At 71.0% G+C, this 55,647-nt stretch carries 55 protein-coding genes, 2 tRNA genes and 1 riboswitch (1 of these 58 only partly in view); of the genes, 32 read left to right on the top strand and 25 right to left on the bottom strand.

Annotation, left to right across the window (positions count from 1 at the left end; all coding sequences use genetic code 11):
* A protein-coding gene (locus tag ACFVGW_RS28285) for an acyltransferase family protein (protein WP_385853918.1) crosses the window boundary here: on the bottom strand, positions 1–129 show its 5' portion. It extends 984 nt beyond the left edge of the window; only the first 129 of its 1,113 coding nucleotides appear in the window; its start codon is at positions 127–129; its stop codon lies off the left edge, out of view.
* A gap of 199 nt (positions 130–328) precedes the next feature.
* Entirely contained in the window at positions 329–586 is a 258-nt protein-coding gene (locus ACFVGW_RS28280; RefSeq protein WP_352191285.1) for a mycoredoxin, read from the bottom strand.
* A gap of 188 nt (positions 587–774) precedes the next feature.
* On the opposite strand from ACFVGW_RS28280, the gene ACFVGW_RS28275 reads away from it, so the two are divergent.
* The 5 genes from ACFVGW_RS28275 to ACFVGW_RS28255 all read left to right on the top strand — a co-directional run bounded on the left by ACFVGW_RS28275 (position 775) and on the right by ACFVGW_RS28255 (position 4,664).
* Entirely contained in the window at positions 775–2,982 is a 2,208-nt protein-coding gene (locus ACFVGW_RS28275; protein WP_385853917.1) for an ATP-dependent DNA helicase UvrD2, read from the top strand.
* Between the two features lie 171 nt (positions 2,983–3,153).
* Positions 3,154–3,525 carry a hypothetical protein gene (locus ACFVGW_RS28270; RefSeq protein WP_352191287.1) on the top strand — a complete coding sequence of 124 codons (372 nt, stop codon included), beginning with the start codon at positions 3,154–3,156 and terminating at the stop codon, positions 3,523–3,525.
* A gap of 174 nt (positions 3,526–3,699) precedes the next feature.
* Positions 3,700–4,068, top strand: a complete 369-nt coding sequence (locus ACFVGW_RS28265) for a WhiB family transcriptional regulator (RefSeq protein ID WP_352191288.1) — start codon at positions 3,700–3,702, stop codon at positions 4,066–4,068.
* Positions 4,065–4,388, top strand: a complete 324-nt coding sequence (locus tag ACFVGW_RS28260; protein ID WP_352191289.1) for a hypothetical protein — start codon at positions 4,065–4,067, stop codon at positions 4,386–4,388. Before ACFVGW_RS28265 ends, ACFVGW_RS28260 begins: the two co-directional genes overlap by 4 nt.
* 93 nt (positions 4,389–4,481) lie before the next feature.
* Positions 4,482–4,664 carry a hypothetical protein gene (locus tag ACFVGW_RS28255; RefSeq protein ID WP_352191290.1) on the top strand — a complete coding sequence of 61 codons (183 nt, stop codon included), beginning with the start codon at positions 4,482–4,484 and terminating at the stop codon, positions 4,662–4,664.
* 55 nt (positions 4,665–4,719) lie between these two features.
* Here the strand turns inward: ACFVGW_RS28255 and ACFVGW_RS28250 are convergent, their stop codons facing one another.
* Positions 4,720–6,063, bottom strand: a complete 1,344-nt coding sequence (locus ACFVGW_RS28250) for an ABC1 kinase family protein (protein WP_385853916.1) — start codon at positions 6,061–6,063, stop codon at positions 4,720–4,722.
* Between the two features lie 41 nt (positions 6,064–6,104).
* Complete coding sequence (locus ACFVGW_RS28245; protein WP_385853915.1) at positions 6,105–7,256, bottom strand: TOMM precursor leader peptide-binding protein; 1,152 nt, start codon at positions 7,254–7,256, stop codon at positions 6,105–6,107.
* 188 nt (positions 7,257–7,444) lie between these two features.
* Between ACFVGW_RS28245 and ACFVGW_RS28240 the strand changes: the two genes are divergently transcribed.
* The 4 genes from ACFVGW_RS28240 to ACFVGW_RS28225 all read left to right on the top strand — a co-directional run bounded on the left by ACFVGW_RS28240 (position 7,445) and on the right by ACFVGW_RS28225 (position 11,232).
* On the top strand, positions 7,445–8,020 hold the full coding sequence (locus ACFVGW_RS28240; protein WP_383228415.1) for a M48 family metallopeptidase: 576 nt from the start codon (positions 7,445–7,447) through the stop codon (positions 8,018–8,020).
* Between the two features lie 113 nt (positions 8,021–8,133).
* Positions 8,134–9,762 carry a TerD family protein gene (locus ACFVGW_RS28235; protein WP_385853914.1) on the top strand — a complete coding sequence of 543 codons (1,629 nt, stop codon included), beginning with the start codon at positions 8,134–8,136 and terminating at the stop codon, positions 9,760–9,762.
* Between the two features lie 14 nt (positions 9,763–9,776).
* Positions 9,777–10,457, top strand: coding sequence for an AIM24 family protein (locus tag ACFVGW_RS28230; protein WP_352186957.1), 681 nt, complete (start codon positions 9,777–9,779; stop codon positions 10,455–10,457).
* A gap of 19 nt (positions 10,458–10,476) precedes the next feature.
* Positions 10,477–11,232 carry an AIM24 family protein gene (locus ACFVGW_RS28225; RefSeq protein WP_352186958.1) on the top strand — a complete coding sequence of 252 codons (756 nt, stop codon included), beginning with the start codon at positions 10,477–10,479 and terminating at the stop codon, positions 11,230–11,232.
* Positions 11,233–11,294: 62 nt separating this feature from the next.
* On the opposite strand, the gene ACFVGW_RS28220 is transcribed toward ACFVGW_RS28225, so the two are convergent.
* Positions 11,295–11,816 (bottom strand): NUDIX hydrolase, encoded by a 522-nt coding sequence (locus ACFVGW_RS28220; RefSeq protein WP_385853913.1) that lies wholly within the window; start codon positions 11,814–11,816, stop codon positions 11,295–11,297.
* Positions 11,813–13,252 (bottom strand): zinc-dependent metalloprotease, encoded by a 1,440-nt coding sequence (locus ACFVGW_RS28215; RefSeq protein ID WP_385853912.1) that lies wholly within the window; start codon positions 13,250–13,252, stop codon positions 11,813–11,815. The genes ACFVGW_RS28220 and ACFVGW_RS28215 overlap by 4 nt, the downstream gene beginning before the upstream one ends.
* Before the next feature lie 210 nt (positions 13,253–13,462).
* On the opposite strand from ACFVGW_RS28215, the gene ACFVGW_RS28210 reads away from it, so the two are divergent.
* The 4 genes from ACFVGW_RS28210 to ACFVGW_RS28195 all read left to right on the top strand — a co-directional run bounded on the left by ACFVGW_RS28210 (position 13,463) and on the right by ACFVGW_RS28195 (position 16,850).
* Entirely contained in the window at positions 13,463–14,572 is a 1,110-nt protein-coding gene (locus tag ACFVGW_RS28210; protein WP_383228420.1) for an SDR family oxidoreductase, read from the top strand.
* Between the two features lie 93 nt (positions 14,573–14,665).
* Positions 14,666–15,127, top strand: coding sequence for a molybdenum cofactor biosynthesis protein MoaE (locus ACFVGW_RS28205; RefSeq protein ID WP_383228421.1), 462 nt, complete (start codon positions 14,666–14,668; stop codon positions 15,125–15,127).
* 328 nt (positions 15,128–15,455) lie between these two features.
* A complete protein-coding gene (locus ACFVGW_RS28200; RefSeq protein WP_383228423.1) occupies positions 15,456–15,686 on the top strand; it encodes a hypothetical protein in 231 nt (76 codons plus the stop codon).
* Between the two features lie 75 nt (positions 15,687–15,761).
* Positions 15,762–16,850: a PDZ domain-containing protein gene (locus ACFVGW_RS28195; RefSeq protein ID WP_385853911.1), complete on the top strand. Its 1,089-nt coding sequence runs from the start codon at positions 15,762–15,764 to the stop codon at positions 16,848–16,850.
* A 74-nt stretch (positions 16,851–16,924) separates the two neighbouring features.
* Here the strand turns inward: ACFVGW_RS28195 and ACFVGW_RS28190 are convergent, their stop codons facing one another.
* The gene (locus ACFVGW_RS28190) at positions 16,925–17,482 is read right to left on the bottom strand and encodes a PPA1309 family protein (protein ID WP_385853910.1); all 558 of its coding nucleotides are present in this window, start codon (positions 17,480–17,482) and stop codon (positions 16,925–16,927) included.
* A 135-nt stretch (positions 17,483–17,617) separates the two neighbouring features.
* Between ACFVGW_RS28190 and ACFVGW_RS28185 the strand changes: the two genes are divergently transcribed.
* The 4 genes from ACFVGW_RS28185 to ACFVGW_RS28170 all read left to right on the top strand — a co-directional run bounded on the left by ACFVGW_RS28185 (position 17,618) and on the right by ACFVGW_RS28170 (position 23,012).
* On the top strand, positions 17,618–20,596 hold the full coding sequence (locus tag ACFVGW_RS28185) for a UPF0182 family protein (protein ID WP_385853909.1): 2,979 nt from the start codon (positions 17,618–17,620) through the stop codon (positions 20,594–20,596).
* 50 nt (positions 20,597–20,646) lie between these two features.
* Positions 20,647–20,720, top strand: a tRNA-Met gene (locus ACFVGW_RS28180).
* 207 nt (positions 20,721–20,927) lie between these two features.
* Positions 20,928–22,892, top strand: a complete 1,965-nt coding sequence (locus ACFVGW_RS28175) for a tetratricopeptide repeat protein (RefSeq protein WP_385853908.1) — start codon at positions 20,928–20,930, stop codon at positions 22,890–22,892.
* Between the two features lie 46 nt (positions 22,893–22,938).
* A tRNA-Met gene (locus ACFVGW_RS28170) sits at positions 22,939–23,012 on the top strand.
* A 130-nt stretch (positions 23,013–23,142) separates the two neighbouring features.
* Here ACFVGW_RS28170 and ACFVGW_RS28165 read toward each other — a convergent pair.
* The 3 genes from ACFVGW_RS28165 to hisN form a co-directional block, all read right to left on the bottom strand.
* Positions 23,143–23,562, bottom strand: a complete 420-nt coding sequence (locus ACFVGW_RS28165) for a Fur family transcriptional regulator (RefSeq protein WP_352186968.1) — start codon at positions 23,560–23,562, stop codon at positions 23,143–23,145.
* 198 nt (positions 23,563–23,760) lie between these two features.
* Positions 23,761–24,162, bottom strand: a complete 402-nt coding sequence (locus tag ACFVGW_RS28160) for a CBS domain-containing protein (RefSeq protein ID WP_352186969.1) — start codon at positions 24,160–24,162, stop codon at positions 23,761–23,763.
* A 162-nt stretch (positions 24,163–24,324) separates the two neighbouring features.
* Positions 24,325–25,125 (bottom strand): histidinol-phosphatase, encoded by an 801-nt coding sequence (gene hisN / locus ACFVGW_RS28155; protein ID WP_352186970.1) that lies wholly within the window; start codon positions 25,123–25,125, stop codon positions 24,325–24,327.
* 106 nt (positions 25,126–25,231) lie between these two features.
* On the opposite strand from hisN, the gene ACFVGW_RS28150 reads away from it, so the two are divergent.
* Complete coding sequence (locus tag ACFVGW_RS28150; protein WP_385853907.1) at positions 25,232–25,891, top strand: TetR/AcrR family transcriptional regulator; 660 nt, start codon at positions 25,232–25,234, stop codon at positions 25,889–25,891.
* Here the strand turns inward: ACFVGW_RS28150 and ACFVGW_RS28145 are convergent.
* From ACFVGW_RS28145 to ACFVGW_RS28130, 4 genes are all read right to left on the bottom strand, one after another.
* Positions 25,783–26,106 carry a multidrug efflux SMR transporter gene (locus ACFVGW_RS28145; protein ID WP_352186972.1) on the bottom strand — a complete coding sequence of 108 codons (324 nt, stop codon included), beginning with the start codon at positions 26,104–26,106 and terminating at the stop codon, positions 25,783–25,785. The genes ACFVGW_RS28150 and ACFVGW_RS28145 overlap by 109 nt on opposite strands.
* A 92-nt stretch (positions 26,107–26,198) precedes the next feature.
* Complete coding sequence (rsgA, locus tag ACFVGW_RS28140) at positions 26,199–27,212, bottom strand: ribosome small subunit-dependent GTPase A (protein ID WP_383228430.1); 1,014 nt, start codon at positions 27,210–27,212, stop codon at positions 26,199–26,201.
* A gap of 3 nt (positions 27,213–27,215) precedes the next feature.
* Positions 27,216–28,559, bottom strand: coding sequence for a 3-phosphoshikimate 1-carboxyvinyltransferase (gene aroA / locus ACFVGW_RS28135; RefSeq protein ID WP_385853906.1), 1,344 nt, complete (start codon positions 28,557–28,559; stop codon positions 27,216–27,218).
* 28 nt (positions 28,560–28,587) lie between these two features.
* Entirely contained in the window at positions 28,588–29,274 is a 687-nt protein-coding gene (locus ACFVGW_RS28130; protein ID WP_383228432.1) for a M50 family metallopeptidase, read from the bottom strand.
* A gap of 62 nt (positions 29,275–29,336) precedes the next feature.
* Between ACFVGW_RS28130 and ACFVGW_RS28125 the strand changes: the two genes are divergently transcribed.
* The 8 genes from ACFVGW_RS28125 (at position 29,337) to def (ending at position 36,733) form a co-directional block, all read left to right on the top strand.
* Positions 29,337–30,152 (top strand): SOS response-associated peptidase, encoded by an 816-nt coding sequence (locus ACFVGW_RS28125; protein WP_385853905.1) that lies wholly within the window; start codon positions 29,337–29,339, stop codon positions 30,150–30,152.
* A 38-nt stretch (positions 30,153–30,190) separates the two neighbouring features.
* A complete protein-coding gene (locus ACFVGW_RS28120) occupies positions 30,191–30,826 on the top strand; it encodes an alpha/beta family hydrolase (protein ID WP_385853904.1) in 636 nt (211 codons plus the stop codon).
* A gap of 239 nt (positions 30,827–31,065) precedes the next feature.
* Positions 31,066–31,722, top strand: coding sequence for a sigma-70 family RNA polymerase sigma factor (locus ACFVGW_RS28115; protein WP_352186978.1), 657 nt, complete (start codon positions 31,066–31,068; stop codon positions 31,720–31,722).
* Complete coding sequence (rsrA, locus tag ACFVGW_RS28110) at positions 31,719–32,018, top strand: mycothiol system anti-sigma-R factor (RefSeq protein ID WP_352186979.1); 300 nt, start codon at positions 31,719–31,721, stop codon at positions 32,016–32,018. Before ACFVGW_RS28115 ends, rsrA begins: the two co-directional genes overlap by 4 nt.
* Positions 32,019–32,155: 137 nt before the next feature.
* Entirely contained in the window at positions 32,156–33,676 is a 1,521-nt protein-coding gene (locus ACFVGW_RS28105; protein WP_385853967.1) for an HD-GYP domain-containing protein, read from the top strand.
* Positions 33,673–34,974, top strand: coding sequence for an HD-GYP domain-containing protein (locus tag ACFVGW_RS28100; RefSeq protein WP_385853903.1), 1,302 nt, complete (start codon positions 33,673–33,675; stop codon positions 34,972–34,974). Before ACFVGW_RS28105 ends, ACFVGW_RS28100 begins: the two co-directional genes overlap by 4 nt.
* Before the next feature lie 79 nt (positions 34,975–35,053).
* A complete protein-coding gene (locus ACFVGW_RS28095; protein WP_260228954.1) occupies positions 35,054–36,034 on the top strand; it encodes a hypothetical protein in 981 nt (326 codons plus the stop codon).
* 69 nt (positions 36,035–36,103) lie between these two features.
* A complete protein-coding gene (gene def, locus ACFVGW_RS28090; protein ID WP_352186981.1) occupies positions 36,104–36,733 on the top strand; it encodes a peptide deformylase in 630 nt (209 codons plus the stop codon).
* Positions 36,734–36,808: 75 nt separating this feature from the next.
* On the opposite strand, the gene ACFVGW_RS28085 is transcribed toward def, so the two are convergent.
* The 6 genes from ACFVGW_RS28085 to ACFVGW_RS28060 all read right to left on the bottom strand — a co-directional run bounded on the left by ACFVGW_RS28085 (position 36,809) and on the right by ACFVGW_RS28060 (position 43,921).
* Entirely contained in the window at positions 36,809–37,819 is a 1,011-nt protein-coding gene (locus ACFVGW_RS28085; RefSeq protein ID WP_352186982.1) for a ribonucleotide-diphosphate reductase subunit beta, read from the bottom strand.
* On the bottom strand, positions 37,819–40,182 hold the full coding sequence (locus tag ACFVGW_RS28080) for a ribonucleoside-diphosphate reductase subunit alpha (RefSeq protein WP_383228437.1): 2,364 nt from the start codon (positions 40,180–40,182) through the stop codon (positions 37,819–37,821). The genes ACFVGW_RS28085 and ACFVGW_RS28080 overlap by 1 nt, the downstream gene beginning before the upstream one ends.
* A gap of 150 nt (positions 40,183–40,332) precedes the next feature.
* Positions 40,333–40,413: riboswitch (cobalamin riboswitch) on the bottom strand.
* A 78-nt stretch (positions 40,414–40,491) separates the two neighbouring features.
* A complete protein-coding gene (locus ACFVGW_RS28075) occupies positions 40,492–40,995 on the bottom strand; it encodes a GNAT family N-acetyltransferase (protein ID WP_385853902.1) in 504 nt (167 codons plus the stop codon).
* An 83-nt stretch (positions 40,996–41,078) separates the two neighbouring features.
* A complete protein-coding gene (mctP, locus tag ACFVGW_RS28070; RefSeq protein WP_385853901.1) occupies positions 41,079–42,698 on the bottom strand; it encodes a monocarboxylate uptake permease MctP in 1,620 nt (539 codons plus the stop codon).
* On the bottom strand, positions 42,695–42,949 hold the full coding sequence (locus ACFVGW_RS28065; RefSeq protein WP_383228440.1) for a DUF3311 domain-containing protein: 255 nt from the start codon (positions 42,947–42,949) through the stop codon (positions 42,695–42,697). Before ACFVGW_RS28065 ends, mctP begins: the two co-directional genes overlap by 4 nt.
* A gap of 207 nt (positions 42,950–43,156) precedes the next feature.
* Complete coding sequence (locus tag ACFVGW_RS28060; protein WP_383178218.1) at positions 43,157–43,921, bottom strand: GntR family transcriptional regulator; 765 nt, start codon at positions 43,919–43,921, stop codon at positions 43,157–43,159.
* 283 nt (positions 43,922–44,204) lie between these two features.
* On the opposite strand from ACFVGW_RS28060, the gene ACFVGW_RS28055 reads away from it, so the two are divergent.
* The 4 genes from ACFVGW_RS28055 to ACFVGW_RS28040 all read left to right on the top strand — a co-directional run bounded on the left by ACFVGW_RS28055 (position 44,205) and on the right by ACFVGW_RS28040 (position 48,930).
* Positions 44,205–45,485: an extracellular solute-binding protein gene (locus ACFVGW_RS28055; protein ID WP_385853900.1), complete on the top strand. Its 1,281-nt coding sequence runs from the start codon at positions 44,205–44,207 to the stop codon at positions 45,483–45,485.
* A gap of 75 nt (positions 45,486–45,560) precedes the next feature.
* Positions 45,561–46,553 (top strand): carbohydrate ABC transporter permease, encoded by a 993-nt coding sequence (locus ACFVGW_RS28050; protein ID WP_383228441.1) that lies wholly within the window; start codon positions 45,561–45,563, stop codon positions 46,551–46,553.
* Positions 46,550–47,404, top strand: a complete 855-nt coding sequence (locus tag ACFVGW_RS28045; protein WP_385853899.1) for a carbohydrate ABC transporter permease — start codon at positions 46,550–46,552, stop codon at positions 47,402–47,404. Before ACFVGW_RS28050 ends, ACFVGW_RS28045 begins: the two co-directional genes overlap by 4 nt.
* Before the next feature lie 8 nt (positions 47,405–47,412).
* Positions 47,413–48,930 carry a glycoside hydrolase family 3 protein gene (locus tag ACFVGW_RS28040; RefSeq protein WP_385853898.1) on the top strand — a complete coding sequence of 506 codons (1,518 nt, stop codon included), beginning with the start codon at positions 47,413–47,415 and terminating at the stop codon, positions 48,928–48,930.
* 81 nt (positions 48,931–49,011) lie between these two features.
* Here the strand turns inward: ACFVGW_RS28040 and nagB are convergent, their stop codons facing one another.
* Positions 49,012–49,797, bottom strand: a complete 786-nt coding sequence (nagB, locus tag ACFVGW_RS28035) for a glucosamine-6-phosphate deaminase (RefSeq protein WP_385853897.1) — start codon at positions 49,795–49,797, stop codon at positions 49,012–49,014.
* A gap of 547 nt (positions 49,798–50,344) precedes the next feature.
* Between nagB and ACFVGW_RS28030 the strand changes: the two genes are divergently transcribed.
* On the top strand, positions 50,345–51,811 hold the full coding sequence (locus tag ACFVGW_RS28030; protein WP_383228461.1) for a sensor histidine kinase: 1,467 nt from the start codon (positions 50,345–50,347) through the stop codon (positions 51,809–51,811).
* Between the two features lie 150 nt (positions 51,812–51,961).
* Here ACFVGW_RS28030 and ACFVGW_RS28025 read toward each other — a convergent pair whose 3' ends face one another.
* Together ACFVGW_RS28025 and ACFVGW_RS28020 are read right to left on the bottom strand one after the other, a co-directional pair.
* Positions 51,962–52,219: a WhiB family transcriptional regulator gene (locus ACFVGW_RS28025; RefSeq protein ID WP_003953983.1), complete on the bottom strand. Its 258-nt coding sequence runs from the start codon at positions 52,217–52,219 to the stop codon at positions 51,962–51,964.
* A 317-nt stretch (positions 52,220–52,536) separates the two neighbouring features.
* The gene (locus ACFVGW_RS28020; RefSeq protein WP_383228444.1) at positions 52,537–53,505 is read right to left on the bottom strand and encodes a diacylglycerol/lipid kinase family protein; all 969 of its coding nucleotides are present in this window, start codon (positions 53,503–53,505) and stop codon (positions 52,537–52,539) included.
* Positions 53,506–53,622: 117 nt separating this feature from the next.
* On the opposite strand from ACFVGW_RS28020, the gene ACFVGW_RS28015 reads away from it, so the two are divergent.
* Positions 53,623–54,036: a hypothetical protein gene (locus tag ACFVGW_RS28015; RefSeq protein ID WP_352186993.1), complete on the top strand. Its 414-nt coding sequence runs from the start codon at positions 53,623–53,625 to the stop codon at positions 54,034–54,036.
* 56 nt (positions 54,037–54,092) lie between these two features.
* On the opposite strand, the gene ACFVGW_RS28010 is transcribed toward ACFVGW_RS28015, so the two are convergent.
* Together ACFVGW_RS28010 and ACFVGW_RS28005 are read right to left on the bottom strand one after the other, a co-directional pair.
* A complete protein-coding gene (locus ACFVGW_RS28010) occupies positions 54,093–55,151 on the bottom strand; it encodes an RNA polymerase sigma factor SigF (RefSeq protein WP_385853896.1) in 1,059 nt (352 codons plus the stop codon).
* A complete protein-coding gene (locus tag ACFVGW_RS28005) occupies positions 55,148–55,561 on the bottom strand; it encodes an anti-sigma regulatory factor (protein WP_352186995.1) in 414 nt (137 codons plus the stop codon). Before ACFVGW_RS28005 ends, ACFVGW_RS28010 begins: the two co-directional genes overlap by 4 nt.
* Positions 55,562–55,647 lie beyond the last annotated feature (86 nt).

Below are 55,647 nucleotides of genomic sequence, written 5' to 3'. Positions count from 1 at the left end.
CGCGCCGAGGCGCATGCCGTCGAGAACGTAGAGACGTCCGGGTTTTTTCTTTGTGGAGTTCGGGTCGAGGCCCGGCGCGACTGTGCCTTCGCGCGGCGTCTTGGTCACGGGGGCTATCTGGTTGAGCACTCGGGTTCCCCACCTGGATGTGCAGCCGCAAATCACGGTCGGGACGAGAGCATAGGGGCGCCTCACAGGCGGCACAAAAGTTCGGAACTGTGACGCTCTTCACTGCGGAGCGGGTACGTCCGTTTTGAGTGGACGAAACCTCGCAAAAGGCCCCGCGGCCGGTGGGAACCGGTCACGGGGCCTTCGGGTCTTCCTGGGATCAGGCGCTGAGCGCCTGCTTCACCTGGGCGAGGCTCGGGTTGGTCATGACGACCTCGGCCGTCCCGGAGGTGGGGAGGATGCGCACGGTCGGCACCGTCTGGTTGCCCCCGTTGGCCTTCTCCACGAACGCGGCCGAGTCCGGGTCCTGCTCGATGTTGATCTCCGTGTACGCGATGCCCTCGCGGTCCAGCTGGCTCTTCAGCCGGCGGCAGTAGCCGCACCACGTGGTGCTGTACATCGTCACAGTGCCCTGCATGGCCAGGCGCTCCTCTTCTTCTTCGTTCTTCGCGTGCTTCGCGTCCCTCGCGGATGCGGGTGGGCCGGGTTGGGTCCGCCCACTGAGAACGTACGGGGTCGCGCGGTCATTCCCGATTCGTATGACCGCTCGCCCGCCCTGTGGACAACGCCCGGCACCCGGCTCCCGCGACCTGGCAGCATGGCGGGGTGACAGCAGCAACGCACTCCCCTCTCTTCCCGCAGGTCCCCGAGTCGGCCGACGCGGTGCTCGACGGGCTCGACCCCGAGCAGCGCGAGGTCGCCCTCGCCCTGCACGGTCCGGTGTGCGTGCTGGCGGGAGCCGGCACGGGAAAGACCCGGGCCATCACCCACCGCATCGCCTACGGGGTGCGGGCGGGGATACTCCAGCCCGGCAGTGTGCTGGCCGTCACGTTCACCAACCGGGCCGCGGGGGAGATGCGCGGCCGGCTCCGACAGCTCGGCGCCGGAGGCGTCCAGGCGCGCACGTTCCACTCCGCCGCCCTCCGTCAGCTCCAGTACTTCTGGCCGAAAGTCGTCGGTGGCGACCTCCCCCGGCTCCTGGAGCGGAAGGTCCAGCTCGTCGCCGAGGCCGCCGCGCGCTCCCGCGTCCGGCTCGACCGGAACGAGCTGCGGGACGTCACCGGTGAGATCGAGTGGGCCAAGGTCACCCAGACCGTCCCCGCCGACTATCCGGCCGTCGTCGCCAAGTCCGTCCGCGAGGCTCCGCGCGACCCGGCCGAGATCTCGCAGATCTACGCGACGTACGAGCAGCTCAAGCGGGACCGCTCGGTGATCGACTTCGAGGACGTGCTGCTGCTCACGGTGGGCATCCTCCAGGACCGGCACGACATCGCCGACCAGATCCGCCGCCAGTACCAGCACTTCGTGGTGGACGAGTACCAGGACGTCTCCCCGCTCCAGCAGCGGCTCCTCGATCTCTGGCTCGGCGACCGCGACAGCCTCTGCGTCGTCGGCGATGCCAGTCAGACCATCTACTCCTTCACCGGCGCCACCCCCGACCACCTGCTGAACTTCCGCACCCGGCACCCGGACGCCACGGTGGTCAAGCTGGTCCGCGACTACCGCTCCACCCCCCAGGTCGTCCACCTCGCCAACGGGCTGCTCAGCCAGGCCCGCGGCCGGGCCGCCGAGCACCGCCTGGAGCTGATCTCCCAGCGCGACCCGGGCCCCGAGCCCGCCTACACCGAGTACGCCGACGAGCCCGCCGAGGCCGAGGGCACCGCCCGCCGCATCCGCGATCTGATCGCCGCCGGAGTCCCGGCCGGCGAGATCGCCGTGCTCTACCGGATCAACGCCCAGTCCGAGGTCTACGAGCAGGCCCTCGCCGACGCCGGCGTGCCCTACCAGCTGCGCGGTGCCGAGCGCTTCTTCGAGCGCCAGGAGGTACGGGAGGCGGGCATCGCCCTGCGCGGCGCCGCCCGCGCCGGGGGGAACGACTCCCTGCTCGACGACGCCGAGGACCTGCCCTCCCAGGTCCGCGCGGTGCTCTCCACCAAGGGATGGACCACCGATCCGCCCGCGGGCTCCGGCGCCGTCCGCGACCGGTGGGAGTCCCTCGCCGCGCTGGTCAGGCTCGCCGAGGACTTCGCCCGCGCCAGGCCCGGCGCCACCCTCTCCGACCTGGTCGCCGAGCTCGACGAGCGGGCCGCCGCCCAGCACGCCCCGACCGTCCAGGGCGTCACCCTCGCCTCCCTGCACGCGGCCAAGGGTCTGGAGTGGGACGCCGTCTTCCTGGTCGGCCTCACCGAGGGCATGATGCCGATCACCTACGCCAAGACCGACGAGCAGGTCGAGGAGGAACGCCGGCTGCTGTACGTCGGGGTCACGCGCGCCCGGCTCCACCTCACGCTCTCCTGGGCGCTCTCCCGCTCTCCGGGCGGCCGCCCCTCCCGCCGCCCCACCCGCTTCCTCAAGGGGCTGCGGCCCGGCTCCGGAGCCCTCGGCGCGGGCGCGGGCCCGGGCGGCCCGGGCGGGTCGAGCGGCGGCTCCGTGGACCGCGCCCCGGGCGGCGGACGGCGCAAGCACCGGGGCCCGGTGCGCTGCCGTGTCTGCGGCGCCACGCTCACCGAGGCCGGCGAGATGAAGCTGATGCGCTGCGAGGACTGCCCCTCGGACATGGACGAGGCGCTCTACGAGCGGCTCCGCGACTGGCGCGGTGACCGTGCCAGGGAGCTCGGGCAGCCCGCGTACTGCGTGTTCACCGACAAGACGCTGATGGCGATCGCCGAGCGCGTGCCCGCCACGGGCGGGGAGCTCGCCGGAATCGCCGGGGTCGGCGCGCGGAAGCTGGACCGGTTCGGAGCCGACGTTCTCGCCCTCTGCGCGGGCGAAGAGCCAGGTGAGGGGTGTGGAGGAGTCGACGAGGAGAGCTGAGGAAAACTCGTCGGAAAAATAGTTTGCGCACCCCCCGTCAAGCCCCATAGGTTCTTAACCACGGAAACAGCGGCTTCTAAGAAGCCCTGTCTTCGTGCTGTACTTGTCCAAATGAACATGAGGGTCCGGCTCACCCCGACCCCTCCGAGACGCCGAGAGGAGGCGATTCCAGTGATCAGCAACATCAACAGCACCACCGTCAGCTTCGTCAGCACCGACAAAATGACCGATCGCTCGGTCGTCTCCGCCTGCTCGCTCGGCCTCTCCGGCTCGGCGTTCATTGGCAGCGGTCTTCCTGGCACCGGTCTGTCCGGCGCCGGTCTGGCCGGCGCCGCTTCCCTGCGGCCGGCTGCCGACCTTGCGGGTCTTCCCGTGATGGAGCGCAACGAGCGACCGACCAAGGCACTGGAAGCAGGAGTAGCAGCAGTCAAGGCCACGGCCTATGGCTTTGCGGCGACCGGTGCCGAAACCAAGCAGCAGACGACGCAGCACCACACGATGTGGGCCTTCCGTGGGCTCGAACCCTGGAGTGATCCAGCCTGATCTGAATCAGGCCGGCGCCTTCAGGGCCGCGGAACCCCACCCGGGATCCGCGGCCCTTCTGTTTGTCCCCGAACGGGGACGGCGGAGCGAAGGGGCCTCGGGACCAGCACCACCCGGTACCAGCCGAAACCCCGGCCCACCAGGCCGGAACGACCAGACGAGGAATTACCCACCGTGCAACTCGAAGCGCACGCCCCGTCCGTACCGACTTCCGAAACGATCCCGCCGCCCGGCCTCACGGAGGACTCCACCTTGACCCCCCTCACCGCGCTCACCGCGCTCGACGACGCCATCGAGAACCTCGGCGTACCCGTCCCCTGCCGCTCGTTCGACCCGGAGGTCTTCTTCGCCGAGTCCCCGGCCGACGTCGAGTACGCCAAGTCCCTCTGCCGTACCTGCCCGCTGATGGAGGCCTGCCTCGCCGGTGCGCAGGAGCGGCGTGAGCCGTGGGGCGTCTGGGGCGGAGAGCTGTTCGTCCAGGGCGTGGTCGTCGCCCGCAAGCGGCCGCGTGGCCGCCCGCGCAAGAACCCGGTCGCGGCATGAACGTCACCGGAACCATCGACCGACCCCTCACGCTCGATCCCCAGAAGCTGGCCCCGATGACCTCTTCCACCAGTGAGCCCTCCGGCTCCGCCACCACAGACGTCACCATCTCCGGCGCGAACGCCTCGCGTCAGAACAGGACCCGTGAAATGCAACTCATCCAAGAAGCCCTGGCTCGTGCTCATATGCACGACCTTCTGCGGGAAGCCGATGCGGAACGCCAGGCCACGCGCCTGGTTGCCGCCCGGCGGATGCAGAAGCGGGCCGAGCGCGTCTCGCTGCGCGCCCGGCGCGCGCTCGCCATGGCTGTCATGCACTGACCCGAAGTAACCACGCGGGGGCCGGTCCGAACGGACCGGCCCCCGCGGTGCGTTGCTGCGCGGCCCGGCCCGCGTCGGACTATCGTCAGGAGGGTGAACGACGCCAGGAAGCCCGAGGAGCCCTTCGTCTGCGCCCGCTGCGGCAGGACGACGGAGGAGCTCCCGGTGACCTGGACCTGCTCGGTGGAGAACGGCGAGCGCCAGTACTTCTGCGAGGCCTGCGCGCGCGAGAACATCAGGTCCATCGAGGGCCGCCTCGACTCCTCCTGGTGGTGACGGCCCTCCGCCCGGCGCTACGCCGGGCCCCTCCGCCCGGTCCCGCCGCGCGCCGCTACTCGGCCGGGACGAAGCCCGGCAGCCACTCCCGCAGCTCGTCGCGGAGCCGCACCGTCGCGTTCAGCTGACAGAGCACCCCGATCGTGCTCAGGGTCACGCGGTGTATCAGCAGATACGACGGCGGCAGATTGAGCTGCTTGCCCAGCTGATGCGCGGGGGAGCGGAGGTCGGCGATCCGGGCGGCCTGGGTCCGCATCCAGCCCCGCGTGAAGGCGAACGCCTCGGCCTCCGCCGGCTCGATGATCGGCAGCAGGTACGCGAGCACCGCGTCCGGGTCGAGGGTGATGGACTCCTTGACGAAGCCCTCCTCGCGCAAGAGCTCGTACACCGTGTCGGCGTCGCCCTCCAGGGTCAGCCGCAGACAGGTGCCGATCGTCTCCGGCAGTCCGCCCGGCAGCCGGTCCACCGTGCCGAAGTCCAGCACGCCGAGCCGCCAGCTCTCCGGGCCGTCCTCGTCGTCGGCGCCCGGCAGCAGCCGGAAGTTGCCCGGGTGCGGATCGGCGTGGAGAAGTCCCGTGCGGGCCGGGCCGGAGAAGAGGAACCGGGCCAGGAGCTGACCGGCACGGTTCCGCTGCTCCTCCGTACCGTCCGCGATCACCTCCGACAGCGGGATCCCGTCGATCCATTCCGTGACGAGCACCTGCTCGCCCTGGTGCACCACGGAGGGCACCACGACATCGGGATCGCCCGCGAACTCCTCCGCGTGCTCCCGCTGCGCCTGCGCCTCCAGGCTGTAGTCCAGCTCCTCCGACACCCGGTCGCGCAACTCGGTGATCAGGGGCTTGACGTCCATACCGGGGATGAGCGGGCCGAGCAGCCGGGCGAAACGGCTGAGTTGCGTCAGGTCGGAGAGCAGCGCCTCGCCCGCCCCCGGGTACTGCACCTTCACCGCGACCTCGCGGCCGTCGTGCCAGACCGCTCGGTGCACCTGCCCGATGGAGGCCGCCGCCGCCGGCTTGTCCTCGAACTCCAGGAACAGCTCCCGCCACTCCGGGCCGAGCCGCTCCTCCAGGACGGCGTGGACCGTCCGTGTCGGCATCGGGGGCGCCGCCTCCTGGAGCTTGGTCAGGGCGGCCCGGTAGGGACCGGCCACCTCCTCGGGGAGCGCCGACTCGAAGACGGACAGCGCCTGTCCGAACTTCATCGCCCCGCCCTTGAGCTCGCCGAGCACCTTGAACAGCTGGTCGGCCGTGCGCTGTTGCAGCTCGCGCGCGACCAGCTCCGCGGACTTGCCACCGATCCGCTTGCCCAGACCCCAGGTGGCCCGTCCGGCGAAGCCCAGGGGCAACGCGGCCAACCTGGCGGTCCGGGTGACCGCCTTCCGGGGAAGATCAGACATGCGCCCCTCCAGTTCCCAGACTGCCGTGCCACACAGGACCGTTACCTCGCCATTGTGTCGTGCGGGCTTCCGGCCCCTGAGGCATGCTCCCCCTCTCCGCGTCGCACCGCACCGCACGGGCACGCCGGGTGCGGTCTCGTCCGCTCCACGCGCCACTCCAGAAGCGGCAGCGACACCTCCCAGCGAGCCCCCGTGCTCGCGGGCAACTCACCGTCGAGAAAGGCCAGCGCGTGGGCCGCGGCCAGCCCGGCGACCGCCGTCGCGAGCCCCAGATCGCACGCCGGCACCTCGGGGGGCGGGCCCGAGCGCCACTGCGCCAGCATCCGGGGCCACACCGGCTCCCGGTCCGACCGCTCCTCCTGCGCGCACCGGGCGCAGGCCGTCCCGCCGGGCAGCACCAGCGGCCCGACCACACCGGTCGCCTCCAGCACCCCCGCATAGAGATGGGGCGTGCCCGTCGTGATCCAGCCCTCGGCGGTGAGCGGGTCGGGGAGGTAGGCGGCGAGGCCGTCCCGCGGTGTCACCACGACGAGTGAGAGCCCTGGCTCCCGTCCGGCGTCACCCGTCACCCGTCTGCCCGCGCGAGGCGGCCGGCCGCCCGGCGCCGACCGCGCCACGAGCCGATGCGCCGCCGCGGCCCGGCGCTCGCCCACCGCCTCGGCCGGCAGTCCGCCCGGAGCCACCTCCCAGGGCCGGACGCATCCGGAGTCCAGCACCTCCACCCTGCCGACCCCCGAGGCCGAGAGCAGGGCGGCCACCGTGGCACCGACCCGGCCCGCGCCCCGGACCTGGACGCGCGCCGCACGCCGCGCGGCCACGCGCCGTAACGCCCCGTCCGGCTCCGGATGGACGACGGAGAGTGAGGCCAGATCGGCGCGAAGGGGATCGAGCGCACCGTCCGGCGCTCCCGCGCCGGCCGCCTTTCCGGGTCTCCCCGCCGAGGCGTCCGCGATCAGCCCGGCCCTCGCGAGCCGGCCGAGCAGCCCTTCGAGCCACCCGTCCGGCAGGCCCAGGGCCCGCGCCTCGGCCCGCAGGAGCGGCATGCCCCGCGTGCCGTCGAGCAGCCCGAGCAGGCTGCCGGTGGTCGTGTCGAGCGGACCCACCACGACCGCGTGCGAGGGCGTCGCCCCGAACTGCACGCTCCGAAGATCGCGCCACGCCCTGCGCAGCGCGGGTTTCAGCATCGGATGCATTTCCGCCCCCGTGATCTTGATCGTCGACTTCCTCCGCCGTCAGATTGCCCAGGAGTCGAAGCGGGCACGGAAAGTTGTCCACAGGGGCGGGGTATTAATCATTCAAATGGTGCACGGTGTGACCGGAGCCCCGCCGAACCGCCCCGGAGGCGGGACTTCCCACGCTGACACCGGGTAACGTCGGGCCCGTGCCCGCCGACCCACAGCGCAGCGTGACAAGGAAGCCGCCCCGCGGTTCGGGGACGAGTGCGGTCGAGGTCCGCAGAAGCTCCCGGCGGAGCAGAACCGTCTCCGCCTACCGCGAGGGCGACCGGACCATCGTGCTCATCCCGGCCCGGATGTCCGAGGCGGAGGAGCAACGCTGGGTGACGGTCATGCTGGACAAGCTGGCCGCCCAGGAGAGCAAGAGCGTCCTCGGCGACGCCGAACTCACCGAGCGTGCCGAGCGGTTGTCCGACCAGTACTTCGCCGGCCGGGCACGGCCGACGTCGGTGCGCTGGGTGACCAACCAGAACACCCGCTGGGGCTCGTGCACTCCGTCGGAGGGCAGCATCCGCCTCTCGCACCGGCTCCAGGGCATGCCCGAGTACGTCGTCGACTACGTCCTCGTCCACGAACTGGCACATCTCCTGGTGCCCGGTCACGGCCCCCGGTTCTGGCGGCTCCTGGAGGCCTACCCGCGCACCGAGCGTGCCCGCGGCTACCTCGAAGGAATCGTCGCCGCCGACCGCCTGCCCCACCTGCCGGCCGCGCGCGAGGAGTAGTCAGGACCGCTTCAGTCCTGTACCGAATACGTACCGGCTTGGCTCAATGTCGCACACAGCCGTTAGCCTGACGCGACGCATTCACATTTCGGGATGGGGGACGGTCGTTACGCATGGCCAGGGAATTCCAACGCGGCCACAAGGCCAAGATCAGTGATCTCACACCGGGAACCGATCTGTACGTGGGTGTGCAGATCGCGGCGCCCGGGCTGACCTTCGACATCAGCTGCTTCGGCCTCGACGCCAACGAGCAGCTCTCGGACGACCGGTACTTCATCTTCTTCAACCAGCCGAAGTCGCCGGAGGAGTCCATCCAGCTGCTCGGCGCGCAGTCGGGCGACACGGAGTCCTTCCGGGTCACGCTGGACCGCATCCCGGCGAACATTCACAAGCTGTCGTTCACCGCGACCATCGACGGCGCCGGCCAGATGTCGCAGATCGGCCCCGGCTACATCCGTATCGTGGCGGGCGGTGAAGAGGTCGTCCGATACCCGTTCACGGGCACGGAGTTCTCCACCGAGCGCGCCGTCATGCTGGGCGACTTCTACCTCAAGGACGTCTGGCGGTTCGCCGCCATCGGCCAGGGCTTCGACGGTGGCCTCGACGCGCTGCTGAAGAACTTCGGCGGCGAGGTCGCCGAGGAGCAGCCCGCGGCGCAGGCACCGCAGGCGGCCCCCGCCTTCGGCGCGCCGCCGCAGGCAGCGGCGCCGCCCGCGTTCGGTGCGCCCGTCGCGCCGCAGGCGCCCCAGCCGGCCCCGCAGTTCGGCGCCCCGCCGGCCGCGCCCGTACCGGCGCCCGCTCCGGCCCCTGCCCCGCAGGCTCCGGTCCAGCCGATGCACGCGGCTCCCACCATGGCCGCCCCGATGGCCCCGCACGCCCCGGCCCCGTCGCCGTACGGCCAGCCGCCGCAGGCACCGCAGGCCCCGCAGTTCGGCCAGGTTCCCGGCGGACAGGCCCCGGGTCAGCCGTACGGCCAGCCGCAGCCCCAGTTCGGGCAGGTCCCCGGCCAGATGGGCGGTGCGCCCCAGGGCATGCCGCCCGGCGTGCCACAGGGAATGCCGCAGGGCGCTCCCGCCGGCGGCCCCGGGCTCGCCGCCGCGCTCCAGCCCTTCAAGGAGACCCCGACCGGCGCCCGCTGGGCCCCGCAGAACCAGCAGCTCATGCGGGTCGACCTGCAGATGGGCGGCGTCCCCGTCCTCGCCCGCCAGGGCAGCATGGTGATGTACCAGGGCAAGGTCGACTTCAGCCACAAGGGCGCGGGCTTCACCGGCCGGATCGTCGGCAACGCCACCGGTCAGGAGATGCAGCTCATGCGCTGCACCGGCCGCGGCCAGGTCTTCCTCGCCGAGGAGGGCGCCCACCTGCACCCGATCGAGCTCCAGGGCGACGGCATCTGCGTCTCCGCCGAGAACGTGCTCGCCTTCGACGAGTCCCTCCAGTACGAGGTACGGAGGATCGAGGGCCACGGCATCCCCGGCGGCGCCCTGTTCACGATGCAGTTCCAGGGCACCGGCACCGTCGTCGTCAAGACGCACGGCGTCCCCGTCGTCCTGCCCGTCACGCCGACCACCTTCGCCGACTGCAACGCGGTCATCGCCTGGTCGTCCGCGTCCCAGGTGATCCTCTCCAGCCAGGTCCGGCTGCGCCGCAACGCGTACCCCGGACACAGCGGAGAGACCGTCAACCTCCAGTTCCGGGGCGCTCCCGGCAACTTCATCGTCGTCCAGCCGTACGAGGTCTGAGGGAGCCCGAAACAATGAACCAGCAACTCGCGGGCTTCGCCCCGACCCCGATGGCGGCCCGGATGGAGAACCACGGCCGCGCCATGCTCAAGGTCGCCATGGCCTCCGGCCACGACCTGTACGCACGCACCGGCTCCATGGTCGCCTACGAGGGCTTCGTCACCTACGAGCCCAACCCGCCGGCCGCCCGCCAGGTCGCCCAGCAGTGGATCACCGGCGAGGGCGCGCCCATCATGAAGTGCTCCGGCGACGGCCTGCTCTACCTCGCCGACTACGGCGCGGACGTCGTCGTGATCAACCTCAACAACGACTCGCTCTCGGTCAACGGCACCAACCTGCTGGCCTTCGACGCACACCTCCAGTGGGGCGTCGAGAAGGTCAAGGGCCTCGCCAAGTTCGCCGGCCAGGGCCTGTTCAACGTCGAGATCGCCGGCACCGGCTGGGTCGCGATCACCTCGCGCGGCACGCCGATCGTCGTCGACTGCGGCCGCGGCGAGGACGAGACGTACGTCGACCCGGACGCGCTCGTCGCCTGGTCGCCGGCGCTCAAGGTCAAGGGCAAGCGCAGCTTCAAGGCCTCCTCCCTGATCGGGCGGGGCAGCGGCGAGGCGTTCCAGATGGCCTTCTCCGGCCAGGGCATCGTCGTCGTACAGCCGAGCGAGGACAGCACCGACCGCCTGCGGGTCCGGGGCTGAGGGGGAGCGAGAACACACCATGCAGAGCCCGCTTTTCAACTACGCCGAGCAGCAGAGCCAGGAACGGTACGTCATCCAGAACCCGCAGCTGCTGCGGGTGGCGCTGACCGGCTCGGACGACATCCTCGCCCGCAAGGGCGCCATGGTCGCCTACCAGGGACTCGTCGACTTCGACGGCGAGTACCAGACGTCCAGCCAGCGGCGCGCCCAGGCCCGGACCGGTGAGGGCCTCGACCTGATGCGCTGCTCCGGCCAGGGCACGGTCTACTTCGCCAACCTCGCCCAGTACATCCACGTCGTGGAGGTCGAGCAGGAGGGCATGACCGTCGACAGCGCCTACGTCCTGGCGCTCGACTCGACCCTGCACACCGAGGTCATCGCCGTCGACAGCCAGTACGGCGTCTCCGGCACCGGCAAGTACCAGCTCAACATCTCTGGCCGCGGCAAGGTCGCCCTGATGACCTCCGGCCAGCCGCTGATGATGCACGTCACGCCGGACAAGTACGTCAACGTCGACGCGGACGCGATCGTCGCCTGGTCCACCGGGCTGCGGGTGCAGATGCAGGCGCAGACGACCAACTCGAACATCCGCCGCCGCCGTGGCGACACGGGTGAGGGCTGGGAGCTCAGCTTCCTCGGACAGGGCTTCGCCCTCGTCCAGCCCAGCGAGGTCATGCCGCCGCAGCACGCCGCCATCGGCCAGGGCATCGCCGCCCAGTTCGGTGCCGGCCAGCACGGCTCCCGCGCCCAGAACCAGAACAACGCCTGGAACTGACGCGCCGTACGTGAGACACAGGTAAGGGGCGGCCTCCGTGGAGGCCGCCCCTAACACATGCGCTAGAGACGGGCGAGGGTGTCCCCCAGCAGCCGCACCACCGAGGTGTCGGCCACGGACGCCACCTCGTCGTACGCGAACCAGCGCAGGTCCAGCGACTCCTCGCTGATGGCCTCCACCGCGCCGGCCGGTGCCAGCGCCGCGTACTGGACGTCCAGATGCCAGTGACACGGCGCCGGGATCGGATGCCGGTCGAGCCGCACGGGGCCGCCGGGCAGCAGCGTGAGGCCGGGAATGCCGGACTCCTCCGTCGCCTCGCGCAGCGCCGCCTCCGCCAGCGTCGTGTCACCCGGCTCGCAGTGGCCGCCCATCTGCAGCCACATGCCGAGCTTCTTGTGCAGCGTCAGCAGGGCCCGCCCGCGCTCGGGGTCCACCACCAGCGCGCTGGCCGTCAGATGCCCGGCCCCGCACGCCTTCCACATTCCGTCCTCGTGCGCCGCGAGGTGGTCCAGATAGAGCCCGCGCAGCTCCTCCTGGCTCCCGTACGCCTTCAGTACGAGAACGGCGTCGTCGTGCAGGCTCACTTGGCGGTGTCGTCCTTGCCCTCGTCGTCGCCGTCCCCGCGGGCCGCCTCGCCGAGCATCTTGTCGATCTCCGAGAAGTCGAGGTGCTCGCGGTGGACGAAGCCGTCCGGGTCGTCCAGGTCGGAGGCCGTCGGCAGCATGTCCGGGTGGTGCCAGAGATCGTCACGGCCGTCGACCCCGCGCGCGTCCGTGAGCGAGGCCCACAGCCGCGAGGCGTCCCGCAGCCGGCGCGGACGCAGTTCGAGACCGATCAGCGTGGCGAAGGTCTGCTCCGCGGGGCCACCGCTGGCCCGGCGCCTGCGCAGCGTCTCGCGCAGCGCGTCCGCCGAGGTCAGACGGGACTTCGCGGCCTCGTGGACCACCGCGTCCACCCAGCCCTCGACCAGCGCTAGCGCCGTCTCCAGACGGGCCAGCGCGGCCTTCTGCTCCGGGGTGTCCTCGGGCTGGAACATGCCCTGCTGGAGCGCCTCCTGCAGCTGCTCCGGGTGCGTCGGGTCGAGCTGACCCACCGCCTCCTCCAGCTTCGAGGTGTCGACCTTGATCCCGCGGGCATAGCCCTCGACCGCGCCGAACAGATGCGAGCGCAGCCACGGCACATGGGCGAAGAGCCGCTGGTGGGCGGCCTCACGCAGGGCCAGGTAGAGCCGCACCTCGTCCTTGGGGACGCCCAGGTCCTTGCCGAACGCCTCGATGTTCAGCGGCAGCAGCGCCGCCTTGCCGGCCGGGCCCAGGGGCAGACCGACATCCGTCGAGCCGACGACCTCGCCGGCGAGCGCGCCGACGGCCTGACCGATCTGCTGGCCGAACATGGCGCCGCCCATCGACCGCATCATCCCGATCAGCGGGCCCGCCATGGCCTGCATCTCCTCGGGCAGCACATCGCCCATCGCCGTGCCGACCCGCTCGGCGACCGGGTCGACCAGCTGCTGCCAGGCCGGCAGCGTCGCCTCGACCCATTCCGCGCGGCTCCACGCCACGGCCGTGTTCGCCCCGGAGGGCAGCGAGGTCACACCGTCCAGCCACAGGTCGGCCAGGCGCACGGCCTCCTCGACCGCGGCCTTCTCGGCCGGACCCACACTGGCGTCCTTGGTGCCGTCGGACGTGCCCTGGGCGACCACCTGGCGCGCGATCTGCTTCGCCATGTCCCAGTTCACCGGACCGCCCTCGTACGAGAGCATCTGGCCGAGCTGCTGGAACGCGGCGCCCAGGTCGTTCGGATTCAGAGAGCCGAACATCGCGGCGAACGGATTGTCCGCGCCACCCGGACCGCCCATGCCCGGCAGACCGCCGAAGCCGAACGGATTGGCCCCGAACGGGTTGCCGCCGCCCTGGCCACCGGGCCCCTGGCCACCTCCGGCGGGGTCCTTCTTCTTGCCCTCGTCGCCGTTCTCCGGCTCCTCCGGCGGAAGGCCGAATCCGAATGGGGTGTCACTCACAGGTTTCCTCGGCTCGTAGGGCCGCCGGATTCCTTCCGACGGCGGCTTTCCCGGCTCGGCTCGATGCCCGGCTGCACACCACCAGCGTAGACATCCGGGCCGGATCCGGGCTCGGTGCTCCGCCGGGCCGTGCCCTGCGGCAGGATGGACGCCACCTGGTACGTACGCGTCATTCGGGTACGTACTGAAGACAACCGCTGGAGACGCCCGGTGAGTTCCCCAGATCCTCAGGTTCGCGCAGCGCGAAACATCTCGACCCGGCCCGCCGGGCGCGGCCCCGTGGTCGCCGTCACGGGCGCCGCCTCCGGGGTCGGCGCCCTGCTGACCGCACGCCTCGCCGCGTCCGAGGAGATCAAGCAGGTCGTCGCGATCGACGAACGCCGTGGCGAGGTCTCCGAGGCGCAGTGGCACATCCTCGACGTGCGCGACCCGGCGATCGCCGAGAAGCTGCGCGGCGCGGACGTGGTCGTGCACCTCGCCGTCGACCTCGACCTGGAATCCGACGCGGCCGCCCGAACGGCCTACAACGTGCGCGGCGCGCAGACCGTCCTGACGGCCGCCGCGGCCGCGGGCGTGCACCGTGTGGTGCTCTGCACCTCGGCGATGGTCTACGGCGCGCTGCCCGACAACGACATCCCCCTCTCCGAGGACGCCGAGCTGCGGGCGACCGCCGAGGCCACCGGCGTCGGCGACATGCTGGAGATCGAGCGGCTCGGCCGCCGCGCGCCCCGCGCCCACCCCGGCCTCCAGGTCACCGTGGTCAGGCCGGCGGTCCTGGTCGGCGGCACGGACACCGCCCTGACCCGCTACTTCGAGTCGCCCCGGCTGCTCGTCGTGGCCGGCTCCCGCCCCACCTGGCAGTTCTGCCACGTCGAGGACCTGGTCAGCGCGCTGGAGTACGCGGCGCTCGAGAAGGTCGACGGGGAGTTCGCGGTCGGCTGCGACGGCTGGCTCGAACAGGAGGAGGTCGAGGAGCTCTCCGGGATCCGGCGGATGGAGCTGCCCTCCGCGGTCGCCCTCGGCGCGGCGGCCCGGCTGCACCGGATCGGGCTCACCCCGTCCCCGGCCGGGGACCTCGCCTACACGATGCACCCCTGGGTGGTCAGCGTCGGACGGCTGCACGACGCGGGCTGGCGGCCCACGTGGACCAACGAGGAGGTGCTCGCCGCGCTCCTGGAGGAGGTCGAGGGCCGGCACACCGTCGCGGGCCGCCGGCTCGGCCGCAAGGACGCGACGGCGGCGGGAGCGGCCGGTGCGACGGTGGCGCTGCTCGGCACGGCGGCGCTCGTGCGCCAGATGCGGAAGCGGCGTGGCATGTAGCGGGCGGAGCTGTAGGACCCTCCTACGGAGGGTCGGGTCCACCGGCGGAAAGCGCTATTCCGCGATGTCCGTGCGGTACGGCACCATGGGCGCATGGCACGCACCCACGACCACCCCGGCGAGCAGACCGCGGCGGACCCGATCAAGCTCCTCGCGATCCGTGACACCCCGCTCTCGGTCGACGAGGTCTTCCGTGCCGTCGGCGACGACGCGGCCGGCGGCATGACGCTCTTCGTGGGCACGGTGCGCAACCACGACGGAGGCGCCGACGTCGACGCGCTCGGGTACTCCTGCCACCCCTCCGCCGAGGACGAGCTGCGCCGGGTCGCCGAGAAGGTCGTCGCCGACTACCCGGTCCGCGCGCTGGCCGCGGTCCACCGGGTGGGCGATCTGAGCGTCGGTGATCTCGCGGTCGTCGTCGCGGTCTCCTGCCCGCACCGCGGCGAGGCCTTCGAGGCCTGCCGCAAGCTCATCGACGACCTCAAGCACGAGGTCCCCATCTGGAAGCACCAGACGTTCTCGGACGGCACCGAGGAGTGGGTCGGCGCCTGCTGAGCGTCCACCCCGTGTCTGGGGGTCCCCCCGGACGGAGTCTGGGGGAGGGTGGGCGCCTGCTGAGCGTCCACCCCGTGTCTGGGGGTCCCCCCGGACGGAGTCTGGGGGAGCGTCGGCGCCTGCTGACCGTCCACCCGCACAGCCCCCCACGCCTCCACCCGCACAGCCCCACGCCTCCGCCGCAAGGCGCCGCGCCGACGTGCGGTAGTCGAACGCCCCGATTTGCGTAACCGGCCCCCCGGCAGCAGCGTTGATGCTGCAGATCGTTAGTCTGCTGATCGGCCGGTCGCGGTCGGTTGCGGTCGCTCATTGGGGATGGGAGGTCGGGATGGCAGTCCTCGCGTGGTTGCTGATTCCGCTTGTCGCAGTCGTCGGCGCGGCGATATGGGGAAGCTGGACCCAGCGGAACAAGACCATCGGAGACGTGGCCGAGCTCGCCGGCTACGCACGGTTCAGGGACGCCATGGAGCGTTCCCACGTCGCCCTCGCGGCCGCCGAGCCCGAGATGGCTCCGGCCGCGCCCTCGTCCCCCGTACGCAGTAGTCACGTCTCCGGCTGAGTCCCACCCGTCGGCCCGCCTCGTACGGACCCGCCCCACGGGTGCACTCACAGACCGGTCCCGTACTGTCGTTCCATGCCACGCCGCACCGCGACGATGCTCGCCTCCACCCTGGTCCTGATCACCCTGCTCTGTGTGGGCGTCCTGGTCCCGGTGCCGTACGCGGAGATGAGCCCCGGCCCGACGGTCAACACCCTCGGGGAGGCCGCGGGCGAACCCGTCCTTCAGGTCTCGGGGCGCAAGACGTACCCCACCGACGGGCATCTCAACATGACGACCGTCCGCGTCACCAGCGCGGACTACCGGATGAACGTGGTCGAGGCGGTCTACGGCTGGCTCGCCCACGACAACGTGGTCGTTCCCAAGGAGACCCTCTACCCGGACGGCAAGACCGAGGAGGAGTCGACCCAGGAGAACGCCGAGGAGTTCAGCCAGTCCCAGGAGAGCGCCAAGGTCGCCGCCCTCGGTGAGCTGGGCATCCCGGTGACCACCCGGGTCGTCGTCGCCTCCGTCGTCAAGGACAGCCCCGCCCAGGGCGAGCTGCACGCCGGGGACGTCGTGAAGGCCGTGGACGGCGTGCCCGTCAAGGAGCCGGGGGACGTCGCCAAGCAGGTGACCACGCACGAGCCGGGCGAGAAGGTCGACTTCACGATCGTCCCCGCCAAGGAGGCGGAGGCGGCGGAGAAGGCCGGCAAGGAGCCCACCGCCACCGAGAAGGTCTCCGTCACCACGGTGAAGTCCCAGGAGGGCGACCGGGCGATCGTCGGCATCCAGGCCGGCACCGACCACGTCTTCCCGTTCACGATCGACATCAAGCTCGCCGACGTCGGCGGCCCCAGCGCCGGACTGATGTTCGCGCTCGGCATCGTCGACAAGCTGACGCCGGAGAGCCTCACCGACGGCAAGTTCATCGCCGGCACCGGGACCATCGACGAGAAGGGCCAGGTCGGCCCCATCGGCGGCATCCAGATGAAGCTCGTCGGCGCGCGCAACGCAGGCGCCCGGTACTTCCTCACCCCGGCCGACAACTGCGCCACCGCCGCCTCCGACGTCCCCGACGGCCTCACCCTGATCAAGGTGAACACCATCGACGACGCGACGAAGTCGCTGGAGAAGCTCCGCGCCGGGGACACGAAGAACCTCCCGAGCTGCTCGAAGAGCTAGAACGGAGCCCGTTACGGAGAAGGGGGCGCCCCGGTCCACCGACCGGGGCGCCCCCTTCCGCGTACGCGGGTGTCTCAGCCCTCGAAGGTCGCCGCCAGGGCCTCCGCGAGCCCCGGCACCAGGTCGGCGCCCGTCAGCACCTCGTTCGGGGAGTCCTTCTCGCGCAGCCGGATCGCCGCCTCCCGCGCGCCGTCACGGAGCACGGCGACGGTCATCCGGACCTCCTGGCGGTCGGGGTGCCGGGCCACCCACTTCGCCAGAGCGGCGTCGTTCAAGCCCTCCGGCACGGACGCCTCGGCCGACGGCGGGAGCATCAGCCGCTCCACCGTCAGCGCGCAGCCGACCACGGCGTCCGGCCAGGCGATCGTGCCGAGGAACTCGTCGAGGGGCTTCCCCTTCGGCAGTTCCTCCTGCTCGATGGGGGTGTAGGCGGCGGCCGCCTCGTCGCCTTCGAGGCCGAGCTGGGAGGCGAGTCCCGGCTCCTGGGCACGCAGTCGGGCGGTGTCGACCAGGGCGAAGAGCCGGGCCGGACGGTCCCAGCCGAGGCCGGAGGCGTACTCGTCGATCTCGAGCACCGCGCGGGTGAGGGGGCTGGCGGCCATGGGGGTGCCGGAGGGGGAAACGTTGGACATGGACAACATCCTGCCTCCTCTTCCCCCGAAGACGGGAACTAGGTAAAGCCTCAGTAAGTTGCATCAGTGGGCTCTACGATCGCGGGGCCTGCTTTATCGACGCATCAACCTGAGGGGCGCACGTTGGCTTTCCAGATGCCCGACCGCGGAGGCGGCGGAGGTCCGTCCGGGCCAAGGATCAGAGTCGGCCGGCCGTCCCGGCGGGCCCGCACGCTGCTCATGACCCTGGGTGTGCTGGCCGTTCTGGCCATGGTGTTCGTCATGTTCGCCGGGTTCTGGACGGACTGGCTCTGGTACCGCTCCGTCCAGTACTCGTCCGTGTTCACCACCACGCTGTGGACCAAGATCGGCCTGTTCGCCGTCTTCGGTCTGCTGATGGCGCTCGCCGTCGGGTTCAACATCTGGCTGGCGCACCGGCTCCGGCCGCCGCTGAGCGCGATGTCGCTGGAGCAGCAGAGCCTCGACCGGTACCGGATGGGTCTGGCGCCCTACAAGAAGTGGGTGCTCCTCGCGATCACCGCGCTCGTCGGCCTGATCGCGGGCGCCTCGGCCTCCGGCCAGTGGCGGACCTGGCTCATGTGGGTCAACGGCGTGTCGTTCGGCCAGAAGGACCCCCAGTTCCAGCTGGACGTGTCGTTCTACGCCTTCGACCTGCCCTGGTACCGCTCGCTGCTGGCCTTCGGCTTCGCCGCCGCCGTCCTGTCGCTGGTGGCCGCCGCGCTGACGCACTACCTGTACGGCGGGCTGCGCGTCACCAGCCCCGGTGCCCGCGCCACCGCCGCCGCGACGGGCCACCTGTCGGTGCTCCTGGGCGTCTTCGTCTCCCTCAAGGCCGTGGCGTACTGGCTCGACCGGTACGGCCTCGCCGTGAAGTCCAGCGACTTCAAGGCGGCCGGCAACTGGACGGGTCTGCGGTACGTCGACGCCAACGCCTACCTGCCGGCGAAGACGATCCTGTTCTGCATCGCCGTGATCTGCGCCGTGCTCTTCTTCGCGACGCTGTGGCGCCGCACCTGGCAGCTGCCCGTGATCGGCTTCGGCCTCATGGTCCTGTCGGCGATCCTGATCGGCGGCCTGTACCCGGCCATCGTGCAGAAGTTCCAGGTCCAGCCGAACGAGCAGGCCAAGGAAGCGCCGTACATCCAGAAGAACATCGATGCCACGCGCAAGGCGTACGCCATCGACGGCACCGAGCCGGAGAACTACTCGGGCAAGTCGACGGTCAAGGCCAAGGACCAGCTCCGCGCGAACTCGGACACGGCGGCCAGCTACCGGCTGATCGACCCGAACATCGTCTCGCCGACGTTCCAGCAGCTGGAGCAGAAGCGGAAGTACTACCAGTTCCCGACCACCCTCGACGTCGACCGCTACAAGGGCCAGGACACCGTCGTCGGCCTGCGTGAGCTCAACATCAAGGGCATCCCGAAGCGGAACTGGATCAACGACCACTTCACGTACACCCACGGCTACGGCGCGATCATGGCCGCGGGCACGCAGACGGACGCCAACGGCTCCCCGGTCTTCACCGAGGCCGGCCTGCCGACCACCGGGATGCTCGGCCCGTACCAGCAGCGGATCTACTACGGCGAGAAGACGGATCAGTACTCGATCGTCGGCGGCCCGCAGAAGGAGCTGGACTACGAGGAGAACGGCGAGAAGACCACCAGCTACGAGGGCAAGAGCGGGGTCAACCTCTCCAACACGTTCAACCGCGCCGCGTACGCGGTGGCGTTCAGCGAGCCGCAGATCCTCTACTCGGGGGCCATCGGCGACGGCTCGCGGATCCTCTACAACCGGACGCCCAAGGAGCGCGTCGAGGCGGTGGCACCCTGGCTGACCATCGACGGCGACGCCTACCCGGCCGTCGTCGGCGGCAAGATCCAGTGGATCGTCGACGCGTACACGACCACGAACGGCTACCCGTACGCCTCGCGCACCACGCTCGGCGACACCACGGCGGACTCCCTGACCGTGGGCAACCAGCAGCGCGCGGTGGTCGCCCAGCAGAACCAGGTCAACTACATCCGTAACTCGGTGAAGGCCACCGTCGACGCCTACGACGGCACGGTGACCCTCTACGAGTGGGACACGAAGGACCCGGTCCTCAAGACGTGGATGAAGGCGTTCCCGGACACCGTCCAGCCGCGTGAGTCGATCAAGCCCGACCTGATGCAGCACCTGCGGTACCCGCAGGACATGTTCAAGGTCCAGCGCGAACTGCTCACCCGGTACCACGTGAAGGACCCGGCGCAGTTCTACAGCGGCTCGGACGCCTGGCAGGTGCCGGACGACCCGACCAACAAGGACGGCAACGCGGTTCCGCCGTACTACCTGAGCATGAAGATGCCCGGGGACAAGCAGCAGCAGTTCTCGCTGACGACGACGTTCACCCCCAACGGGCGGCCCAACCTGGGCGGCTTCATGGCGGTCGACGCCGACGCCGGCTCCAAGGACTACGGCCGCATAAGGCTGTTGAGAGTCACCTCCGAGGTCCCGGGACCCGAACAGGTGCAGAACAAGCTCAACAGCCTTCCGTCGGTGGCCACCTTCGTCCGTGACATGAAGGGCGCCGACTCCGACATCCAGTACGGAAACCTGCTGACGGTGCCGCTCGACGGCGGCTTCCTGTACGTCGAGCCGGTGTACGCCCAGGGCCGCAACGCGCACTACCCGCTGCTGAAGAAGGTCGCGGTGTCATACGTGGACGCGGACCAGCCGGACGGTGACACCACCAAGGACACCACGGTGTTCGAGGACAACCTCACCGACGCGCTGAACGCGGTCTTCGGGGTGGACGGCGCCACGCCGCCCGAGCAGCCCGAGCAGCCGGGCACCAAGCCGCCGACGACGCCGACGACCAACGACGCCGCGCTGAAGCAGGCCATCGCCGACGCGCAGAAGGCGATGGACGACGGTGAGGCGGCTCTGCAGAAGGGGGACTGGACCGCGTACGGCAAGGCCCAGGAAGCCCTGCAGGACGCCCTCCAGCGGGCCGCTGAGGCGGGCGCGAAGCTGCCCTCGACGGACCAGAAGCCGGGCGGTACGGCACCGAAGCCGGGGGCGACCCCGTCCACCGAGCCGACGCCGTCGTCGAGCGCGAGCCCGGCCGGCTGACCGGCTGGTCGGGAGCCACCCCGCGTCGTGATACCTTAAAGGCACAACGACGCGGGGTGGAGCAGCTCGGTAGCTCGCTGGGCTCATAACCCAGAGGTCGCAGGTTCAAATCCTGTCCCCGCTACTGAAGACTAGGGCCCGGATCCTTCAGGATCCGGGCCCTAGTCGTGTGTCCCCGAGGGGCGTGCGACGCCCCGAAGAGCAGTGGGGAGGGGGCGAGTTGAGGTGAGTCGTGTTTGACTTATCTCTCTGTGGGCATGTCGACAAAACGCTGAAGTGACCTCACTGGCTGCGGTATACCAGGTGTACGCGCGTTGCGGGTGGTGCGACGATGGTTTTTATGGGGGACAGGGCAACTCTGTTGGAGACAGGGCGGTTTGTGCAGCGGCACGCTCGACGTGCCGCAGATGACATCATCGAGGCCGCGGTGGCCGTCGATGCGGCCGTCGACACCACCGCCGACACGGAGACCGAGAGCGACACGGAGACCGAGGCGCGCCACCGTCGCGCCGCTGAGAACGGCGACGCCGCGTCCATGAGCGTGCTCGGCGCGCTGCTGCTGCGCCGCGGCGACCTGGACGGTGCCGAGCCCTATCTGCGCGGCGCCACGGCCGAGGGGGACCGCGCCGCCGCCAACAACCTGGGCGTCCTGCTGCACCAGCGCGGGTACGCGGAGGAGGCCGCCGGCTGGTGGCGGGTCGCCGCCGTCGGGGGCTCCGCGCCCGCCGCTCACGCGCTCGGCCGCCACCACCGCGAGCGCGGCGACGAGCCCGCCGCCGAGTACTGGCTGCGCCAGTCCGCCGAGCAGGGCCACGCCCTGGGCGCGTACGCCCTCGCCGACCTCCTGGAGCACCGCAGTGACGTCGGCGCCGAGCGGTGGCTCCGCGCCGCCGCCGAGCAGGGCCACCGCGAGGCCGCCTACCGCCTCGCCCTGGCCCTGGAGCGGCGCGCGACGGAGACCGAAGGCCCGGCCCGCCTGAGCGGCGCCGCGGCCGGTAAGGCGCCTGCCACGGCTCCCGATGCGCTGCCCGGACCTGCTTCCGGCCCGGCGTCCGGCGACGACGCCCCCACCACTCCGCCCGTCGGGGAGCTGGGCGAGGCCGAGCAGTGGTTCCGGCAGGCCGCCGCGCGCGGGCACCGCCGGGCCGCGCTGCACCTCGGCGCGCTCCTGGAGAAGCGCGGCGAGCTCAAGGAGGCGGGCCGCTGGTACCTGAGCTCCGCCAAGGAGGGCGAGGCGAAGGCCGCCTGCGCTCTCGGCTTCCTGCTGCGCGACGCCGGGGACGAGGAGAGTGCCGCCGTCTGGTGGCTGCGCGCCGCCCAGGACGGCGATGGCAACGCTGCCAACGCCCTCGGCGCCCTGCACGCCGCCCGCGGCGAGCAGCAGACCGCCGAACGCTGGTACCGCGCCGCGATGGACGCGGGCGACGTCAACGGGGCGTACAACCTCGGGCTGCTCTGCGCCGCCCAGGACCGCACCCAGCAGGCCGAGCAGTGGTACCGCCGCGCCGCCTACGCGGGACACCGCGAGGCCGCCAACGCGCTCGCCGTGCTCCTCCTCCAGGCCGGCGACGCCAACGGCGCCGAGCCCTGGTTCTCCAAGGCCGCCGAGGCCGGCAGCGTCGACGCCGCCTTCAACCTCGGCATCCTCTACGCGGGTCGCGACGACGACCGTACGGCGCTGAGCTGGTACGAGCGCGCGGCGGCGGCCGGGCACACCGAGGCCGCCCTCCAGGTCGGCATCGCCTGCCTGCGGGACGGCGACGAGCAGACCGCCGAGCGCCATCTGCGGTGCGCGGCGGGAGGTGGCAGCGCCGAGGCGGCCTTCCGGCTGGCGAGCGTCCTCGACGCGCGCCGCCCGCAGCCCGGTCCGCCCGCGCTCGGCGCCCCGCGCGAGGAGAAGACCGAGTGCGAGGAGTGGTACGAGCGTGCCGCCCAGCAGGGGCACCGGCGCGCGCAGGTACGGGTGGGCATGCTGGCCGCGGCCCGCGGCGACGTGGCGGAGGCGGCCCACTGGTACCGCGAGGCGGCGGAGGCGGGCAGCCGTAACGGCGCCTTCAACCTCGGCCTGCTCCTGGCCCGTGAGGGAAGCGAGCGCGAGGCCGCCCTGTGGTGGACCCGCGCCGCCCGTGCCGGACACGGGCGCGCCGCGCTGCGGCTCGCGCTGCTCGCGGCACGGCGCGGGGAGCTGACGGAGGGCAGGCACTGGTGCGCGCGGGCCGTGGAGCTGGGTCCCGCGGAGGTGGCCGAGAGGGCCGCGCGGCTGAGCGAGGCGCTGCACCAGGAGCTCACCGCTTAAGCGATTTGCGCTGGTCGTGGCCGTCCCGTAAGGTTGGGTTCACCGACGCGGGGTGGAGCAGCTCGGTAGCTCGCTGGGCTCATAACCCAGAGGTCGCAGGTTCAAATCCTGTCCCCGCTACTCAGTAGCAACGAAGGCCCGGATCCTCAGGATCCGGGCCTTCGTCGTGTCCGCGTAGGCGTCGACGGCTCACGACGTCCGCGGCACACGACGAAGCCCCCCACCGAAGTGGGGGGCTTCGTCGTGCGTCTCAGGCGGTCGCGGCGCAGTTCGGGCAGAGGCCCCGGTACGTGACCTCCACACCGGAGATCGTGAAGCCGAAGCGCTCGGAGTCCGGGAGGTCCGCCAGCGGGTTGCCGGAGGGGTGGACGTCACGGATCGCGCCGCAGCGGCCGCAGACCAGGTGCTGGTGCGGGCGATGGGCGTTCGGGTCGTACCGCTTGGCGCGGCCGTCCGTCGCGACCTCCATCACCTCGCCGAGCGTGACCATCTCGCCCAGGGTGTTGTAGACGGTGGCCCGGGAGATCTCGGGCAGCCGTTCCACGGCACGCGCGTGGACCTCGTCGGCGGTCAGATGGACATGATCTCCGTCGAGCACCTCGGCCACGACACGCCGCTGCGCGGTCATTCGCCAGCCGCGGCCGCGCAGACGTTCCAACAGGTCACTCATGAGAGCCAGAGTAACAGCGGGGCTCCATGATCCCGAACGGGTGTGACTTTGGATGTTCACTTGACTTAGACATTGTCTATCATAGGATCGAAGGGCAAGCGGCTGGAGCCGCGGTCCAGGCCCTGCGCGGCCGAGGGCGCTTGTCGTGAAAGAGAGGGAGGGCCGGTACGCGTGATCGCGTACCGGCCCTCCCTCGTCTCAGCTCGCCATGGTCGTCGCGTGGCGGTGTGCCGGGGTCCAGCAGCGGATGATGTCGCGTACGGAGACGATGCCGACCGGCCCGTGTCCGTCGAGGACGACGAGGTGACGGAAGCCGCCGTGGGTCATGGCGGCGGCCGCCTCCTCCAGGGTCCAGGTGGGTGCGGCGAAGACGACGTCGGTGGTGGTGTGGGAGCCCGCGGTCTCGCGGTCCGGGTTCTGGTCGGCGCCGATCGAGTTGAGGATGTCGCGCTCGGTGAGGATTCCGAACCCGCCGGCGTCGGTGTCGTGGACGACCGCCGCGCCGACGCGGCGCGCCGACATCAGCCGGGCGGCCTGGCGGAGAGTGTGGGCGGGGCCGATGGTGAGGACCACCGTGCTCATGGCGTCACGGACGAGCATGAAAGGAGCCACCTCCTCGGTGAACCGTTCCCGCTTTCAACGAGAACGGATTCACAAGTTCACAAGTGGGGGGACTTTCAGAGTCGCAGCGGGCCGGGGGCCTGACAAGGGGGCGCGCGAGGCGCGCCCGGGGGGTGCGTGAGGCGGCTCTTCCGCCGTGCGTCAGTTCTTCTGGTTGAGGTAGCTCAGCAGTTCGCCGTGGAGCAGACCGTTCGACGCCGCCGCGTTGCCGCTGTGCGGACCGTGCCGCCCGTCCAGGCCGGTGAACGTGCCGCCGGCCTCCTGGACGACGATCGCCGTCGCCGCCATGTCCCAGAGCGAGAGCTCCGGTTCGGCGCAGAGGTCCACCGCGCCCTCGGCGACCATCATGTACGGCCAGAAGTCGCCGTAAGCCCGGGTCCGCCAGCACGCGCGCGTGAGGTCGAGAAAACCGTCGAGCCGGCCCCGCTCCTCCCAGCCGCTGAGCGAGGAGTACGCGAACGAGGCGTCGCCCAGCTCCGCGACCTTCGAGACCTGGAGCCGCGTCGCCGAGGTCAGGCTGCGGCCCGTGTACGCCCCCGCGCCCTTCGCCGCCCACCAGCGGCGGCCCAGCGCCGGCGCCGAGACCACGCCGACGACGGGCTGGAACCCGGTGTCACCGGCCTCCATCAGCGCGATCAGCGTCGCCCAGACCGGCACACCGCGGACGTAGTTCTTGGTGCCGTCGATCGGGTCGATCACCCAGCGGCGCGGACCCGTGCCCTCCACGCCGTACTCCTCGCCGAGGATCGCGTCGCGGGGGCGCGCCCGCTGGAGCTGACCGCGGATCAGCTCCTCGGCGGCCTTGTCCGCCTCGCTCACCGGCGTCATGTCCGGCTTCGTCTCGACCTTCAGGTCGAGCGCCTTGAACCGGTCCATGGTGGCCGCGTCGGCGGCATCCGCGAGGACGTGGGCGAGACGCAGATCGTCGTGGTAATCGGCCATGGTCGAAACTCTATCCCCCGAAGGGAGGTGGCCCCACGGGAGGCCTTGACAGTGCGTGGCGGCCCGTCAACTCTGAGCGCAGAACCGTTCTGGCCGGGAGGCGACGATGCCGACTGCCCGTGAGGCCCTGCTCGATGCCGCCCTCGCGTCGCTCACGCTGCTGCCCTGGTCCGCGGTCCGCATGGTCGACGTCGCCTCCGCCGCGGGCGTCTCCCGGCAGACCCTCTACAACGAGTTCGGCAGCAAGGAGGGCCTCGCCCGCGCGCTCGTACGGCGCGAGGCGGACGCGTACCTCCAGGGCGTCGAACGGATCCTGGCCGCACCTGCCCCGCCCCGGCGGAACCTCCTCGCCGTCGCCGAGTGGACCGTCTCGCAGGCCTTCGCCCGGCCCCTCCTGAGGGCTCTGCTCACCGGCTGCTGGGGCGAGCGGCTCCCCGTGCCCCGCCCGGCCAGGGCCGGATCACGCGCCTCCGCCGTCCCCGCGCAGCGCCGCGCCGACGCGGGCGTGCCGTCCCCCACCGACCTTCTCTGCCTCGCCCGCGACCGCGCCGCGACGGCGCTCCAGGGCCGTGACGGAGACGTACGGAACTCCTGCGAGATCGTGCTGCGGCTCGCGCTCTCCTACGTCGTCGCCCCGGCACCCCTCGTGGCGGACGGTCAGTGCGCCGACCCCGAGAGCTGGAGCCCGACCACGCCGACGATCACCAGCGTGATCGACACGATCTTCAGGGTCGACACGACGTCACCGAGGAAGATCATCCCGTAGATCGCCGTCCCGGCCGCGCCGATGCCGGTCCAGACCGCGTACGCGGGGCCCACGTCCAGCTTGCGCAGCGCGAGCGTCAGCAGTCCGAAGCTTCCGAGGGCGAAGCAGGCGAAGGCGACCGTCGGCCAGAACCGCGTGAACCCGTGCGAGAGCTTCAGGCAGACCGCGAACCCCGTTTCCAGGAGCCCGGCGACCACCACGAGCAGCCACGCCATCGTCAGTGCCTCCCGCGTCGTAGGTGACTGCTTCGTCGCACTTGGTGCGATTATGCACTTACCAACGGTGGTCGACCGCAAACGTGGGCGCGTCAGTCGCCTTCGCGTCGCTCCCGGGTCGAGAGCAGCCGGCGCAGTGAGTACAGCCGCGCCGGGTCCGCGTGCCCCTCGGCCACCCACGCGTCCAGCGCGCAGTCCGGTTCGTCGTGGCTGCACGCCCGCGGACAGTTCTCCGTACCCGGTACGAGGTCGGGGAAGGCGAGGATCACCCGGGACGGGTCGACGTGGTTGAGGCCGAAGGAGCGCACGCCCGGGGTGTCGATCACCCAGCCGCCCTCGCGCGCGGCGAGCGGGAGAGCGAGCGCCGAGGTGGTGGTGTGCCGGCCGCGCCCCGTCACGGCGTTGACGTGACCGGTGCTCCGCCGCCGGTCCTCCGGGACCAGCGCGTTGACGAGGGTCGTCTTTCCGACACCGGAGTGGCCGACGAACGCGGTCGTGCGGCCCTTCAGGTGCTCGTGCACCCGCTCGGCGGCGACTCCGTCCACGAATTCGTCGCGCGTGGTGACCACGTACGGCACACCCAGCGCGCCGTACATCTCCAGGAGCTCGTCCGGCTTGGCCAGGTCCGACTTGGTCAGCACCAGGAGCGGGGTCAGCCCGCCGTCGTACGCGGCGACCAGACAGCGGTCGATCAGCCGCGGGCGCGGCTCGGGGTCGGCGAGCGCGGTGACGATCGCCAGCTGGTCGGCGTTGGCGACGACGACCCGTTCGAACGGGTCGTCGTCGTCGGCCGTGCGGCGGAGCACGGAGCTGCGCTCACCGATCCGTACGATCCGGGCCAGCGTGTCCTTCTCGCCGGACAGATCGCCCACGAGCGAGACCCGGTCGCCGACGACCGCAGCCTTGCGGCCCAGCTCGCGCGCCTTCATCGCCAGGACCACCCGGTCCTCGACGAGGACGGTGAGCCGGCCGCGGTCCACGGTGAGGACCATGCCCTCGACGGCGTCCTCGTGCTTGGGGCGGATGGTGGTGCGGGGACGGTTGCCCTTGCGGTTGGGCCGCTGGCGGATGTCGTCCTCGTCGGTGCGCTTCCCGTAGTGCCGCATGGATCAGACTCCGAGCATTTCGGTCCACATCCTGGGGAAGTCGGGCAAGGTCTTGGCCGTCGTCGCCACGTTCTCGATCTCCACTCCCTCGACCGCGAGGCCGATGATCGCGCCCGCGGTCGCCATCCGGTGGTCGTGGTACGTGTGGAAGACCCCGCCGTGCAGCGGGCGCGGGCGGATGAGCAGCCCGTCCTCGGTCTCCGTCACATCGCCGCCGAGCTCGTTGATCTCCTTGGTGAGCGCCGCGAGGCGGTCCGTCTCGTGGAGCCGCAGATGCGCCACGCCGCGCAGCGTCGAGGGCGAGTCGGCGAGCGCCGCCACCGCCGCGATGCCGGGCGTCAGCTCGCCGACCTCGCTCAGGTCCACGTCGATGCCGTGGATCCGGCCGGTACCGGTGAAGGTGAGACCCGCCTCGGTCAGCTCGCAGGAGCCACCCATCTCGGTGAAGATCTCCCGCAGCGCGTCACCGGGCTGGGTGGTCCTGACCGGCCAGTCCGGGATCGTCACCCGGCCGCCGGTGACCAGAGCCGCGGCCAGGAAGGGCTGCGCGTTCGAGAGGTCGGGCTCGACCGTCAGATCGCGTCCGAGCAGCGCCGACGGGGAGACCCGCCAGACGTTCGGCTCACCGCCGGTCTCCGGCTCGTCGACCTGGGCGCCCACCTGGCGGAGCATGTCGACGGTCATCCGGATGTGGGGGAGGGACGGGAGCTTCGCTCCCACGTGCCGTACCTCCACGCCCTGGTTGAAGCGGGGGGCCGAGAGCAGCAGGGCGCTCACGAACTGGGAGGACGAGGAGGCGTCGATCTCCACCGGGCCGCCGTCCAGCGCCCCGCCGCCGTGCACGGTCATCGGCAGCGCGCCGCGCCCGTCGTCGTCGATGCGGGCGCCGAGCACGCGCAGCGCGTCGATCACACCGTGCAGCGGACGCTCGTGGGACCGGGCGTCGCCGTCGAAGTGCACCGGTCCGTCGGCGAGGGCCGCGACCGGGGGCAGGAAGCGCATGACCGTGCCGGCGTTGCCGACGTCCACGGTCGCAGGGCCGTGCAGACCGGCCGGGATGATCCGCCACGCCTCGCCCGTACCGCCCGCGGCGGAGGAGCTGGAGTTGACCGTCTCCTCGATCTTCACGCCCAGGGTGCGCAGGGCCTCCGCCATGAGCAGCGTGTCGCGCGAGCGCAGCGGGCGGCGGAGCCAGCCCGGCTCGGCGGCTAGCGCGGCGAGGACCAGACCGCGGTTGGTGACCGACTTCGATCCGGGCACGGTGACGGTCGCGTCGACGGCACCGCTCGCATAGGGGGCGGGCCAGAGGTCGGTGTGCAGGTCGGAGTGCGGGGAGGTATCGGTCATGCCCTCACTTTAGTGGGGCACGCGGAGGCTACAGCCCCAGCAGCCAGCGGCCTCCGCCGATCAGGGAGCAGATCGCGACCGCGTGAAAGAAGAAGAGCCAGAGCGCCGGGTGGACGTGGGTGAGGCGGGCGAGCTGGTCGGCGTCCGAGTCCGGTGCCCCTCCGTGGCGCCTCTTGCCCTGCAGCTCGAAGACCGGGCGGACCCCGCCGAGGAGCAGGAACCAGACGACGGAGTACGCGAACGCCGACTGGACGTCCGGGCCGGTGAGCCAGGAGACCAGCAGGAACGCGGCGCCCGTCACGAGGACGGTGAAGATCCCGTACGCGTTCCTGACCATCACCAGCATGGCGAGGAGGAGCGCCGTGGCGAGCCAGAGGAGCAGCGTGATCCGGTGGTCGGCGAGCAGCCAGGCGCCGCCGAGGCCGAGCAGCGGGGCGGCGGTGTAGCCGGCGGCGGCGGTGAGGATCATGCCGATGCCGGTGGGGCGCCCGCGCGAGACGGTGAGCCCGCTGGTGTCCGAGTGGAGCCGGATGGACTGCAGCCGGCGGCCCGTGACGAGGGCGATCAGACCGTGGCCGCCCTCGTGGGCGATGGTGACGGCGTTCCGCGAGATCCGCCATATCGCGCGGGGGACCGTGGCGAGGAGCGCGGCCACGCCGGTGACGATCACCAGCCACTCTTCCGGGGCGGGCTGCGTGCCGAGGACTTCGGTCATTTTCTGGACTGGCTCCTCGGACGGGATCGGGTGGGGATCGGGATCGTGGCAGTGTGGCACGTATGTGCGGACGGTATGCAGCGAGTCGTCGGCCCGAGGACCTGGTGGGGATCTTCGAGGTCGAGAAGTGGGAGCCGGAGGAGACCCTCGCTCCCGACTGGAACGTGGCCCCGACCAAGGAGGTCTACGCGGTACTGGAGCGTCCTCTCAAAGACGCGGATTCGCCGCGGCCGGTTCGCCAGCTGCGGAGACTGAAATGGGGCCTCGTGCCCTCCTGGTCGAAGACGCCCGAGGGTGCGGCCCGGATGATCAACGCGCGGGCGGAGACGATCGCGGAGAAGCCCTCCTTCAAGCGGGCCTTCTCCGCGCGCCGGTGCATCCTGCCCGCGGACGGCTACTACGAGTGGGTCACCGGCGCCGGGGAGCGGGAGCTGGAGGTCGAGGGGAAGAAGAAGCGGACGCGGAAGCAGCCGTACTTCGTCACCCCGGCGGACGGCTCCGTCTTCGCGATGGCCGGTCTCTACGAGTTCTGGCGCGACCGCACCCTGCCCGACGACCACCCGGCGGCCTGGTGGGTGACGTGCTCGGTCGTCACGACGGAGGCGGAGAGCGGTCCGCTCGGCGTGGCCCCCGAGGAGGGCCCCCACTCGCTCGCAGACATCCACCCGCGGATGCCGCTCATGCTCACCCCGGACCGCTGGGACGCCTGGCTGGACCCCCGGCGCAGCGACGCCGAGGAGCTCAAGGGGCTGCTCGCGGCGCCGCCCGAGGGGCTGATGCGGGCGTTCCCGGTCGCGACGGCGGTGAGCAACGTCCGCAACAACGGGCCGGAGCTCATGAAGGAACTCGACGGCCCGGAGGTCGGCACGCTGTTCTGAGCACACCCCGGGACGCCTGCGCGCGGCAGGATGGGGGCGTGACCACGAGTGAGATCGTTCCGACCGACGCCGGGGACGCCCGGATCACCTGGTGTCCGGGGAAGAAACCGTGGGCGGTGCTCGCCCTGAGCCACGGGGCCGGCGGCGGGATCGAGGCGCGCGACCTCCAGGCCCTGGCGGGCGCGCTGCCCGCCCGAGGGGTGACCGTCGCGCTCGTCGAGCAGCCGTGGCGGGTCGCCGGGAAGAAGGTGGCCCCGGCGCCGAAGACCCTGGACACCGGCTGGCGCGGGATCTGGCCCGCCCTCGGCGGGCCCGGCCTCCCGGTGATCGCCGGGGGCCGCAGCGCGGGCGCCCGGGTCGCCTGCCGGACCGGGCAGGAGCTCGGCGCCGCGGCCGTCCTCGCGCTGAGCTTCCCGCTGCACCCGCCGGGCAGGCCGGAGAAGTCCCGGGCCGGCGAACTGCTCGGGACGGGTCTGCCCACCCTCGTCGTCCAGGGCGGCAACGACTCCTTCGGAAAGCCCGCCGAATTCCCCGAAGGGCCGTACCGACTCGTCGAGGTGCCGTACGGCGATCACGGCTTCGCCGTCGCCAAGCGCGCCCCCGTGACGCCGGACGGCACGCTCGCCCTCATCGTCGAAGAGGTCACCTCGTGGGTCACGTCACTCCGCCCCTGAGGGCGGGAATGCCGAGCGTGCGACCACGGTTGTGCCCCATGTCGGTGTGAGAGCAAGGAGAGGGAGTCCGTCGCATGGGTTCGACCATCTGCCCCGAGCGCGCGCAGGCCGCTGACCTCGACTGGACAGTGCTGCCCGCTCCCAAGACCGCCCCTATTCGGGCGGCGGGCGGAGCGGTTCCTCGTCTATCCTCCGAATCGAGTGGGTCCGCATTCGGATTCGCCGCAGCGCTGGAGGAGGTGGGTCCGGTCACTGGGACCGACACAGGGACCGACGACGGCCCCGAGGAGACGACCGCGGAGCGCAACGCACGCTTCGAGCGGGACGCCCTCGGCTACCTCGACCAGATGTACTCCGCCGCGCTCCGGATGACGCGCAATCCCGCGGACGCCGAGGACCTGGTGCAGGAGACGTACGCCAAGGCGTACGGCTCGTTCCACCAGTTCCGCGAGGGTACGAACCTGAAGGCCTGGCTGTACCGCATCCTCACCAACACCTTCATCAACTCGTACCGCAAGAAGCAGCGTGAGCCCCAGCGGAGCGCCGCCGAGGAGATCGAGGACTGGCAGCTCGCCCGTGCCGAGTCGCACATGTCGACGGGTCTGCGGTCCGCCGAGTCACAGGCGCTCGACCACCTGCCCGACTCCGACGTCAAGGAAGCGCTCCAGGCGATCCCCGAGGAATTCCGCATCGCCGTCTATCTCGCGGATGTCGAGGGCTTTGCGTACAAGGAGATCGCGGACATCATGGGGACACCCATCGGTACGGTGATGTCCCGACTGCACCGGGGCCGCCGCCAGTTGCGCGGCATGCTCGAGGACTACGCCCGCGACCGCGGGCTCGTTCCCGCGGGCGCCGGAGAGTCGTCGAACGATCTGAAAGGCTCGGGCTCATGAGCTGCGGAGAGCCGCACGAGACGGACTGCTCGGAGGTCCTGGACCATCTCTACGAGTTCCTCGACCGAGAGATGCCCGACAGTGACTGCACGAAGTTCGAGGTGCACTTCGAGGAGTGCTCCCCCTGTCTGGAGAAGTACGGCCTGGAACAGGCGGTGAAGAAGCTCGTCAAGCGCTGCTGCGGCAGTGACGACGTGCCCACCGATCTGCGGGCCAAGGTGATGGGCCGCATCGACCTGATCCGCTCGGGCGAGGTCGTGCCCGAGCACGACGTCACGGCGACGGCTCAGGAGTAGCCCCGCACGCCGACGAAGGGCCGCCGTGAGGTGATCACGGCGGCCCTCGCGCATACATCAGCTTGTATCACCCGATGGTGCGAATCGGCCGCCGCGGCCCCGCACGCCCCGTCCAACTCGCTAGCGTGACAGGCGTGATGGGCGTGATGGCGATTCCGTGGGCGGCACGCGTGTACATCGGCTGCGCGCTCGTCGGCGCCGTCGGCTGCGCCCTGCCCGCACTGCGCCCCGGCGCGCACACGCCCTGGAGCGCCGTCGCGCTCCTCGCGGCGCTGTACGCCCTGTGCGAGTTCCCCGCCCGCTGCCCGCTCCTCGGCCGGCTGCTCGGCGGCGCCACCGCCCCCATGGGCGCCGGCTCCTTCTTCCCCGTCCTGCTCGCCTCCGCCCTGCTCCTGCCGCCCGCCGCAGCCGCGCTCACCGCGCTGCCGGGGGCGCTTCTCGCCCGGGTCGAGCAGCGGCCGGCGGGGGTACGCCGGGTCTGGCGCACCTCCCAGCTCCTGATCGCCGTCTGGGCCGCCGCGCTCGTCGCCGAGACCCTGGGCTGCGACGAGGTCATCGGGAAGGGGGCGTACATCCCCGACTTCCCGTACGCCCTGCTCCCCGCCGCCGCCTCGGCGCTCACCTTCTGCCTGGCCCTGACGGCCCTCGACGGCGGGATCCGGATCGCCGCGGAGAGGATCCCGCCGCGCAGGGCGTGGCGGGGGCAGCCCGGCCGCGCGCTCGCCCCGTACGCGGTGCACGGCCTCGCCGGGCTGATGATGGCGGTGCTCTGGCGCAGCACGTACGGCCCCGTCGCCGCGCTCTTCGTGCTGCTGCCGATGTACATCTCCTGCTGGGTATTCACCCAGTACCACCGCGAAAGCGCCGCGCACCAGGCGACGATCCGCGCCCTCGTGCAGGCCGTCGACATCAAGGACAGGTACACCCGCGGACACAGTGAGCGGGTCGGCCGGGCGTCGGTGCTGATCGCCCACGAGCTGGGCATGGCGGAGGAGCGCCTGGAGATCCTCCGCTTCGCGGGGATCCTGCACGACGTGGGCAAGCTCGGCGTACCGACCCGGGTGCTGCGCAAGGACGGGCCGCTGACCCCCGAGGAGCGCCGGATCATCGAACTGCACCCGGAGTACGGACACGAGATGGTCCGCGGCATCGGCTTCCTCGGGGAGGCACGGGCGGCGATCCTGCACCACCACGAGCGGATGGACGGCAGCGGGTACCCGTACGGGCTCAGCGGGAGCCAGATCCCCGAGTTCGCCCGGGTGGTCGCGGTCGCCGACGCCTTCGACGCGATGACCTCGACCCGGTCCTACAGCCGGGCCCGGCCGGTGGCGACGGCGGTGGCGGAGCTGGAGCGCTGCTCCGGCACGCACTTCGACCCCCGGATGGTCGGGGCGCTGGTCCGGGCGCTCGACCGGCACGGCTGGCAGACGGCGGTCACGGCCGACGAGCCCGGCCTGCCCGGCCGGCCCGGAAACGTTCCGGCCGCGCGTGGCCCCGTCGCGGCTCCGAAGACCGTGCGCGCGCCGCGCGCCGCGGCCGGCCCGCCGCCCGCCCCCGACGCGATCGCCACCCTCGGCGACCGCGCGGCGCTCCCGGCACGGCGCCCGGGAGCCCGCGTCGCACCCCACGCGCCCGTCCCGCCCGGCGGGCGCGCGTGAGGCGCCCCCGGAGCGTGACCCTCGGGGCGGTCCACGGCGGCGCGCTCGTGCTCACCGCCGCCGGACTCGGGTTCACGCTCTGGAACGGGGTCAGCGATCCCGGGAACGCCCTCGCGTTCGGTGTCCTCATCGCCGTCGGCGAGCTGGCCCGCCGGGGCGCCCCGCCGGGGGGCGGCGCCCCGACCGCGCCCGGCGAGCTCCGGGGAAGGGAGCCCGCGCCCCTCGCCGCCGCGGGAGCCCTCGCGTACGCCCTCCTCGGTGAACAGGCCGGGCACGCGACCACCCACGGCGTCCTCCAGATCGTCGCCGTCGTCGTGGCGGGACGGCTCGTCGGGATCGTCCCGCACCTCGCCCGCGGCGAGGAACCCGACCTCGACCACCAGGCCCGCCGCATCCTCACCGTCGGCTTCGCCGCCCTCTGCTTCCAGCCGCTCTACAACTCCGGCGAGGTCACCGCCCGCCTCGGCAACGGCCCCGCCTACGCCCTCCTCCTCGCGCTGCTCCTCGGCCTCACCGCCCTGTGCGACGCCGTCCTCGCCGCCCTGATGCTCCGTGCCCGCACCGGCTTCCCCTACGGGCCCCTCCTCCGCGAGGAGCTCCGCGCCCTGATCGGCATCGGCTCCGCCGTCTGCGCCACCGGCACCGTCATGGCGCTCGGCGTGGCCGCCGCCGGACTCTGGGCCCTGCCCGTCTTCTGCGTGCCGCTGCTCCTCACCCAGGTCTCCTTCCGGCGGTACGAGGCCGTACGGGCCACCAACCGGCAGACCATCGCCTCGCTCGCCCGCGCCACCGAGATCGCCGGCTGCACCGCACCGGGCCACGCCCGCCGCGTCGCCGCGCTCAGCGGGGCCGTCGGGCGTGAGCTCGGTCTCACCGGGCCCGAGCTGACCGTCCTGGAGTACGCCGCCCTCATGCACGACATCGGGCAGCTCTCCCTCGTCGACCCCGTCCCCGAGGGGGCCACCGCCCTCCTCCCCGCCGAGGAGCAGCGCCGGATCGCGCTCCTCGGCGGCGCGGTCGTCCGCCAGACCGGCGTCCCGGCGGCCGTGGCCGTCGTCGTGGAACGCCAGGCGGACCCGTACCGCGACCAGCCGCTGCCCGCCCGGATCGTCCGTACCGTCAACGCCTACGACGACCTCACCGGCGCCGATCCCGGGGCCGCCGGGTCGCTCGCCGCCCTCGAACGGCTCCGCCTCTCCACCGCCCGGGACCACCATCCCGACGTCGTCGAATCCCTTGCCAGGGTCCTCGCGCGAGGCGCCGTGACCGGGGGCGTCACCCCCGTCCCTCCTGGGTAACCCATGGGTAATGAGCGCGCGTCCAACCGGGCATGGTTGGATGCGAACAAGAGGGTGAAGCGACCGGCAGGCGGGAATCGTGAGGATCTTCGGGAAGGTACGGCATCGGCCCTCCGCCTCGTGGCGGCAGGCCACCGACCGCGCGTTCACGCTGATCGGCGACGGCCGGTACGAGGACGCGGGCGCGCTCCTGACGCGCGCGGCGGACCTGGAGCCCTGGCTCTCGGAGTCCTGGTTCAACCTGGCGCTGCTGCACAAGTTCCGCCACGACTGGGAGCAGGCCCGGGCCGCCGGGCTGCGCGCCGTCGCGCTCCTCGACAAGGAGACCGGCGCTCCCGACTGGTGGAACGTCGGCATCGCCGCCACCGCGCTCCAGGACTGGCCGCTGGCCCGCCGCGCCTGGCAGGCGTACGGGCTCAAGGTGCCCGGGGCCTCCGCCGGGACCGGTGAGCCCGCCGGGATGGAGCTGGGCAGCGCCGCCGTCCGGCTCTCGCCCGAGGGCGAGGCCGAGGTCGTGTGGGGCCGCCGGCTGGACCCGGCCCGTATCGAGGTCCTCTCCATCCCGCTGCCGTCCTCGGGCCGCCGCTGGGGCGAGGTCGTGCTCCACGACGGCGTGCCCAACGGCGAGCGCACCACCAGTGCCGGCCCCTCGTACCCCGTCTTCGACGAGATCGAGCTCTGGGCGCCCTCGCCCGTCCCCACCTGGGTGGTCCTCCTGGAGGCCGCCACCGAGGCGGACCGGGACGCCCTGGAGCAGCTCGCCGCCGACGCCGGGTTCGCCGCGGAGGACTGGTCCTCCTCGGTCCGGCTGCTCTGCCGGGCCTGCTCCGAGTCGACGATGCCCAGCGCCGAGGGCGAGGGCGAGCACCTCGACCCGCACGACCACAGCGAACCGGGACACCCCGGCCCCCTCGGCCACCGCTCGCCCGGCGAGCTCTGGGTCCCCGAACGGGAGTGCGGGATCGCGGCTCCCGTGGGTCTGGTCCGCGGCCTGCTCGACGGCTGGGTGGCGGACAGCCCCGACAGCCGTGAGTGGCGGGATCTCGAAGAGGTCTGCTGAACTGCCCGGATCCTGCCCTTAGGCTGTACGGGACCATCGACTGGGGTTCTGAGGAAGGCGTGCGGCGGAATGGCGCAGCAGGAGACTGACGAGCAGATCAACGACGGTTTCGTCGTCGACACGGAGGACTGCGAGGCGCGCGAGCTCGCGTACCGCGAGCGCGGCACGGCGCGCCCGATCACGGTCGTCGGCAACCCGGTGCTCCACCGGGAGTGCAAGGACGTCACGGAGTTCGACGACAAGCTCGCGGCGCTGATCGACGACATGTTCGCCAGCCAGAAGGCCGCCGAGGGCGTGGGCCTGGCCGCGAACCAGATCGGCGTCGACCAGAAGGTCTTCGTCTACGACTGCCCCGACGACGAGGGCGTCCGCCACACCGGCGTCGTCGTCAACCCGGTGCTCCAGGAGCTGCCGGCCGAACGCCGGATTCTGGACGACTCCAACGAGGGCTGCCTCTCGGTCCCGACCGCGTACGCCTCGCTGGCCCGCCCGGACTTCGCGGAGGTCCACGGCCAGGACGCCCAGGGCAACCCGATCAAGGTCCGGGGCACCGGCTACTTCGCGCGCTGCCTACAGCACGAGACGGACCACCTGTACGGCTTCCTGTACATCGACAAGCTCTCCAAGCGCGACCGTAAGGACGCCCTGCGCCAGATGGAAGAGGGCACCCCGCGGTACGAGACGGTCCCGAACGACTGACCTCGGCGTACGACGAAGGGCCCCGCTCCCCCCGGAGCGGGGCCCTTCGCCGTGCCTGCGGACCTGGCGGCGGACCTAGAAGTCCTCGTCCAGGTCGACCGAGCCCTCGACCGCCACCTGGTAGGCGGACGGACGGCGCTCGAAGAAGTTCGTCAGCTCCTGGACGCCCTGGAGCTCCATGAACGCGAACGGGTTCTCGGAGCCGTACACCGGTGCGAAGCCCAGGCGCTGGAGGCGCTGGTCGGCGACGCACTGGAGGTACTCGCGCATCGACTCGGTGTTCATGCCCGGCAGACCGTCACCGCACAGGTCGCGGCCGAACTGCAGCTCCGCCTCGACGGCCTCCTTCAGCATGTCGGTGACCTGCTGCCGGAGCGCGTCGTCGAAGAGCTCCGGCTCCTCCTTGCGGACGGTGTCCACGACCTCGAAGGCGAAGTTCATGTGCATCGTCTCGTCGCGGAACACCCAGTTGGTGCCGGTCGCGAGGCCGTGCAGCAGACCGCGGGACCGGAACCAGTACACGTAGGCGAAGGCGCCGTAGAAGAACAGACCCTCGATGCAGGCGGCGAAGCAGATCAGGTTCAGCAGGAAGCGGCGGCGGTCGGCCTGCGTCTCCAGGCGGTCGATCTTCTCGACCGAGTCCATCCACTTGAAGCAGAACTGCGCCTTCTCGCGGATCGAGGGGATGTTCTCCACCGCGTCGAAGGCCGCCGCGCGGTCCTCCGGGTCGGGCAGGTAGGTGTCGAGCAGCGTCAGATAGAACTGGACGTGCACGGCCTCCTCGAACAGCTGGCGCGAGAGGTACAGGCGCGCCTCGGGGGAGTTGATGTGCTTGTACAGCGTCAGCACGAGGTTGTTGGCGACGATCGAGTCGCCGGTCGCGAAGAACGCCACCAGCCGGCCGATCATGTGCTGCTCACCGGGCGTCAGCTTGGCGAGGTCGGCGACGTCCGAGTGGAGGTCGACCTCCTCCACCGTCCACGTGTTCTTGATCGCGTCCCGGTAGCGCTCGTAGAAGTCCGGGTAGCGCATGGGGCGGAGAGTCAGCTCGAAGCCCGGGTCGAGCAGGTTCTTGGTGTCGGACATCACTGGCAGGCCTCGCAGGACTCGGGGTTTTCGAGGGAGCAGGCGACGGCCTCTTCGGGGGTCGCCTGCACGGGGACGGGGACGGAGGCCTGGGCCGCGCGGGCGATGCGGGTCGCCGGGCGGGAGCGCAGGTAGTACGTCGTCTTCAGGCCCTGCTTCCAGGCGTACGCGTACATCGACGACAGCTTGCCGATCGTCGGCGTCTCCATGAACAGGTTCAGGGACTGCGACTGGTCGAGGAACGGCGTACGGGCCGCCGCCATGTCGATCAGACCGCGCTGCGGGATCTCCCACGCCGTCCGGTACAGGTCACGCACCTCGGCCGGGACCCAGGTGAAGCCGGCCACCGAGCCGTTGGACTCGCGCAGCGCCTCACGGGTCTGCGCGTCCCACACGCCGAGCCTCTTCAGCTCCTCCACCAGGTAGGAGTTGACCTGGAGGAACTCGCCCGAGAGCGTCTCGCGCTTGAACAGGTTGGAGACCTGCGGCTCGATGCACTCGTACACGCCCGCGATCGAGGCGATCGTCGCCGTCGGCGCGATGGCGAGCAGCAGGCTGTTGCGCATGCCGACCGCGGCGATCCGCTCGCGCAGCGCGGCCCAGCGCTCGGGCCAGTTGAGCTCCACGTCGTAGTGGTCGGGGTGCAGGACACCGCGGGCCGCGCGGGTCTTGTCCCAGGCCGGCAGCGGCCCGTTCCGCTCGGCGAGGTCGGCGGACGCCTCGTACGCGGCGAGCATGATCCGCTCGGCGATACGGGTGGACAGCGCGCGCGCCTCGGCGGAGTCGAAGGGCAGCTTCAGCTGGAAGAAGACGTCCTGGAGGCCCATCGCGCCCAGGCCGACCGGGCGCCAGCGGGCGTTGGAGCGGCCGGCCTGCTCGGTCGGGTAGAAGTTGATGTCGACGACCCGGTCGAGGAACGTGACGGCCGTACGGACGGTCGCGTCGAGCCGCTCCCAGTCGATGTCCGAACCGGCCACGAACGCACCGAGGTTGACCGAGCCCAGGTTGCAGACGGCCGTCTCGCCGTCGTCCGTGACCTCCAGGATCTCCGTGCAGAGGTTGGAGGAGTGCACGGTGTGGCCCGGCTCGGCGGTCTGGTTGGCCGTACGGTTCGAGGCGTCCTTGAAGGTCATCCAGCCGTTGCCGGTCTGGGCCAGGGTCCGCATCATCCGGCCGTACAGGTCACGGGCCGGCATGGTCTTGCGGGCCAGGCCCTTCGCCTCGGCGGCGCGGTACGCGGCGTCGAACTCCTCGCCCCACAGGTCCACCAGCTCGGGCACGTCCGCCGGGGAGAAGAGCGACCACTCGGCGTCCGCGTTGACCCGGCGCATGAACTCGTCCGGGATCCAGTGCGCCAGGTTCAGGTTGTGCGTACGCCGGGCGTCCTCACCGGTGTTGTCGCGCAGCTCCAGGAACTCCTCGATGTCCGCGTGCCAGGTCTCCAGGTAGACCGCGGCCGCGCCCTTGCGCCGTCCGCCCTGGTTCACGGCCGCCACCGAGGCGTCCAGCGTCTTCAGGAACGGCACGATGCCGTTGGAGTGCCCGTTGGTGCCGCGGATCAGCGAACCGCGGGCGCGGATGCGGGAGTACGACAGGCCGATGCCGCCCGCGTGCTTCGAGAGCCGCGCCACCTGGTGGTACCGGTCGTAGATGGAGTCCAGCTCGTCCAGCGGGGAGTCGAGGAGGTAGCAGGACGACATCTGCGGGTGGCGGGTGCCGGAGTTGAAGAGCGTGGGGGAGGAGGGCAGGTAGTCGAGCCGGCTCATCAGCCCGTACAGCGCGGCGACCTCGTCGAGCGCGCGGGTGGAGTCGTCCTCGGCGAGGCCGCAGGCGACGCGCAGCATGAAGTGCTGCGGGGTCTCGATCACCTGGCGGGTGATCGGGTGACGCAGCAGGTAGCGCGAGTAGAGCGTCCGCAGACCGAAGTAGCCGAACCGGTCGTCCGCGTCCGCGTCGACGAGCGCGTCGAGCCGCTCGGAGTGGCGCCGGACGAACTCGGCCGTACGGTCGGCGATCAGGCCCTCGCGGTGACCGACGGTGACGGACGCGGAGAAGGTGACCGAGCCCTGCGAGGCCGCCTCGTCGGCGATCGTGATCGTGAGCAGCCGGGCGGCGAGCCGGGAGTACGCCGGGTCCTCGGCGATCAGACCCGCGGCCGCCTCCGTGGCCAGCTCGCGCAGCTCCGCCTCGTCCGAACCGGCGTTGCGGCCGCGCAGCGCAGCGGCGGCGACCTTGCCGGGGTCGGTGTCGGTGAGGTCGGCGGTGAGGTCGGTCAGGGTCCGCAGAAGCACGGTCCCGGGTCCGTCGCTCTCGTTGCCGTCGCTCTCGATCGCTGCGGCCGGATCGGCGGGCGCGATGGTCACGTGGGGCTCTCCCTCGCTCGGCTCGGGGCCGGCGGAGGGAGGCGGGCGGCGGCCGCACCCGTGGACAGGGGAGGGCCGCGCCACGGCCCACTCCGCGAGGCCCGGACGTCTGTGGCACCCGGAACGGAAGGACCGGGCGCGCCGTCCGCAGGTCTTCGGACTCGGTCCGCGTGCGCAAGCACGCAGAAACCACACCGTTGCGGGACAGTTCCGGATTTCCACCGGATTCCCCTGCGAGGACAGCGAGGATGAGCATACATGTGGGGGGCGCCCCTCGAAGCACCCCCCACATGTTGTGTCGTTGGCGAGTCAGAGCTCCAAGGCGTAGGTGAGCAGGGGGTCCATGTCGGCGAGCGGACTCCAGTCCCGTCCGGGCGTGCGGACGAAGCCCGTTCGCACGTACATCCGGTGCGCGGAGGCCATCCCGGGCTGGGTGGAGAGCACCACGCGACGGCATCCCCCGGTCTCCCGCGCCCGCTCCACACAGGCCCGTACGAGCGCCTCGCCGACGCCCCGGCCCCGCGCGTCCTTCGCCACGGCGAGCATCCGGAACTCGGCCTCGCCCTCGCCCGCGATGTCGGCCCACTCCTCGCCGCCCCGGGCGAAGGTCACCCCGCCGAGCACGACGCCCGAGCGGTCCACCGCGACCAGCACCTCCGCCTCCGCGACCCGCCGGGGCACGTCCCGCAGCAGGTGGAGGTAGTCGTCCTCCTCGCCGAAGTCGAGGTGTCCGTCGTCGAGGTAGGCGCGCGCGGTGATGTCGCCGAGGGTCTCGTGCTCCTCGGGCCGTACCGCCCTGATGGTGAAGTCCATGGAGGGCAGTCTGCCCCGGGGGTACGGCGAAGGGCCCGGGATTTCCTCGCGGAGACCCCGGGCCCTTCGCCGTACCGGAACGGTCAGTGACCGGCGCCGACCTTGGGCAGCGGCTTCACGCCCGAGTCGCCCGCGTCCGCCGTGTAGTCCGACGGAGAGGTCTCGTCGACGCCCTCGGGGGCCTTCACGGCCTTCAGGACGAAGGTCAGGACGACGGTGACGATCACGTTGATCACGAAGGCGGTGAGACCGATGTAGCCGATCTCGCCGATGCCCGGGATCTCGGCGGACGAGCCGCCGAAGTGCTTCTGGGTCGGGCTGGCCACGCCGTACGCCGCCGCCGTGCCGTAGACCATGCCGACGGCCCAGCCGGCGAGCAGCGCCCAGCGGTGGAACCAGCGGGTGAACAGACCGCCGACCAGCGCCGGGAGGGTCTGCAGGATCCAGATGCCGCCGAGCAGCTGGAAGTTGATCGCGACCGTCTTGTCCATGGTGAGGACGAAGGCGAGCGCGCCGACCTTCACGAGCAGCGACACCAGCTTGGAGACCTTGGTCTCCTGCTCCGGCGTGGCGTCCGGCTTCAGGAAGTCCTTGTAGATGTTGCGCGTGAAGAGGTTGGCGGCGGCGATCGACATGATCGCGGCCGGCACCAGCGCGCCGATGCCGATGGCGGCGAAGGCCACGCCCGCGAACCAGTCCGGGAACATGTTCTCGAAGAGCTGCGGGATCGCGAGCTGGCCGTTGGTGACCTTGACCCCGGCGGCGATCGCCATGAAGCCGAGCAGCGCCAGCAGGCCCAGCATCAGCGAGTAGAGCGGCAGGATCGTGGTGTTGCGGCGGATCACGTCACGGCTGCGCGAGGAGAGCGTCGCCGTGATCGAGTGCGGGTACATGAAGAGCGCGAGCGCCGAGCCGAGCGCCAGCGTCGCGTAGCCCCACTGGCCCATCTCGCCGGGCACCAGCGCACCGCGCGGCTTGTCGGTCGCCGGGTTGATCGTCGCGTAGGCCTCGCCGGCCTTGGCGAAGATCTCGTCGAAGCCGCCCAGCTTGATCGGGATGTAGATGATCGCCACCGCGATGACGATGTAGATCAGGGTGTCCTTGACGAAGGCGATGAGCGCCGGGGCGCGCAGACCCGAGGAGTACGTGTACGCCGCGAGGACACCGAAGGCGATGAGCAGCGGCAGGTCCTTGATGAACCAGTGCGTGGTCTCGCCGCCGCCCACGCCCATCACGTCCAGGACGGCCTGGATGCCGACGAGCTGGAGCGCGATGTACGGCATGGTGGCGAGGATGCCGGTGACGGCGACCGCGAGCGAGAGGCCCTTGGAGCCGAAGCGGCCGCGGACGAAGTCCGAGGTCGTCACGTATCCGTGCTTGTGCGACACCGACCAGAGGCGCGGCAGGAAGGTGAAGATCAGCGGGTAGACCAGGATCGTGTACGGCACGGCGAAGAAGCCGGCCGCGCCCGCCGCGTAGATCGCCGCGGGGACGGCGACGAAGGTGTACGCGGTGTAGAGGTCGCCGCCGAGGAGGAACCAGGTCACCCAGGTGCCGAACGAGCGGCCGCCGAGGCCCCATTCGTCGAGGCTGTTCTCGTTCTCGGCTCTGCGCCAGCGTGAGGCGAGGAATCCCATGACCGTGACGGCCAGGAAGAAGAAGATGAAGACGGCGAGTGCGACGCCGTTCACGCCGTCCTTCACTGCGACGCACCTTCCTTGCGGGCGCGCTGGTCACGCTGCCACAGCTTGTAAGCGATCATGGTCAGCACGGTCGAGATGACGACCCAGGCCATCTGGTACCAGTAGAAGAACGGGATCCCGGCGAGGGTCGGCTCGACCTTCGCGTACGAGCTCACCCAGAGCATCGCCACGAACGGCGCGATCAGACAGAGCGCGACCACCACGCGGATGGGTGTGACGACCGGTTGTTTCCCTTGTGTCACTTCGGACATACGGCGACTCCGTCCCCTCGCTGAACACCATGGATCGCATGGATCATGCGTAATGCGCGTGAAATCTAGGGGACTGTTTCGTTCCATGGAACCCCCGTCCGAATAACGGACGGGTGTCGATCTGGCGGCCCGGCGGACACGACGATGCCCCGACACTCCTCACGGATGTGCCGGGGCATCGGTTCACGCCGAATCGGCGTTCTCCGCTCAGCCGTTGGGGCGCTGGAGCCGGGCCACGAACTTGTACCGGTCGCCGCGGTACACCGAGCGCACCCACTCGACCGGCTCGCCCTGGGCGTCCAGCGAGTGGCGGGAGAGCATCAGCATCGGTAGGCCCACGTCCGTACCGAGCAGGCCGGCCTCGCGCGGGGTCGCCAGCGAGGTCTCGATGGTCTCCTCGGCCTCGGCGAGGTGCACGTCGTAGACCTCGGCCAGCGCGGTGTACAGCGAGGTGTACTTCACCAGGGAGCGGCGCAGCGCGGGGAAGCGCTTGGCCGAAAGATGCGTGGTCTCGATCGCCATCGGCTCGCCGCTCGCGAGCCGCAGTCGCTCGATCCGCAGCACGCGTCCGCCGGGCGAGATGTCGAGCAGCCCTGCGAGGGTGTCGTCGGCCGTCACGTACCCGATGTCGAGCAGCTGCGAGGTGGGCTCGAGACCCTGCGCCCGCATGTCCTCGGTGTACGAGGTGAGCTGCAGCGCCTGCGAGACCTTGGGCTTGGCGACGAACGTGCCCTTGCCCTGGATCCGCTCCAGGCGGCCCTCGACGACCAGCTCCTGAAGGGCCTGGCGCACGGTGGTGCGCGAGGTGTCGAACTCGGCGGCAAGGGTGCGCTCCGGCGGGACGGGCGTGCCGGGCGGCAGCGTCTCCGTCATGTCGAGCAAATGCCGCTTCAGTCGGTAGTACTTGGGCACGCGGGCGGTGCGGGTGCCGACCCCGCCCTCTTTCTCCGTGCCGCCCGCGTCCGTGGCCATGGCCTGCCTTCCCGACTCCTGTGCTGCTGCCGTCACCGGCTCCTCCGTCTGTCGCGGCTCACATGGTGGCACGGACCGGTCACGGGTCGTCGCCCTCCCTCAGGTGTCGGTCCGATAACGGACCCGACTGCCCTTCTTATACACCCTTGACACCCCTAAAGGTCTAGGCCAAGCTCCGGGTACTGGTCTAAACCATTAAAGACCAGGTCCCAGCCCCACGAGCACTACTCGACGTATGTCTTCGCGCGGTGGGGGGGTTGCAGGCATCCCTGAGGAGGGTGGCGTGAAGCGCAAGCTCATCGCGGCGATCGGCGTCGCGGGCATCATGGTCAGCATTGCGGCGTGTGGCGGTACTGACAAGAGCGGGGACAACGCCGGCGGCGACGCCAAGGAGCTGACCGTCTGGCTGACGGTCGACGCCCAGAACAACTGGCCGGAGCTGGTCAAGGCCGCCGACGACGCGGTGACCAAGAAGCACCCGGGCATCAAGATCAAGCACGAGTACTACGGCTGGCCGGACAAGAACACCAAGCTCGACGCGGTGCTCGCCACGGACAAGGCCCCGGACGTTGTCGAGATGGGCAACTCCGAGATGATCAGCTACATGGCCAAGGGTGCCTTCGCCGAGGTCGACGCCTCGAAGTTCGAGAACTCGGACCAGTGGCTCGACGCCCTCAAGGAGTCGGTCACCTACAACGGCAAGACCTACGGCGTCCCCTACTACGCCGGTGGCCGCGTGGGCACCTGGCGCAAGGACATCGCCGCCGAGGTCGGCGTGAAGGCCGCCCCGAAGACCTGGGCCGAGCTGACCTCCGCGCTCGACGCCATCCAGAAGAAGAAGGGCGCCAAGTTCAGCGCCTGGTACCAGCCGGCCCCGGACTGGTACGGCGCGATGGCCTTCGTCTACGGCGCCGGCGGCTCCATCGCCAAGCAGGAGGGCGAGACCTGGAAGGCGAACCTGTCCTCGCCCGAGTCCCTCAAGGGCCTCAACGAGTACAAGGGCATCCTCGACAAGTACATGCACGGCGACAAGACCAAGGACGAGGCCGACCGTCCCGTCGTCTTCGGCCAGGGCAACGCCGCGACGATGTTCGCCGCCGGCTGGGAGGGCGCCACCTCCGCCACCCCGGAGAACGACAAGGTCGGCGGTCTGGCCGACAAGGTCGAGAACTTCGTCATGCCCGGCCCGTCCGGCAAGGCCCTCCCGGTCTTCCTCGGCGGCTCGGACCTCGCCATCCCGGTCAAGTCCAAGGCGCAGGGCGTCGCGGCCGAGTGGATCGCCGCCTTCACCGGCGCCGAGGGCCAGAAGGGCCTCGCCGCCAAGGGCAACCTGCCCAACAACAAGAAGGACCTCGCCCCGCTGAAGGCCGACCCGGCCACCACGGTCCCGGCCACCGCCGCCGAGTCCAGCTGGTTCGTGCCGACCGCCCCGGGCTGGGGCCAGGTCGAGAAGGCCCAGATCCTCAAGACGATGCTGATCGAGATCGCCAACGGCAAGAAGTCGGTCGACGCCGCCGCCAAGGACGCGGACGCCGCGATCGACAAGGTCATCAACACCAAGTGACCTATGGGCAGGGCCCCGTCACCGTGACGGGGCCCTGCTTCCCGTACCACGAGAGGGATCGCTGAGGAGCACGGGATGAGTGCCGCAGACACAACCACCGCGAAGGTGCCGCCGGCGCGGCAATCGCCACCATCCGGCTCCGCAGCCGGTACCCCGAAAGCGGGGAAGAAGCCGACCTCGGGCGGGGGTGGCATCCCCTGGCTGCTGCTCGCGCCCTGCCTCCTGATCCTGCTCCTGGTGCTCGGCTATCCGCTCGTGCGCCTGGTCACCCTCTCGTTCCAGTACTTCGGACAGCCCCAGCTCTGGGGCTTCCAGGAGGCGGAGTGGGCGGGCGTCGAGAACTTCACCAAGATCCTCGGTGACGGCGAGTTCTGGGCCGTCGTCCTGCGCACGGTGATCTTCGCGGGCGGCGCCGTCGTCCTCACGATGGTCCTCGGCATGCTGATCGCGTTGCTGCTGCAGCGGGTCTCCGGCTGGGTCAAGGCGCTCATCAACATCGCGCTCGTGGCGAGCTGGGGCATGCCCATCATCGTCGCCACCGCCATCTTCAAGTGGCTCTTCGACACCGACTACGGCGTCCTCAACTGGCTGCTCAGCAAGGTGCCGGGCGTCGACATGATCGGCCACAACTGGTTCGCCAGCGGCCCCCAGGGCCTCGCCGTCATCATGCTGCTGGTCGTCTGGGGCGCCGTGCCCTTCGTCGTCATCACGCTCAGCGCAGGCCTGACCCAGGTCCCCAAGGAGCTGGAGGAGGCCGCCCGCCTCGACGGCGCCGGAGCCTGGGGCGTCTTCCGCTTCGTCACCCTGCCCATCCTCAAGCCGATCATCGTCATGCTGACGACGCTCTCGGTGATCTGGGACATGGGCGTCTTCCCGCAGGTCTACGTGATGCGCAACGGCCACCCCGAGGCCGAGTTCCAGCTGCTCACCACGTACTCGTTCGACAAGGCGTTCGTCGTCAACGACTACGGCACGGGCTCCGCGATCGCGCTCGTCACCGTCGTGCTGCTGCTCGGCGTGGTCGCCGTCTACATGCGTCAGATGCTGAAGATCGGAGAGGTGGAGTGAGCACGGACACCGCGGCCCCCGCCGTCACCCGCCGCCGCACGTCGAAGCTCGGCTGGAACCTGATCGGGCTCCTCGTCTTCGTGACGATCGGCTTCCCGGTCTACTGGATGGTCAACACGGCCTTCAAGCCGGCCAAGGACGCCATCGACCCCAACCCGCACTTCTTCCCCTCCACCTTCACGTTGGAGAACTTCAAGCGCGCGCTGGAGATCGCCGACTTCTGGGGCCCTGTCACCCGCAGCCTCGTCGTCTCGTCCGTGGTCGTCGTCATCGGCATCATCGTCGGCATGCTCGCGGCGCTCGCCATCTCGCGCTTCGCCTTCCGCGGCCGCAAGATCGTCATCGTCGGCATCCTCGCCGTCCAGATGGTCCCGCTCGTGGCGATGATCATCCCGGTCTTCCTGATGCTCAACGACCTGGGCCAGTACGACAAGATCAGCGGCCTGATCATCACGTACCTGACCTTCATCCTCCCCTTCACGGTGTGGACGCTGCGCGGCTTCATCGTCAACATCCCCAAGGAGCTGGAGGAGGCCGCCCAGGTCGACGGCTGCACCCGCACCGGCGCGTTCGTCCGGGTCGTCTTCCCGCTGCTCGCCCCGGGCATGGTCGCCACCTCCGTCTACGGCTTCATCCAGGCGTGGAACGAGTACCTCTACGCGCTGATGCTGATGAGCCAGCAGAACCAGACGGCCACCGTCTGGCTCGGCAACTTCATCACGAAGAACGGCACCGAGTACGCCCCGATGATGGCGGGCTCCACCATGATGGCCGTCCCCATCGTGATCCTCTTCCTGCTCGTCCAGCGCAAGATGGCCGCGGGCCTGACGGCCGGCGCGGTGAAGGGATGACACCGCCCATGACCACAGTCGCAACCGCCTCGGACACCCTGACCCGTGACGCGCTCACGGTGCTCCAGCCCGGATTCCTCGGCACCACCGCGCCCGACTGGCTGCTCCGCAGGATCGGCGAAGGGCTCTCCTCGGTCGGACTCTTCGGCCGCAACATCGCCTCCCCCGAGCAGCTCGCCGCGCTCACCGCGCGGCTGCGGGCCGAGCGCGACGACGTCCTGGTCGCCATCGACGAGGAGGGCGGGGACGTCACCCGCCTGGAGGTCCGCCACGGCTCCTCCTTCCCCGGCAACTACGCGCTCGGCGCGGTCGACGACGTCGACCTCACCCGCGCCGTCGCCGAGGAGCTCGGACGCCGGCTCGCCGCCTGCGGGGTCGACCTCAACTGGGCCCCGTCGGCCGACGTGAACTCCAACGCGGACAACCCCGTCATCGGCGTCCGGTCCTTCGGCGCCGGCCCCGATCTGGTCGCCCGGCACACCGTGGCGTACGTCGAGGGCCTCCAGGCCGTCGGCGTCGCCGCCTGCACCAAACACTTCCCCGGGCACGGCGACACGAACGTCGACTCGCACCACGCGATGCCCCGGATCGATGTGGACCTCGCCACACTGCACGCCCGTGAGCTGGTACCTTTCCGCGCCGCCATCGCCGCGGGTACCAAAGCAGTCATGAGCGCGCATATCCTTCTCTCCGCGCTCGACCCGGACCGCCCGGCGACCCTGAGCCCGCAGATCCTCACCGGTCTGCTGCGCCAGGAGCTGGGCTTCGATGGGCTGATCGTCACCGATGGCATGGAGATGCAGGCCATCGCGTCGACGTACGGCATCGAGCGTGGATCCGTCCTCGCGATCGCCGCGGGCGCCGACGCCATCTGCGTCGGCGGCGGGCTGGCCGACGAGGACACCGTACTGCGGCTGCGTGACGCGCTGGTCGCAGCGGTACGGACCGGTGAACTGCCCGAGGAGCGGCTGGCGGACGCCGCGGCGCGGGTACGCGCCCTGGCGTCCTGGACCCAGGCGCACCGGGCCAGGGGGGCTGTTCCGGGGCCGGGCGCGGCAGTGCAGGAGGGGACCGCGCCCGGCACCGAGATCGGACTCGTCGCGGCACGCCGGGCCCTGTCGGTCACGACGGGGGAGCGGCCCTGGGCGCCGGTCACCGACGCCCCCTACGTCGCCGCCTTCACCCCGGTCGCCAACATCGCCGTGGGCGACGAGACGCCCTGGGGCGTCGCGGCGGAGCTGGAGCGGCTGCTGCCCGGCACCGAGACCGGCGCATACGACGAGCCGTCGGTGGACGCCGTGCTCGCCGCCGCGGGGGAGCGCCGGATCGTCGCGGTCGTACGGGACGCCCACCGGCACCCGTGGATGACCGAGGCCCTGGACGCCCTGCTGGCGGCCCGCCCGGACACCGTCGTGGTGGAGATGGGCCTGAACCAGGCCGAGCCCCGGGGAGCGCTGCACATCGCCACGCACGGCGCGGCCCGGGTCTGCGGCCGCGCGGCGGCGGAGGCCATCGCCGGGGTCTGAGACCGGAACGCCAAGGGGCCCGGCACCTGAACCAGGTGCCGGGCCCCTTCGCCGTACCCCGGGGAGTACGGCCGGTGCCCGCTAGATGCCCTGCCAGGAGGGCTTGTTGGCGAAGGTGTGGCGGAAGTAGTCCGCGAGCTTCAGCTTGGACGCTGCGGCCTCGTCCACGACGACCGTGGCGTGCGGGTGGAGCTGCAGCGCGGACGCCGGCACGAGCGCGGCGACCGGACCCTCGACGGTCTGGGCCACGGCGTCGGCCTTGCCCTCGCCGGTGGCCAGGAGAACCAGGTGACGGGCCTCCAGGATGGTGCCGATGCCCTGGGTGATGACGTGGTGCGGCACCTGCTCGATGTCGTTCTCGAAGAAGCGCGCGTTGTCGACACGGGTCTGCTCGGTGAGCGTCTTGATCCGCGTCCGCGAGGCGAGCGACGAGCAGGGCTCGTTGAAGCCGATGTGGCCGTCGGTGCCGATGCCGAGGATCTGCAGGTCGACCCCGCCGGCGGCGCGCAGGGCCTGGTCGTAGGCCTCGCAGGCCGCCTGGACGTCCTCGGCCGAGCCGTCGGGGCCCATGAAGGCGCCCTCAGAGAGCCCGAGCGGCTCGACGACCTGGCGCAGCACGGTGGAGCGGTACGACTCCGGGTGCCCGGTGGGCAGTCCGACGTACTCGTCCAGCTGGGCGATCCGGGCGCGCGAGGCGTCCACGGAACCGGCCTTGACCTGGGCGATCAGGGCTTCGTAGATGGGCAGCGGAGTCGAGCCGGTGGCAACGCCGAGCAGCGCGTCGGGCTTGCGGCGCAGGAGGCCGGCGATGCCGTCCGCGATGAGCTCTCCGCCTGCCGTGGCGTCCGGGACGATGACAACTTCCACGCTGTGCCTGCCGATCTGGTGAGGGGCCTGGTGGTATAGACCAATCGAAGTTCAAATCTAGCAGAGCGGAGCCCGTCCGCTCAGGCCCTTCCCGACTCGTGGACGGGTGCGCGTGGGCGACCTCGGCGCCCCTCTCAATCGTCGAACGGCCCGCGTCGCGCAGCCACCGGAGACGTGCCTCGCGGCAGGACGGGCGGGAGATGTCACCGGCCCGGAAACACCCACGGGCTACGGCGCCCGACGGGACCCTCAACCCGTCCGGCACCGCAGCCCGGAGTTGCCCGGCCGAGGATGTGCGGTCCCGCGGCCGTTGATGGGAGGTCTCGGCGCAGTCAGGGCAGAGAGCGCCGATCCTCTCGTCCGCCCTCCTGTGCGGGGAGGGCGGAGGTATTCACAAGAACACTGCTCCGCCATTGTGGACTAGACCATTCTCGTCTGTCCATCCATCGGCAAGGCTGCGTTCCCGGTCCATCCTCCAACACGAAGCCCGGGAGATCCAGGTTCATCGCCCACCGATTCCGCGGGTACGCTCGCTCATGTGCCCTCCATGAACGACCTCGTCCGCCAGCACACCGCTCTGAGTGAGTCCGACCTCGAGTGGCTCCACCTGCTGGTCTCGGAGTGGCAGCTGCTCTCCGACCTCTCCTTCGCCGACCTCGTTCTCTGGGTCCCCACCCTGGACGGCACACGCTACGTCTCCGTGGCGCAGATGCGGCCCAACACCGGGCCGACCTCCTACCAGGACGACATGGTGGGCCATCTGGTTCCGCGCGGCCGCCGCCCGCTGCTCGACGCGGCCCTCGACGAGGGCCGGATCGTGCGCGAGGGCGACCCGGAGTGGCGTGAGGAGGTCCCCGTACGGGTCGAGTCCATCCCCGTACGCCGTGAGGGCCGCGTCCTCGGTGTCATCGCCAGGAACACCAACCTGCTCACCGTGCGGACCCCCTCCCGCCTGGAGCTCACCTACCTCCAGTCCGCCTCCGACCTGGCCCAGATGATCGCCGCCGGGACCTTCCCCTTCCCCGGCGAGGCGGTCGACATGGACTCCTCGCCGCGGGCCGGCGACGGACTGATCAGGCTCGACGCCGACGGCATCGTCCAGTACGCCTCGCCCAACGCCCTCTCCGCGTACCACCGGCTCGGCCTGGCCGCCGACCTCGTCGGCCAGCACCTCGGCCAGATCACCGCCGAACTCGCCCCCTCCCGTGGCCCCGTCGACGAGGCCCTGGTCAAGCTCGCCTCCGGCTACGCGCCGCGCGAGGCCGAGGTCGAGGGCAACGGCGGTGTGATCCAGCTCCGGGCGATCCCGCTCAAGCCCAAGGGCACCCGCATCGGTTCACTCGTCCTCCTCCGTGACGTCACCGAACTGCGCCGCCGCGAGCGAGAGTTGATCACCAAGGACGCGACCATCCGGGAGATCCACCACCGGGTGAAGAACAACCTGCAGACCGTCGCCGCGCTCCTGCGTCTCCAGGCGCGCCGGATGGACTCGGACCGCGGGCGGGAGGCCCTCAACGAGGCCGTGCGCAGGGTCGGTTCGATCGCCATCGTGCACGAGACGCTGTCCCAGAACCTGGACGAGCGGGTGGAGTTCGACGAGATCGCCGACCGCGTGATCGCGATGGTCGCGGAGATCTCCCCGGGCAAGGTGTCCTGCCGGCGCAACGGCCGCTTCGGCATCCTCGACGCCGAGGTGGCCACCCCGCTCTCGATGGTCCTCACCGAGATCCTGCAGAACGCCCTGGAGCACGCCTTCGCGCAGGGGGAGACCGGCACCGTCGAGGTCACGGCCGTCCGGGGCGAACCCCGCGCCGACGCCCGGCTGCTGATCACGGTCAAGGACGACGGCCGAGGTCTGCCCGAGGGCTTCGACCCCCAGCGCGCCGGCAACCTCGGTCTGCAGATCGTACGGACCCTGGTGGAAGGGGAGTTGGGCGGCACGTTCGACATGCAGCCGGGTGCGGAGCGCGGCACGAAGGTCGTGCTCGACATCCCCGTGCGCTCCCAGAAGTAGCCCGCGCGAGCGGGCACACAGCAGCGAGCCCCGGACCGAAGGAGTCGGTCCGGGGCTCGAATGCTGTGGGTTACTGCTGCGCGCTGCGGCTCGGGAGCGGTGATTGCGTACGCGATGTACGCGCCGCCTGCCTCAGGCTATTCAGGGTGTTCAGGCGCTCGCGTTACGCGCCCGGTTGCGAGCGGCACGGCGCTTCATCGCGCGGCGCTCGTCCTCGCTGAGGCCACCCCAGACGCCGGAGTCCTGGCCGGACTCGAGCGCCCACTGCAGGCACTGCTCCATGACGGGGCAGCGGCGGCAGACGGCCTTGGCTTCCTCGATCTGCAGCAGCGCAGGACCGGTGTTGCCGATGGGGAAGAACAGCTCGGGGTCTTCCTCACGACAAACGGCGTTGTGACGCCAGTCCATGGCTGCTACCTCTCTGAGTGTTACAAGCTGGTTGCTTGTGAATGTGAACGCTTTCACGAATCCCCCCGTAAGTGAAGGGCCGACTGCCAGATGAACTGGTGTGGTCCTTGGACTGAGGAGGGGTTCTGGCTCTCAGTGGAGGCCGGTCTTGCGGGCCGTCCCGATCGCCAAGAAGAGACTCGCAAACCTCGGCAGCGGATACAACCCCTTCCGGAAAGTTTTTTTTGATTCCTCGGTGTCGACTAGGTCACAGCCGTACTTCTAAGGGGTGGATGGCAGCCTAAACGTTCGAGTGAAAGGACTTTGGGCCCTTCCGCTCACACAATCACACGCAGTGCACGGCGAACGCCTGTGAACGTCACGCTGGTACGCAGTCCGAGGTGGTCTCCGTCCATCTGAAGGGGGAGCGGAACCTTCGAATGCAAGGTGAAGTCGGTGAGGTCGTGAAGAGTCAGGGCGTGCTTGCCGTGCGGGCCGCGCTCGGGGCTGGAAGTGAGCAGCTGAGTGGCGTACCGGGCCACCGCGGGAGCCGAGAGCCGGCTCAGTCCGAGCACGTCGAGGGCCGTCTCGAACGAGGCCTCCGGAGACGCGTACACCGGACGATTGCCCAGGTAGGTCCAGGGGGAGGTGTTGCAGATTATGGAGAGGACCAGGTCCTCGACCGGCTCCTCGCCGGGGCGGGACAGGGTGATCGTTCCGTGCCGGCGGTTCGGCTCCTCCAGGAACTGGCGGAACACCTGCCGGAGGTAGAGCGCGTGCGTGGATCTCTTGCCGCGTTCCCGTTGCTGTTCGACTCGCCCGATGACACTGGCGTCGAATCCGAACCCGGCGCAGAACGTGAACCAGCGGGACGGGACCCCTTCGTCCTCCGTCCCCGGCGTACCGGAGGCAAGCCCGAGGCTCACTGTGCGTGCACGGCGCTCACGGAGCGCGTCGAGCAGCGCCCCCGTCGCCTCGACGGCGTCGTTGGGCAGTCCGAGCGCGCGGGCGAAGACGTTGGTCGAGCCGCCGGGGACGATCGCGAGACCCGGCAGCCGGTCCGGATCCGGCCCGTCGTGGAGCAGTCCGTTGACGACCTCGTTCACCGTGCCGTCGCCACCGAGGGCGACGACCAGCTCGATGTCCTCGGACTCGGCGGCCCGCCGGCCGAGGTCGCGGGCGTGCCCGCGGTACTCGGTGGTGACGGCCTCCAGCTTCATCTCGCTCGCGAGGGCGTGGATGAGGACGTCACGCGTGCGGGCACTGGTGGTGGTGGCTGCCGGATTGACCACAAGAAGTGCGCGCATGGCCGCCAGCGTACCTACCCGGCGGTACCGATCCCAGTCGTGGCCACCTGGCGGACGCCACCGCGGGACGGCCCCTGACCCACGGAGCGCCGGCCCGGCCCCGCTACCCTGCCTGGTATGAGCAGTACGGAGCAGACCCCCCGACCCGTCCGGCTGACCGCGGCCGCGGCGGTGGCCGGAATCGAAGCCCTCGCCCTGGTGGCCGGGGGCTTGTACGTGCTCGTGACGGCGTTCACCGGCGACCCGGACGGGCTGACGCAGGCCCTGATGGGCGGCGTGACGCTGATCGCGCTCGGTCTGATCCCGGGGGCCGCGGCCCGCGGACTGCTGCTGCGGCGGAGCTGGAGCCGAGGGCCGGCGATCATCACCCAGATCCTGGCGCTGCCGGTCGCCTGGCAGCTCCTCCAGGCGAACAGCGCCATGATCCCGGCCGGCATCGCCCTCGCGGCCCTCGCCGTCGGCGGACTGGTCCTCCTCGTGAACCCCGCGACGACCGAGGCGCTGGGCATCGGCCGTCGCGGCGAGGCGTGACGGCGGGCGAGGCGTGACGGCGGTCGTCCTCGACCGCCGCTCCCCGGCCTCCCCGGCTACTCCTCGACGAGCAGCTTCTCCCGCAGCTGGGCCAGCGTGCGGGCCAGCAGCCGGGAGACGTGCATCTGCGAGATGCCGACCTCCTGCGCGATCTGCGACTGGGTCATGTTGCCGAAGAACCGCAGCAGCAGGATCCGCTTCTCCCGCGGCGGCAGGTCCTCCAGGAGCGGCTTGAGCGACTCCCGGTACTCGACCCCCTCCAGGGCCTCGTCCTCCGCGCCGAGGGTGTCGGCCACCGCGGGGGACTCGTCGTCCGTGTCCGGCACGTCCAGCGAGAGCGTCGAGTAGGCGTTCGCCGACTCCAGGCCCTCCAGGACCTCCTCCTCCGAGATCCCGAGCCGCTCGGCGAGCTCGTGCACGGTCGGCGAGCGGCCGTGCAGCTGGGACAGCTCCGCCGTCGCCGTCGTCAGCGAGAGCCGCAGCTCCTGCAGCCGGCGCGGCACGCGCACCGCCCAGCCCTTGTCCCGGAAGTGCCGCTTGATCTCGCCCACGACCGTCGGCGTCGCGTACGTCGAGAACTCGACTCCGCGCTCCGGGTCGAAGCGGTCCACCGACTTGATCAGACCGATCGTCGCGACCTGCGTGAGGTCGTCGAGCGGCTCGCCCCGGTTGCGGAACCGCCGGGCCAGGTGCTCGACCAGCGGCAGGTGCATCCGTACCAGCTGATTGCGCAGCTCCGCCTTCTCCGGGGAACCCTCCGGGAGTTTGCGCAGCTCGACGAAGAGCGCCCGCGCCCCGCTCCGGTCGTGCGGATCCGGGGTCTCGCGCGACTCGGAGACCTCCGGGGCCGCGGAGTCCTCGGACGCCTCATGGACCTCCGCGACCTCTGAGGTCTCGGCGGCCTCGGCGGACTGGGGGGCCTCGGTGGTCCCGGGGGCCCCCGTGGCCTCGGAGGACACGGCGTTCTCCGCCTCCTCGACGTCCTTGAGGACCTCGTTGTGCTGCTCGTGCTCGCTCATCTGGACCGCCTGCTCCGTAGCGACCTCGACCCCGACCTCCGGATGCGGCCGCGCCTGCTGCTCAGGGATGCCGGCCGTCGCGTCCCCGCTCCTCACGCCGGGCCTGGCCCCGCGCCGCGCTGTTTGTACAGGCTGATGGAGACGGTCCTGTCGTCCGCGACGGACGACTCGACCTTCCCGGCCAGCGCGGAGAGCACCGTCCAGGCGAAGGTGTCCCGCTCCGGAGCCCGCCCGTCCGTCGTCGGCGCCGAGACCGTCACGTCCAGGGAGTCGTCCACGAGGCGGAAGACACAGCTGAGGACGGAGCCCGGTACGGCCTGCTGGAGCAGGATGGCGCACGCCTCGTCGACCGCGATCCGCAAGTCCTCGATCTCGTCGAGGGTGAAGTCCAAGCGTGCCGCGAGGCCGGCCGTGGCCGTACGCAGCACGGACAGGTAGGCACCCGCAGCGGGCAGCCGGACTTCCACGAAGTCCTGGGACCCGGGCTCGCCTGCGATCTGGGACACCCTCACCTCCAAGGTGGCACAAGCTCATTCGGGGTTCGGGGGAGAAAGCCCCCCGAACCGGGCGGTACGCAGTCGGTTGCGCAATC

Origin of the sequence: Streptomyces sp. NPDC127129, assembly GCF_042671585.1 — a bacterium.
Lineage (GTDB): Bacteria > Actinomycetota > Actinomycetes > Streptomycetales > Streptomycetaceae > Streptomyces.
The sequence above is the reverse complement of the archived record's forward strand: the minus strand, read 5'-3'. Positions and strand labels throughout refer to the sequence as shown.

Coding starts and splice junctions, on each gene's coding strand:
- ACFVGW_RS28065 (WP_383228440.1), bottom strand. CDS start 42,949: ATGTCCGAAGTGACACAAGGGAAACAACCGGTCGTCACACCCATCCGC.
- ACFVGW_RS28050 (WP_383228441.1), top strand. CDS start 45,561: ATGAGTGCCGCAGACACAACCACCGCGAAGGTGCCGCCGGCGCGGCAA.
- ACFVGW_RS28280 (WP_352191285.1), bottom strand. CDS start 586: ATGCAGGGCACTGTGACGATGTACAGCACCACGTGGTGCGGCTACTGC.
- ACFVGW_RS28205 (WP_383228421.1), top strand. CDS start 14,666: ATGGCACGCACCCACGACCACCCCGGCGAGCAGACCGCGGCGGACCCG.
- def (WP_352186981.1), top strand. CDS start 36,104: ATGGCGCAGCAGGAGACTGACGAGCAGATCAACGACGGTTTCGTCGTC.
- ACFVGW_RS28165 (WP_352186968.1), bottom strand. CDS start 23,562: ATGAGTGACCTGTTGGAACGTCTGCGCGGCCGCGGCTGGCGAATGACC.
- hisN (WP_352186970.1), bottom strand. CDS start 25,125: ATGGCCGATTACCACGACGATCTGCGTCTCGCCCACGTCCTCGCGGAT.
- ACFVGW_RS28015 (WP_352186993.1), top strand. CDS start 53,623: ATGAGCAGTACGGAGCAGACCCCCCGACCCGTCCGGCTGACCGCGGCC.
- ACFVGW_RS28245 (WP_385853915.1), bottom strand. CDS start 7,256: ATGCATCCGATGCTGAAACCCGCGCTGCGCAGGGCGTGGCGCGATCTT.
- ACFVGW_RS28260 (WP_352191289.1), top strand. CDS start 4,065: ATGAACGTCACCGGAACCATCGACCGACCCCTCACGCTCGATCCCCAG.
- ACFVGW_RS28030 (WP_383228461.1), top strand. CDS start 50,345: ATGAACGACCTCGTCCGCCAGCACACCGCTCTGAGTGAGTCCGACCTC.
- rsgA (WP_383228430.1), bottom strand. CDS start 27,212: ATGCGGCACTACGGGAAGCGCACCGACGAGGACGACATCCGCCAGCGG.
- ACFVGW_RS28200 (WP_383228423.1), top strand. CDS start 15,456: ATGGCAGTCCTCGCGTGGTTGCTGATTCCGCTTGTCGCAGTCGTCGGC.
- ACFVGW_RS28235 (WP_385853914.1), top strand. CDS start 8,134: ATGGCCAGGGAATTCCAACGCGGCCACAAGGCCAAGATCAGTGATCTC.
- rsrA (WP_352186979.1), top strand. CDS start 31,719: ATGAGCTGCGGAGAGCCGCACGAGACGGACTGCTCGGAGGTCCTGGAC.
- ACFVGW_RS28190 (WP_385853910.1), bottom strand. CDS start 17,482: ATGTCCAACGTTTCCCCCTCCGGCACCCCCATGGCCGCCAGCCCCCTC.
- ACFVGW_RS28250 (WP_385853916.1), bottom strand. CDS start 6,063: ATGTCTGATCTTCCCCGGAAGGCGGTCACCCGGACCGCCAGGTTGGCC.
- ACFVGW_RS28125 (WP_385853905.1), top strand. CDS start 29,337: ATGTGCGGACGGTATGCAGCGAGTCGTCGGCCCGAGGACCTGGTGGGG.
- ACFVGW_RS28025 (WP_003953983.1), bottom strand. CDS start 52,219: ATGGACTGGCGTCACAACGCCGTTTGTCGTGAGGAAGACCCCGAGCTG.
- ACFVGW_RS28085 (WP_352186982.1), bottom strand. CDS start 37,819: ATGTCCGACACCAAGAACCTGCTCGACCCGGGCTTCGAGCTGACTCTC.
- ACFVGW_RS28145 (WP_352186972.1), bottom strand. CDS start 26,106: ATGGCGTGGCTGCTCGTGGTGGTCGCCGGGCTCCTGGAAACGGGGTTC.
- ACFVGW_RS28185 (WP_385853909.1), top strand. CDS start 17,618: ATGCCCGACCGCGGAGGCGGCGGAGGTCCGTCCGGGCCAAGGATCAGA.
- aroA (WP_385853906.1), bottom strand. CDS start 28,559: ATGACCGATACCTCCCCGCACTCCGACCTGCACACCGACCTCTGGCCC.
- ACFVGW_RS28075 (WP_385853902.1), bottom strand. CDS start 40,995: ATGGACTTCACCATCAGGGCGGTACGGCCCGAGGAGCACGAGACCCTC.
- ACFVGW_RS28230 (WP_352186957.1), top strand. CDS start 9,777: ATGAACCAGCAACTCGCGGGCTTCGCCCCGACCCCGATGGCGGCCCGG.
- ACFVGW_RS28060 (WP_383178218.1), bottom strand. CDS start 43,921: ATGGCCACGGACGCGGGCGGCACGGAGAAAGAGGGCGGGGTCGGCACC.
- ACFVGW_RS28160 (WP_352186969.1), bottom strand. CDS start 24,162: ATGCTCGTCCGTGACGCCATGAGCACGGTGGTCCTCACCATCGGCCCC.
- ACFVGW_RS28225 (WP_352186958.1), top strand. CDS start 10,477: ATGCAGAGCCCGCTTTTCAACTACGCCGAGCAGCAGAGCCAGGAACGG.
- ACFVGW_RS28130 (WP_383228432.1), bottom strand. CDS start 29,274: ATGACCGAAGTCCTCGGCACGCAGCCCGCCCCGGAAGAGTGGCTGGTG.
- ACFVGW_RS28020 (WP_383228444.1), bottom strand. CDS start 53,505: ATGCGCGCACTTCTTGTGGTCAATCCGGCAGCCACCACCACCAGTGCC.
- ACFVGW_RS28105 (WP_385853967.1), top strand. CDS start 32,156: ATGGGCGTGATGGCGATTCCGTGGGCGGCACGCGTGTACATCGGCTGC.
- ACFVGW_RS28175 (WP_385853908.1), top strand. CDS start 20,928: ATGGTTTTTATGGGGGACAGGGCAACTCTGTTGGAGACAGGGCGGTTT.
- ACFVGW_RS28150 (WP_385853907.1), top strand. CDS start 25,232: ATGCCGACTGCCCGTGAGGCCCTGCTCGATGCCGCCCTCGCGTCGCTC.
- ACFVGW_RS28040 (WP_385853898.1), top strand. CDS start 47,413: ATGACCACAGTCGCAACCGCCTCGGACACCCTGACCCGTGACGCGCTC.
- ACFVGW_RS28195 (WP_385853911.1), top strand. CDS start 15,762: ATGCCACGCCGCACCGCGACGATGCTCGCCTCCACCCTGGTCCTGATC.